Raw genomic sequence first — 57,671 nt, 5'->3', positions numbered from 1 at the left:
TGACTTTGCTTTCACGGATTGACCATCCTGAGCGACGGCATCCTTGTCAGAGAAATTGACAATCACCTTTAAATGATCACCATACTGCGCGCTTTGCACCAATCGGTCATTAGACAGGACCGAGAAATTAGTCATCTCTTGTGTAACAGCCTTGCTGTGGAAAGGGGACCATATCTTCAGAAAACCCGTAATGCTTGCTTTCTGCTTGTCCCAAGCTTCTGAATCCAGATGGTACAATGGCGGTGCGTTATACAACAGCTCATACAGCATTCGCTCTGCTTCTGCACCTTTGATTTTGTAGCTTCCCCATTCCCAGTGATTGGTTGTAATGATGGAATCATTATAGACCAGATTGTATAGGGGGAGAGAGAATGTTGGGTCAAGGTAGACTTTATCGTACAACGGTTTAATTGGCACCGCTTTGCTATAACGTTCCGGAACTCCTGTCATGGCATAATAACCGCCAACATAATACGGGCTGTCTTTATTTTCGCGCATATCAGGGTCTCCCCAGGCAATAATTGGGCTTTCTATCCCTTGGGCATAGGCGATTACGCTGCTTGCGTAGTCATTGCCGCCTTCGGATCCAACGACCATCTGTTTATCCTTCGCAAAATAACTAAGACGCTGGAGTCGTGCCTTCAAATCCTCCGCTTGTGTGGTGGTATGGCTTTGTGAGTAATCGTCGAAAATCTCACCTGTAGCATCACAGTCTACAAACCACGAATTGAATGCAATTCCTTCCTTCAGGATGCTTTCGGCTCGCTGCTTGACGCTTGGCATTGCGAGTGTTGGGTTCAGCTTGCGCCCACGGTTTAGAAAACCAGCAACTTTCGAACCGTCCTTGCGGGTAATAGTTGCTTGATCATACAAGGTTGAATCCGCGAAGGACGCGGTGTTCCAGGATGGATCCGGGTTCTCCTGAATGGAATGGTAAGAATCGTACGGTGCGATGAGATAACCATCTTTCACTGCCTCATCAACCATCTCTGGATTTATTAAGCCGTCTGCCCAGTTGGAGAGACCAATCCATGCTTTATCAATACCAGCTTCATGCATGTCTTGGATCAGCCCAGTTGAACCGGTTTGGCCCCAGCTTTTCAGATCAGTGGCAGCATCACCTAAAGCATCTTTTAGAAGAAGCTTATTTAATTCGTACAGCTTTTGTTCACTGAGGCTCGACCCCCTTTCTTGAATTAGGGCAGTGGCCTCTTTTCCTGGATCAGGGAACATGTCAACCGAGTAAAAATCCTTCATTCTGACAGCCTGATTAATCGCGTTCAAAATAACCTTCTTCTGATATTGATCCAGATAATCCTGCTTTGCAATCCGCTCAAGGGTATCGGCAAGCTCGTTACTGCCGTCGGCTGTTTCATCCATAAGATGCTTCAGCCATACACCCAATTTACCGGCCAGCACAGTCCTCATATTTGGCCAGTTCACATTGTCATCTGTCAGAATAGACGGGCTCCACAGATAAATTTGAGGTGCTCCATACAGCTTTTGAATATTAGGGTTTTGCAATGCTTTTTCTTCTAAAGTAACGAAGTTACCACTCTCAATGACGTAATTTTTGTAGGGCTGAACGACTTGTTGAGGGTCATTTCCCGTCACATACAGGCGGAAGCCATAGCTTTTGTCTGGATTAATCGATGGAAAATCATGCGTGAACTGCATTTGTACAGACGGCTCTGTATCGAAATGGACCTCGTCATTATATTTGTTGGTGACCAGATAAACCATCGAGAATGACTTATTGTTCAAGGCGAAGAAATCCATCGAGAAGGATTCGCTGAACGTATAGCTTTGATCCTTCAGAAATGTTCTCCAATCCTTGTCATCTGCAGGGATCTGCTTTCCTTCGCCCAGCGGCAGCATGTAGCTGTCAGCCTGTATAACTGGCCATTGGAACGAATCAGCTCCTATAGATTGAAGCTTAATATCGAGGTAATTATTTTTCTTGGCAATCGTAACCTTCATCTGCCCTGGGTAAGTCCAGGACACAGAATCATCGGTCTTAACCAGGTTGCTCACGTTGGCCTTCGGCAGAGGCAGGGATGCTTGTTCCCGTTCACCGTCTTTGATAATGGTGAGTGCGAAGGTTTCTGGATCTACCTCGAACTCAAATGGTTCACCTGCAGGTATTACGGGGTTTTGGACGGGTATAACAGCGGTCCCTGTCTCATTGGGTGGGGTAGGATTGTTTCCACTATTCGTACACCCGGATAATAAAGCGGCAAGCAGAGTAGATGTGACCATCCACGTGAATTTTGGTTTCATACTTGTATTCCTCCATCTCAAAATTTGAAATCGAGGTTATTGTAAGGGATGAATGTTACATCAATGTGCCAAAATCAAATAGAGATGGAGATAATGAAGGTATCCGTTAATAAGTTAGGTTCGTCACATTGGTGTAACCTTATTTTTATATAGTAGAAACATGAATGGCATTTGGTAAAACTTAAGCAGGAAGGTTGAAGTCCTATGAATGTGCTGCTTGCCGAAGATGAACCGCTGATGCTGCAGATTTTAAGCAGTTATTTTATAAAAGACGGATTTAACGTACTGACAGCTGGGGATGGAGAACAGGCACTGGAGATGTTCTATGAACATCAGATTGATATAGCTATATTGGATTGGATGATGCCAAAGCTTAATGGGGTAGAGGTATGTAAGGAAATCAAAAAAGTCAGCAGAACCAAGGTGCTGCTTCTGACCGCCAAAGGCGAGCCGGAGGATGAACTGTATGCTTTAAACGCAGGTGCAGATGAATATGTACGGAAGCCATTTGATCCAAGAGTACTGCTTGTCCGAGCACAAAAACTGCTGAATTGGGCTACACAGGTGCGTATTGGTGATCTGCTGGTGGATATGGATGCGCAGAAAATGTACCGTGACGGTAAGGATCTTCAAGCTACATCCAAGGAATTTCAACTTATGAAATATTTGATTCAAAATAAAGGACAGATTGTAACCCGTAAAATGCTGCTGGATCAGGTCTGGGGATTTGATTATTTCGGAGATGAGCGGACGGTGGATACCCATATTCGCAGGCTAAGAGAGAAAATTGGCGAGCACTGGATCCGTACTTACCGAGGAATGGGTTATTGTCTGGAGGATTATACCGATGAGTAAGCTCTCCTATAAGCTGATTACACAGATTACATTGTCGCTGTGTGTGGTATTTATCATCACCTTTGCGATGAATACTTATTTCTTGCCGAAGTATTTCTTATATCAGAAGAAAGAAAAATTGGCAGCGCTGACCTCTGAGTTATCAGCGCTTCCGGTTGACGCGCTGAACGTTCAGATCAAAGAGATGGAGCAGCGTGATCACGTTACAATCGCGTATACCTCTATGTCGCAAGGGATAAATGATTTGAATGATCAAATGATGTTTCAGTTCAACCGGAAAGGAATTACTTTAAGCAAGTTTTGGTTAACTGAGGAAAATCTTAATTTACTTAGAGAAGGCAAGCGGGTAAATAAGCTTTTTGATCAAGCTAAATTAAAATCCAGCTTTCTGGTTAATTTTTTGCCATCAGGTGGGAATGTGCTTGCTGTTGGAGAATCGATATCCTATTCAACCGAAACCATTGGCATCGTAAATCGGTTTAATCTATATATTTGGTCAGGTATGTTGCTGTTATTGATTCTTCTGTCAGTTTTGTACACGACAAGGATCGTGAAACCGCTGGCCAAGCTGAATGAAACGGCCAAATCAATCGCCGAATTATCCTTCATTCATGCAAATATCCGTACAGGTGATGAGATTGAATCTCTTGCCGACAGCATCAATAAGATGAGTGATAAATTGAAAGCATCTCAGCAATCGCTGGAAGTAAGAAATGCGAATTTGCGAACCTTTATTGCCGATGTATCACATGAGCTGAAGACACCTCTGTCTCTGATCAGGGCTTACGCTGCTGGAATACAGGATGGACTGGATGATGGCACATTTGCGGAAGTGATCAAGCGTCAATCGGAAGAGATGGGTATTATGATTAATCAGTTGTTAGAGCTGTCTAAGCTGCAGACGGAATCGTACGAGTTGGAACCAACCGACTTCCACCAGCTTCTAATCTCAACCATGGAGGACTATCATATTGTTTTCGGTCAGAGAAACCTGAAGTTAATTGTGGAAGACGAGCTCCCTCCTGAGGTTTGGGTCATGGCAGATCACCGCAAGCTTGAATCCGTGCTTCGTAATTTATTGACAAATGCGATGAAATATACGGAAGGTAATTGGGTTGCTGTATCTGCAAAAGTGGGATCGAATGCTGTTCATTTTCGGATTGCAAACGAAGCGGATACAAGCAATAAAGCTAAATGGGAACGGGTGTGGGAACCCTTTTTCGTTATGGAAGAATCCCGTAGTAAACAGCTTAGTGGGACAGGACTAGGACTATCCATTACCGACACGATTCTGCAGAAGCATAAAGCGTCTTACGGACATGAGGTGGGGGAAGACAGAGTGGAATTTTATTTTTCCATTGATCTCATTTAGAGATGAAAATAACGTGGTCTTTTACCCCAATTGTACGAGAACTAGTGTATACTTTGTAAAAGAAATAAATTATTGGAGGAATAACGGAATGGCTAAATCAAAAGTCCCAAAACGACCTACTCGCGATGAGTTTGTATTAGAGGAGATAGGGAACCAACTTTCTGAAGCCTTCCATGAAGGATCTACAATCGTTCTGACGATTTGGGGCCGAGAAGAGCCCGTTCAAGGCATCATTAATCATATGGATTCCCGTACAGGTAAAGTTCATGTCGAGACTGCTGCAGGAACTGATAAAGTTCCTTTCATGGATATTATGAAGGTTGATTACCCTAGGTATTAATGTGAAAGTCGCTTCTTAAAAGCGGCTTTTTTTCTTTGTTAATCTAAAATGCAGGAGGGATTCCATGAGAATCAAAGCCATCTTCTTTGATTTGTTTGAAACACTTATCTCCGAATTTGAGAATGGCAGCAGGAAAGCACCTCGTTCAACGCTATTGGAAGAACAGCTACAGGTGGATGCCAAAAGGTATAGAGAGGAATGGAACTCTCGGCAAGGAAAAAGAATGGATGGCACCTACACAGATTTCCCTTCCGTTGTGAAAGAAATATTACATGTACTCGATCATCGTGTGGATGATGGAATCATTGAAACCTTACATAAAGAGCGCATAACAGAGAAAGCAATCCCGTTTAGCAATATAGATAAGAACATCATTCTTATGATTGAAGAACTAAAGCAGCTTGGCTTAAAAATCTGCCTTATAAGTAACTGTACACCAGAAGAAGTAACCGCATGGCGTACTTCAGAGCTGGCTAAATACTTCGATGATGCTTTGTTCTCTTATGAGGTTAAACTTGCTAAACCAAATCCACAAATTTATCAGCTTGCTTGCAACAGATTGGGGGTTTCTCCTGAAGAATCGTTATTTGTTGGGGATGGAGGTTCGAATGAGCTGAGTGGTGCCTCTAAAGTTGGAATGAATGCCTATCATGCTACATGGTTTATACCTCCGTATATCAGTGAACGAATAACGGACTATCCGAAGCTGACGAGACCAGCTGAATTGATTGATTTAGCTCGAAAGTCGGCGCTTTGACAAGTGGATATCCTCGTATCTTCATCTGATCTTTACATCACCTGAATAAAATCTTCATACGCCCGCTATAAAATGAAGATGTGGTCGAATTATCGATACTTTTTGTTTCGGCTTGATGATTTGATACACTGATTCTAGAACAACATGAAATGGGAGCATAGGGATGAAAACGATATTAATCGTTGAAGATGAGGAAATATTACGTGAAATCAGCAAAGATTATTTCTTAAGCGAAGGCTATAAGGTTATTGAGGCTGCCAATGGGAAGGCGGCCCTTTTACTATTTCTAGAGCATGAAGTGGACCTGATTGTGCTTGATATTATGCTGCCGGAGCTTGATGGCTGGTCGGTGTGCCGCCGAATCCGTAAGATATCAGACGCCCCAATTATTATGCTGACGGCACGCAGCGATGAAGAGGATACACTGCTTGGATTTGAGCTAGGTGCTGACGATTACGTAACGAAGCCATATAGTCCCCCAGTGCTTCTTGCAAGAGCAAAGCGTCTCCTTGAGAGCCGCAGCGGGAGAGGGAAGGCGAAGCCTTCGGAGGATTCATTAATCATAAATGGGATCAAGGTTCATTTTCCATCGCGGAGCGTTACGATTGATGGAACAATGGTTAACCTCACACATACGGAATTCGAGATTCTTGCCTACCTCATGGAGAATCAAGGGATTGTTATTACACGAGAGCAGATGATTACGAAAATATGGGGCTATGAGTATGCAGGAGACGATCGCACTATAAATACACATATGCGTAATCTACGAACAAAGCTTGGAGATAAAGCCTCGATGGTTGTCACCATTGTGAGGACAGGTTATAAGTTCGAGGCACATACATGAAGATTTCCATTGTAGTGAAGCTGTTTCTGCTAACAACAGCATTGTGCATGCTCATCTTAGCGGTGATCTATATCGGTCAGACGTTTTTTTTCAAAGAGTATTATGCGAATCGGAAAGTAAGCGACTTACAAGCAAAGATTGAAGTTTTCAAGACGGATTACTTGAAAATGGATGTTAATTCACTGAGTATTGAGAGGCTAGAGCAGGATTTCTATCGGAATAACAATACAATGATTACGACTCTGGATCATGATGGAAATCTTAAGACTGCGAATGACTTTTACTTGGAATTTAAGCTGCTTAAGCCTGTAACGGACGAGGATAAGCAGGAGCGAATTCGAGTTCCTCTGTATCACCTCATGAGTATAGAGGAAGCAAGTTCAGAACAAGCGTTGATTAAGGCTGCCGATGGCATATTTTTCACGGGTATTAGGAACAAGTCTATGCTTATTCCAATCGAGCTGTATCAACAGTCGGGGAATATCTTGTATTCCAATGAGCTGCTCATGCATCAAGTTTATGGTCATAAGGAGGAGAAGCTTAGTGATAAATCAAAAAAGGAAATGGCTTCCTCTAGTCAGTCGTCCATTATAACTTTACTTGGCAAGATCACAGATATCCAGCTTCCGAATGGCGGAGGATCATCGGATTTTATTTACTCCAATAAGCTATTTCTGGAACAGATCAACATTTTTCAAGTAAAGCACTTGTTTAATGAGATTCAATTAACCGACTCACTTGTGATTCAGGATTACGAGGAAAATAACGTAAAGTACAAGCTGTTCATCCAGCCAGTTCATTATGATAATGGGACAACCAATTACATCTTTGCTATGGCATCCCTGCAGCCGGTCGATGAAGCGGTACAGATGGTGAAGGACTATTACGTCTATATTGTATTGTTTGTCATCGTACTCATTCTGATCGCGTCACTGTACTACTCCATGAAGATCGCAAGGCCTCTGCTGAAAATAAATCAAACGACGAAGAAAATCGCAAATCTTGATTTCTCAGAGACCATTCCTGTTCGTTCCAGAGACGAAATCGGCGATTTGTCGCTTAATATCAACCAATTGTCGGCGACTTTGCATTCTTATATCGGCCAGTTAAGGGAAGATATTGAGCGGGAAAAGCAACTGGAAAATACGAGGAAAGAGTTCATCTCAGGTGTATCCCATGAGTTAAAAACACCGCTTAGCGTCATGAAAAGCTGCATCTCGATTCTGAAGGACGGCGTGGCTGCGCATAAGAAGGACCATTACTTCGAGGCGATGGAAAAAGAAGTCGATAGGATGGACCATCTCATCGTAGATATGCTGGAGCTCGCGAAATACGAATCCGGAACCTATAAAATGCAGATGGATGAATTCTTCATCGACAAGTCGATCGAATCGATCTGCGCTCAGTTGGCACCTGAATTATCAGCTAAACAGTTGCAGTTACGAACCCAACTTATTCCTGCTCAAGTCATGGCGAATCAGCATCGAATCGAACAAGTGATCACGAATTTTATGACCAACGCGATTCGATATACGCCAGCGGACCAGGAGATCATCGTATCAACAACCGAAGAAACGGGACAAATTATCGTCTGTGTGGAAAACAAAGGAGCACGGATCGATGAGGAGCAGCTGGATAAAGTATGGGATCGCTTCTATCGTGGAGATATGGCCCGGCAGCGATCTGATGGGGGAACGGGATTAGGACTTGCTATCTCCAAAAATATACTAGAGCTGCATGGCGCTGAATACGGCGCAGCTAATACGAAGGATGGCGTTGCGTTTTACTTTTGCTTGAAGAAGAAGAGCTAATCTATGACTCTGGTCATCAGCACCCGTCAGGAAGGTGAATCCACCTCCGAGACGGGTGTTTTTGTGTGGCCATTAATCTTTATCCCATCTTTATTTCGGCTCCATCTCGTCTTAATAGGTGGTCATTATGATGTACCTATGAAAACAACAGCCAAATACTTAGTAGTCGCAACTGTCGGAGCTATTTTATCATCTATCATTCTCCATACCCATTCGGAAGGAGCAACAAAAACAAGGAATCAACCATCTAAAACAATCGAAATCGACGAAGAATTGAAGCTTCCTCTAGAAGGAAAAACAATTGTTCTTGATCCCGGCCATGGAGGCAAAGACGTAGGTTCAACAGGCAGTCAAGGGACTTATGAGAAGGACGTGACGCTGCTTACAGCGCTGAACATAAGCAGTAAATTGGTTGAGCAAGGAGCAAACGTGGTCATGACGAGAGCTGACGACACCTTTATCTCGCTGGAGGACAGAACAGAGTTGGCGCAAATCGAGGATGCGGATTTGTTCCTTAGTATACATTTTGATGCTTTTGAGAGCAGTGATGTTCACGGAATGACGACCTACTACAACAAATCGCAGGATCAAGATCTGGCACAATCTATACATGACGAGCTGTTTAAGTTGGATACGGAAATAAAAGATAGAGGTGTGATGTTTGGAGATTACCATGTGATCCGTGAAAACACACAGCCTGCGATTCTGCTAGAACTCGGATACATTTCGAATGCAAACGAAGAAAAGAGAATGCAAAGCGAGTCGTTCCAAGAACAAATATCAACTAATATTGTCAACGGGGTTATCAATGGTCTTGGCTAGCTTGAGAAAGGAGGGAGCTGCCATGATTCATAAAATGATGCGTCGACACAACGTCGTTGCCATCTGGTTTCTTGCTCCAAGTGTAATTGGTTTCTCGATATTTTATCTAATACCGTTTGTGATGGGCGTATTATATTCCTTTCAAGATGGGACGACAGACAGTTCATTTGTTGGCATCGTCAATTATAAGGAGTTAATGGCAAGCAAATCCTTTCATACAGCAGCAAAGAATACCTTCCTGTTTACAGCGGTTAGTGTTCCAATCACGGTCACCATATCATTACTGCTAGCCCTGCTATTAAATCAAACTATTTATTTCCGGAATTGGATCCGAACAGCATACGTATTGCCTCTTGTTGTGCCCGTCGCTTCTGTCGTGTTGATCTGGCAAATTCTATTCGACTGGAACGGAGCGCTAAACGGCTGGCTTCATGAATTTGGCTTGTCCCGCATGGATTGGATGAAATCTGATTGGGCGAGAGGTGTACTCTCGATTGTCTATGCGTGGAAAAATATTGGTTATAACATCATTTTGTTTATAGCCGGGTTACAGGGAATTCCCAAAGATTATTATGAGACAGCTGAGCTAGAAGGTGCAGGCAGCATTCATAAATTAACTCGTATTACGCTTGTTTATTTGACACCAATGATGTTCTTTGTCGTTCTGATGGGGTTGATCAGCTCGTTCCGGATATTTAGAGAGACGTATCTAATCGCAGGCGATTATCCCCACGACAGCATTTATATGCTGCAGCATTATATGAACAATATGTTCTTGTCGCTGGACATTCAGAAGCTTACAGCTGCAGCAACCTTAATGGTGGTTTGTTTGGTCGTACTTATTTCGGTGATGTTTGCGGTTGAACGACGATTTACAAGCTTTTTGGATTGATTGGAGGAATCATGAAACTCAAATTTTCACTTTCTAGACTCGCAATTACGCTGACGCTTGCTCTGATTGCGATCTTAATGCTGCTGCCGATTATCATCTCTTTCACCAATTCAATGATGACAGAGCAAGAGATAGGGTCTAACTATGATCTAATCGGGAAGATGACAGATACAACTTCGAACAGTAAAGATGAGTTTGTCAATTTAAAGCTCATACCTGATTGGGTTTCGTTCGAACAGTACTACAAAGTACTGATTGTCACCCCCCTTTATTTGAACCTATTTTGGAATTCGGTCTATATGGTTGTACTGATTATCGTGGGGCAGGTTATCGTTGGCGCTCTTGCAGCTTACGCCTTTGCAAAGCTCCGATTTCGCGGACGAGACCGGATGTTCTTCATTTATCTGATCGCTATGTTAATGCCGTTTCAAGTAACGCTTGTTCCAAACTATATCATAGCGGATCAGTTTGGCCTTCTGAACAGCGCAAGTGCTATTATTCTACCCGGTATTTTTGGTTCATTTGGCGTATTTCTGTTAAGGCAGTTCATGTTGTCTATTCCGAATGCTTTTGTAGAAGCAGCGTGCATGGACGGAGCGGGTCATTGGCGGATTTTTTCTCAAATCATAGCGCCTCTTATTAAACCAGGTGTAGCTGCACTTGTTGTATTGTTATTTGTTGATTATTGGAACATGGTCGAACAACCGCTTATTTTTCTTGATGATTCGTTTAAACAGCCGTTGTCGGTATACCTCTCAGTTGTCCAGCAAGAGGCGAGAGGTGTAGGATTCGCTGCATCCGTATTCTATATGCTGCCGATGGTGCTGTTATTTTTGTATGCGGAATCTCATTTTATCCAAGGCGTTCAGACGTCTGGTATCAAAGGGTAGGAGGATCACCCAAGTGGAGAGGGAAGATACCGAACAAGCCAATAGAAGCAGGAAGAAAAAGATCCGGTTGCTTGCTGCTTTGTTCGTTGGCGGATTATTGCTGCTTACTTTGTTCAGCAATACACTGCAGATGATGAATGTAACGAAGGTGTATACAACGGTCGGAAGACCAGGACAACTTGTACAGAGCTTTACAGGAAGTGGTGTTCTGGTACCTGTTACAGAGGCTTCTTTATCAAACCAAGCAGGATGGGAAGTGAATCAGGTAAAAGTAAAGGCAGGAGATAGGGTATCAAAGGGTCAGACGCTTGTCGTATATGAAAATCAGGAAGAGGAAGATCGTTACTTAGACGCACAGGCACAGCTGGAGCAGCAACGATTATCCATTGAAGATATACAAGATCGGTATGTAGAAGCCTCGACTAGCGGTGATTATAACCAATTGCGAACGACAAAACGTGAGCTTAAGAGCGCAAACCTTACTCTGGAAATCCAGCAGCGTAATCTAAGCCGAATGAAAAGGAATGTCATCCAGAATCGCGAGCTCAAAGCTCCGTTTGATGGAATCGTTATGAAAGTTAATGCCTTTAGCGGAATGACCGCGGCCAGTGCAGGTCCTGATGTTCAGATCGCCTCCTCTGCGCAAGGTTATCAATGTCAAATACAGGTACCAACAGCTATTAGCGAGCATTTGAAGATTGGTCAGAAGCTAGATGTTCAAATTGGTTCTACCAGTCTGGAAGGAGACCTTACCGCGATTGAACATATAGAGTCGCAAATGAATATCAACGTAGCGGTGAAGCATGAATCGCTTCGTGGAGGTGAACAAGCACGGATCGAGCTTAGCTTAACATCTTCCGATCAAGGAGGCATTCTGGTTCCTAGCCAAGCCATACATAAGGATGGTGAAGATGCCTACGTGTATGTAGTTGAAGAGAATAAAGGTCCATTAGGAAGTACAAGCCATGTGCGCAAGACTTTTATTAAGATCGGAGATTCCAATGAATACGATACCATCGTATTTCAAGGGATATTTCCAGACTCGGCTATCATTCAAGAAAGTAATGAACCGATTCAAGATGGGGTGCGCGTAAGAGTAATGACGAAATAAAGATCATTCATTCGGAAAGTAGGCGTGTTTATGAAAAATGTACGGATAGCCATGATAACCTGTGTGATGATGATTCTCTGTGCTGCGTGTAATGGAAATAACCTTAATAGCCCTTCTGGCAGCTCTCCGGAAAGTGAAACACAAGTGCCGCAGCAAAAGACAGGAAATGAATCAAGTCCTTCCACAAATACTGGATCCGATTCATCTCAAGAAGAGCTGGAACCACTGGATGATAAACCAAAAACGATCGTTGTATCTATTCTTGCGGCTACTGATCTCTACAAGCAGGCTAAGCAGAAATACGAAGCGCTTCATCGGAATACGACGATTGAGTTGAAGGAATTTCCGCAAGTTGGCAGCTTGATGAGTGCTGCCGATGTAGAGAAATACGTGAAATCAACCACAACAGAGGTTTTATCCGGCAAAGGAGCAGATTTATTTGCGTTTACGGGTATCGATTTGCCTATCGATAACTACGTTAATAAAGGAAAATTCGTTAACTTGGATGAATGGATAGAAAGAGACCGCGCATTTAATCCTGATTTATACCCGATGAACATTATGGAAGGCTCAAGGATGAACGGCGGCCTCTATATCATGCCACTTGAATTCTACTTGGAAGCTTTGTTTGGAGATGGGGAAGAGATCGAGAAAGCCGGCGTTTCCATAGATGATAAGAGCTGGACATGGAGTCAACTCGCCGATATAAGTAAGCAGTTGGCAAGGAAGAATGGACAATCCTATGCAATGGGGCTTATGGCACCAGAAATAATGGTCAACAATCTCGTGTCAGACAACTATAATCAATTGGTTGATGGGGCGAATGGAGAAGCATCGTTCGACTCACCTCTCTTCAAAGCATTACTTGAAGAAGTGAAAGAAATGTACGATGACAAGGCATTAAGTGAAAACTATGTGGATGACGCTAAAAGCAGCTTTACTTATTCCATCATTACTTCTCCTAGTGATTATCTCCTGCGCCTTGGTTTGTTTTACAACAACGGAAAGGTCTATCAGAAACCGCAAGCTGCTGATCAAAAGTCGGGCATTTCATTTTCCGTGACGAATCAAATCGCCATGAATGCTAATTCAAAAGTCAAACGAGATGCTTGGGACTTCATGAAGTTCCTGCTGTCTGAAGAGGTGCAGAGTTATCCTCATCAGACAGGCTTCTCGATGAATAATGCGGTAAATGAAAGGGCAATCGAGTTCGTAAAAGAGAATGGTGTTGATAAAAATGTAGCTGCAAAGGGCAGTGGGGTTAAGCTGGAAGCTTCAGAAGAAAAGCTAGATGCCGTTCGACAAATGCTGTCCGATGCCAGCGTAAGAAATATTGGTTATGAGACGACGATTCAGAAGATAATCGCAGAGGAAGTGATAGCGTTTTTCGCCGGGCAGAAATCTGCTGATAATGTTGCCAAACTAATTCAGAATCGAGTAATGACGTATTTGAATGAGTAGCGCCAAACAAATTCTTGTTTTTTCAAAGAACAGGAACTTGTTATAAATGGAGTCAGTCACCTGCAAGTTGGCACTTTGACAAGAGTGCCCTTCTTGCGGGTTTTGCGTTGTCCGTAAATGGTGATATTGTTAATACAAGGAATAGGATGAATCCCTGTGTCACTGAAATGTCAGTGTGACGTCAGTACAAAATAGTGTTAATCATCCACCGTTTGAGTTACGATACAGATTGAAGTGAATTCCGAACACCGATGGCAGGAGTCATCGCAAACGGAGGGGACAAGACTTGGAAAATTTTGCATGCTTATATATCATTCGAGGCGAACCCTACCGAACGGGCACCTGTGTGAATCTTACCGCGGATGAAACGCAGATTGGAAGACAATCTAATCAGTTGACTCCGGATCTAGCCTTTACGAATCCATTTATCTCAAGGCAGCATGTTGTTATTCGCAAAGAACAGGACAAAGCGGTATTGTATGATCTGGGCAGCCGCCATGGAACAGAAATTAACGGAGTACGAGTAACGCCGCACACTCCATATATCTTGAACAATTTTGACATCATCAGACTCGCCAACGGGATGAGCGTTATTCACTTTTCCTATATGTTCGCCGATCAGACTCTTGAGATAGAACCGCTCAGCATCACGATGCAGCTCAATGTTTCAGACCTTCTGCCTACGATTCATTGGGAAAAACGAGAATGTGTCGTTGAAGGCAAGCGGATACCGATGTCTGAGAAAGAGTATTTGCTGCTTCGCATCCTGAACGAGAGTTTAAACAAACTCGTTCCACTTGAAGATATTAAATCTCAAGTATGGCCGGAACGTCCTGCAGGAGAAGAAGGTATCCCGGACGTTACGCTTGATGAGATTAACACACTCATCTACCGGGTGCGGAAAAAATTCGGCAAAGATACCTTCCTTATTAGCGCAGTGCGCGGCAGCGGTTATATGCTGGAATCAGAATTTAATTCGCTATAACGAAAGTGGGGATCACCTCATGAAATATATTCAAGCAGAGTACTCAGGACCGTTAAACGGAACGGTGCAAATACCAGGTGCGAAGAACAGCTCTTTGGCGCTGCTCGCCGCTGCTTGCCTGGCCGATGATATTGTAACACTCGAAGGCATTCCTCGTATTGATGATGTTCGAATTATTGCAGAGATTTGCCAGGATATCGGTATGGAGATGAAGATGGAAGGCGGATCGGTTACCATTGACCCGCGCTGGATACATACTGCCGTCATTGACCCGGGCAAGGCCTCGAGCTATCGTGCGTCTTATTATTTTGCTGGTGCATTGCTGTCGAAGTTCGGAAGTGTGACGATCGGTATGCCTGGTGGAGACAATTTTGTCTCACGTCCTATTGACCAGCATATCAAGGCGTTTCAAGCGCTTGGAGCGCAGGTTCAAATTTTCGAGGACTATTATGTAGTAGTAGCTTCAGAGCTTAATGGTGCAGAGATTTATTTCGATACGATTACTTCGGGAGCGACGATCAATGCCATGCTGGCAGCTGTGCGTGCCAAAGGGCGGACGCTGCTGTGCAATGCGGCTGTTGATCCAGAAGTTGTTGATACGGCAAATTTCTTGAATCGGCTTGGGGCTCGAATCTATGGGGCAGGAACGGACCGGATTCGCATTGAAGGTGTCTCTTATTTGAACGGTGGAACACATACAGTGATTCCGGACCGTCTTATTGCTGGGGCTTTTCTAATGTCGGCAGGGATCAATGGTGGTCAAGTTACCGTTATGGATGTCATTCCTGAGCATTTAGGCTCATGCCTATACAAGCTTCAAGAGATAGGAATTCATATCGAAACCGGTGAAAACCATATTACTGCTTACGGTTCGGGGACTTTAAAGGCTACACGGATTCGTACAGGCATGTATCCAGGTTTTGCGACCGACTTACAGCAGCCGATGACTGCATTGCTTCTGCAGGCAAAGGGGAAGAGTATTGTGACAGAAAGAGTCTATCCGAAACGATTCGCACACGTACCGCAGCTGCGGCGGCTTGGTGCAGAGATAGAGCTGCGGAAAGAAAGTGCCTTTATCCGAGGCGGACTTCCACTGCAGGGTGGTTGGGTCCATGCAACGGATGTGCGCGCAGGTACCAGCTTACTATTAGCCGGTTTAGCAGCAGAAGGCAACACATGTATTACAGGGATCGAGCATATTGAGCGTGGATATGAGGACGTTATAGGCAACTTCCGATCCATCGGTGCTAAGCTTTCTATCCGAGAGCTGGATAGTCGGGAGATGCCGGATATGATTAATCTGCAAGGCTAAAATAGTTAGGGCATTCGGTTAATGGCATATTAACTGAATGCTCTTTTTTTGTTTACGTAATTTACATTATGTAAACTGCTTAGCGATACATATTGCCATAGGCATCTAATTAAGCAGTAGGAATAAAATTTAGAATGAAGTTGAAGATTGGATTGAAGCAGCAGTGTACCAATGTCCCGATTGTTTTTTCCTCCTCAGCACCAAGAACAGCGGCCTGGGTTGGAATATTTGATGAATCCTCGTCCACTTTCAGAGAACCCTAATTATAAATGCAGCGAGAGTACGAAGGTGTCGAGCAGGTTAAAGTTGCTTAAGAGACGAATAGGGGAAACTTGATTGACGATATACCAATAATTTGCTAATATTTGAAGATAAAGAACGTATGTTCCTGTGCGTTAGTTCCAAATGGAAGCGATAGAGTATGAATTCCGGACTATACAACAGAACAATGTTATGTTACGATGACATACGAAGGTTACAGATATTGAAAGTCTAGATCGTTACGAATCTCGAAGGTGAACGTTACCTTGTTCTTCGGGCTTTGTGGCGGTTTTTTCGGGTGAGATGCGCGAAAACCTGATTTAACTAAACTCTCAATCTGCAGGATCGAGGTTGTTATTAGAAGCACTGAGAGTAGGGAAATGGAGTTTCGTAACATTGTTTCGAGGCGTATGCAGTGTTTACTGTCAGCTTCAAAGGGTAACTTACTAATACTTATGTTAATGAAGAAAGGTTGCGTGCAAATTGATCGCAAATAAGAAAAGCAACGTTGGACTAGTCATCGCAGGTCTGTTGCTAAGCATTCTGATGGCCTCGATGGACAACACCATTGTCGCTACAGCAATGGGCAATATTGTCGCAGAACTTGGCGGCATGGACAAATTTGTGTGGGTCACATCCGCCTACATGGTAGCGGAAATGGCAGGCATGCCGATTTTCGGCAAGTTGTCCGATATGTATGGTCGTAAGAGGTTCTTCCTCTTTGGTATCATCATGTTCATGGCTGGTTCAGTACTGTGCGGAACGGCTGGATCGATAACGGAACTAGCTATGTTCCGTGCTGTTCAAGGGATCGGGGCAGGCGCCATGATGCCAGTAGCGTTCACAATTATGTTTGATGCTGTCCCACTGGAGAGCAGAGGCAAGATGGGCGGTATGTTCGGGGCAGTCTTCGGCATGTCCTCTATTTTTGGTCCGTTGCTCGGAGCCTATATTACAGACAATTTCGCTTGGGAATGGGTATTCTACATTAATCTTCCGCTTGGCGTCATAGCTCTTTGTATGATTGGTTTCTTCTATAAGGAATCAATGGAACACTCCAAACAGCCAATCGACTGGTATGGCGCGGTGACCTTAATCGGAGCAATCGTCTGTCTCATGTTTGCTCTTGAGCTTGGTGGTAAGACTTATGCATGGGATTCGGTACAAATTCTTGGGATGTTCGCAGGCTTTGCTGTCTTGCTTGTCACATTCCTGTTCGTGGAAACAAAGGTCAAGGAGCCAATCATCTCTTATGCTTTATTTAAGAATCGGTTATACTCCACCAGTATTCTAAGTGCGTTGTTCAGTGGTGCGGCATTTATTGTCGCTTCCGTGTTTATTCCGATCTTCATTCAAGGTGTGCTAGGTGGGTCGGCGACTAATTCCGGTCTCGTGCTGCTACCGATGATGTTAGGTACGGTAGTTACGGCTACTTCAGGCGGGTTCTTGATGACAAAGATTCCTTACCGGAACATCATGGTTGCGACGTTCATCATCCTTGTTATTGGATCTATTCTGACTACAACTCTTACGGCTGAATCATCCAGATTAGTTGTTACGATTTATATGATCCTGATCGGACTTGGTATCGGAGCATCGTTCTCCGTACTTGGAAACACAGCTATCCATGGTCTGCCCGCAAGGCAGCGTGGTACCGCAAGTTCGACACTTAACTTTATCCGATCGCTTGGTATGACGATTGGTATTACGATTTATGGCATTGTACAAAGTAATCTCTTCTCCAGTAAATTAACCGATGCCTTTATCGCAAGCGGTCAAACTGCGCCGGAAGGCGGTATGGAATTCAAAGATCCACGTGAGGTACTCACTCCGGAAGCAAGGGAGCAAATCCCGGCTGATGTATTAGATAAGATTGTTCATTCGTTGTCCGATTCAATTGTTGGAACTTTCGCATGGGCCGTTATTCCTGCCGTTCTTGCTCTGTTTGTTTCGTTCTTCATGGGCCGAAGCAAGCTTGACCCAACAACTGAGATGGAAGAGCAAGGCTTCAGCGGACACTAATAGCTAAAAGTTTTGAGAAATGCAGCCGTTCAAACGGCTGCATTTTTTTGCGTAAAAGCATGATGAATGAAAAGGAATGGCTTAATTTCCCAAATCAAAGTAAAATGGTACATATTAATTGGAGGAGGTGGGTTGACGCATGTATGAATACATTTTTGTTGAAACCTCATTTGGTGGTGTTTGGTCTAGACCAGAGCATCAGGAAACAATTCAACAGTATGCCGCTGAAGGCTGGCGATTCGTACAAGTGGTACCACTAAATTATGATGGGCACGGGAAACCGGGCTCGTTTGAAATTATTTTCGAAAGACCAATTAAGGCGGAATAGTTGGTTAGGTAGTAGAGGGGGGATCAAATTGAAAGCGATACTGCTTACGGTATTTTTCCTACTGGAACTAGCTGCGATTGCTGTATTTGGCTTTTGGGGTTATCAGATTAATGCTGCAATGGTGACTAAAATCATCCTAGCTGTAGGAGCACCATTGGTTACCATCATTCTATGGGGGATGTTCCTCTCACCAAAAGCGTCGGTTCCAATCTTCTCCTATCCAGTAAGAACAGCCCTTAAATTAATCGTATTTATTGTGGCATCTGCTGCACTATGGGGACTTGGACAATTTACGCTTGCGATTATCTTTTTACTATTATCTCTTATTGTCATTGCACTGGTCTTCTTATTAAATTTACATGAGGTGAACAAAGTGAATTAGGGAGCCGGTCAATAGAAGCATAGGCTTTATCACAAAGTTTTAATACATAAGGAGGTTATTATTTATGGATGTAAATACAACTGTTTCGGTTTTCTCGGCTTTTTCTATAATCATGATCGTCGTATACGGATTGTTTATTTTACTTGGGATATACGCTCTTTATCTATTTATTAAACTGATGATTCGGGGAATTGCGGCGCTGGATATTTATCTGGATGAGAAGAGAAACAGAATGTTGTAGACAGTATTATCAAGGAAGCTGCCGGTTATATGCCGGCAGCTTCCTTACATTTTCAATGAATTCAGGCGTTCTGAACGACTTGGTCGATGATGCCGTACTCCAGTGATTCCTGGGCAGAGAGGAAGTAGTCGCGGTCCATATCCTTCTCGATTTTGTCGAGTGGCTGTCCGGTTCGTTCAGCAGCAATTTGGTTCAGCCGTGACCGAGTATCAAGAATACGCTTGGCACTGATCGCAATGTCGCTCGCTTGACCCTGTGCGCCACCATGTGGCTGGTGAATCATGATTTCGCTGCTTGGCAGAGCGAATCGTTTACCTTTAGCTCCGGACATCAGTAGGATAGCCGCGAACGAAGCAGCCATACCAACACAAATCGTATGAACTTCTGGCTTAATGTACTGCATCGTGTCATAGATCGCGAACCCAGCTGTGGTCGAACCTCCAGGCGAGTTGATATAGAGGCTGATTTCTTTGTCAGGGTCTTCGGCCGCAAGGAACAGTAATTGTGCGATAATGCTGTTCGCGACTTGATCATCAATGGCTGAACCGAGGAAAATGATTCGATCCTTCAGCAACCGGGAGTAAATGTCGTAAGAACGTTCCCCGCGATTTGATTGTTCAACAACATACGGAATAAAACTGCTCATGGAATCCCTCTTTTCTTTGCTTTATTGTGATGTGACTTACGATTCGTAAACGAGCGGAGTATCGGAAAAGATACGGCATAAATATTTCTGAACATCGCGTATCTTTTTCTAGGGTTCATTCGTTTACGGTAATAAGGATGCGTATAATGGTAAGTAACGGAGGTGCTTGAAATGGTGGAAGCGATTAAAGAAAACGTAGAGATTAAACGGCTGCAAGGAGTGCTTGGCCGTTACTGTCTATCATTAACGAAATCCCGCTGGGAAGCAGAAGACCTGGCACAGGAAACTTGGCTGAAGGCATTAGATTCCCTGCAACCCTTGGAGCATATAAACCCAGAGGCTTACTTAATGAGAATCGCGCGAAATGCGTGGATCGATCGAATGAGGAAACAATCCTCTAACTCCCGTATGATGAAGGCTGTACAAGAATCCATGGAGTCTCAGGTCATGCCGGACAACAGTCGAATCGGAACGGAGTTAGTTATGCAGGCGATTATGACTTATCTTTCACCGCTTCAACGCACAGTTTTTCTGCTTAGGGACGTTTGCGGCTATTCATCAGCAGAGACAGCGATGAGGCTCGGCTTGACGGTAGGCGCAGTTAAAGCTGCCCTGCACCGGGCTCGCACAGCACTTCCGGCTGTGAGGAAAGCCATTGATGGTGGCACTTTGAAGGTCTCGAATGACGAAGGGCTGCGTGATGTCTTACGCTCGCTCGCTATTGCTTACGAAGTTGGCGATACAGAAGCGATGCTTGCGCTTGTGCAGCAAGGGGAGATGGAACCGGCACCGGCAATCTCTGTACTGCAAAGTAGAAGACTGCGTGCTTCCGGTACGAACACTCGTCGCAGCAGTTCGTCACCGCTTATGTGTCTCGCGGCTTAATTATAGAGAGTACGAAAAAGGCAACCGGTTTGTAAACCGATTGCCTTTTTTATGTTCAGATGCTTTGATTTTTCTAAAGAGTCTTCGTCATTAGAATATGTGGGATACCGTCCTCCATAAAAACTTCTGATGAAGTTTGATAGCCAAGTTTTAAATAAAACCCCTCAGCCTGCGTTTGTCCATGTAATTTAACCTTGGACACGCCTGTTTCTAGAGCGATATCTTCCAACGCTTTAATGATGGTTTTACCTAGACCAAATTTTCGGTAAGGCTCTAAAATGCAAATGCGCTCCAACTTGCCTAAACCTTCATGTATTCGAAGTCTGCCGGTTCCTACTGGCTGCTCATTGTAATGTACGAGTACATGTTCACAACGTCCATCTAGTGTATCAAACTCATCTAGTTCATCCTCAAGCGGTACGCCTTGTTCTTCTACAAAAACTTTAATCCTTATATCAAAGGCTGCCTTTAAATCCTCAGTCTTTGTGATTCTAGTTGTGTTCATTCATTCTCAGCCTTTCTGGATTTAGTGTTGGAATATATAATGAAATCAAGAACTATTTGAGTATATAGGAAACTTTAATTGTTGTAAATGCAACAAAAGACAAGCAGGGGGGAATTGCAGAATGAAGGAGATCCTTCGAGAAATTGGAATGATAGCAAGGGCTTTGGATTCAATAAGCAATATTGAATTTAAGGAATATGATCTGACAAAAGGTCAGTATTTATATTTGGTTCGTATTTGCGAGAATCAAGGAATTATTCAAGAAAAGCTGGCTGAAATGATAAAGGTAGATCGTACAACAGCAGCACGTGCTTTAAAGAAGCTTGAGCTTCAAGGATTCATTGAACGAAGAAGCGATGAGATTAACAAAAAGATCAAAAAACTGTATTCAACGGAAAAAGGTGAGAAAGCGTATCCCTTTCTAAAAAGAGAAGGGGATCACTCTAATAAAGTGGCATTATCCGGATTTTCTCAAGAAGAATCGGAAGTCTTATTTCAACTCCTTCAAAGAGTTAGAAAAAATGTAGAAATCGATTGGGACAGTGTAAAGAAGGGAAATCGAAGAGAGTACTGAACTAGACCTAGCAAAGAGGTGAATAAATGGCAAAGATCATTTTATAATAGGTCTGATCAAGAAGTCGCGGAAATCGCGGCTTTTTTATTTTATAGGAGCAAGAAATGAGGCCAGCAAATCAAGAAGTAAATAATTGTAGATCCGATGTTGGTAATGGATGATTTCCCCAGATCGAGACCTCCTTTATTGTTAAGTTGTTGGCATTCCAGGCTACGGAATTGTCGATAATATACCAATTAGAATGGAGGGTCTAATAGCAATGAAAAGACTACGTAACTGGTTATCGCTAGTGTTGATTTTGGGGCTTCTTGTAAACTGCATACCCGTTCAGACAGCGAACGCTGCGGAGGAGCAGGCTGTAACGCTGTCAGCCTCGTATACTTATCATGGAGATCGATTAAGTGATGTGAATGACGGAATCGTTTCTTACGACGATACGCCGAAGAATCGCTGGACTTCCTACGAATCTCCCAATGCTGAGGATTGGGTCCAGTTCGAATATGCCAGTGCCAGCTCGAAGAACGTCGCTGGTATCTACTTATTTGACGATGGCGGGGGGATTAAGGCACCTAGCTCATATGACATTCAATACTGGAACGACACAGATTGGGTAAGCGTGCCAAATCAAGTGAAAGCGCCTTCAGAACCAGTCGGCAACGAGCTTAATTTTGTTACATTCGACTCGGTGACTTCAACGAAATTTAGGGTTGTGTTCACGCATTCCGGATCAAAAAGCGGCGCCTCGGAGATCGCATTCGTTGACTCCAACACCGAACCTGTTCCTGGTGCAAGCGTATCGCCGCTTGGGATTACATCAGCCTCTTATACTTTCCGGCTTGATCAGGTTAGCCAAGTGAACGACGGTATTGTGTCTTACACTAGTACCCCTGCGAATCGATGGACCTCTTACGAATCGCCTAACGAAGCAGATTGGGTGCAAACAAACTTTGGCGAGACGAAGCGGAAGGACGCAGTTGGTATTTATCTGTATGGCGATGGGGGAGGGATAAAAGCTCCAGCCTCGTATGATGTACAGTACCTTAACACAAGCAACGTTTGGGTGAGTGCAGACAATCAGGTGAAATCGCCAGTAGATCCGACCGCCAACTCCTTGAACTTGGTCAGGTTCGATCCGGTGAACGCTCAGAAATTCCGTATCTTATTCACGCATAGCGATGCCAAGACTGGTGTTACGGAAATTTTATACGTCGATTCTCTTACACAGTCACTGCCGACGGAGACCAATTCTGTCGTAGCGACAGCATCCTATTCGAATAATGGGGATTCACCAGATTATGTCGTTGATAACATCATCTCTTATAATGATTTCCCACGTAACCGCTGGACATCGTACGGATCCCCTAACTTGACGGATTGGGTTCAGGCGGAATACGAACACGAGATATCCAAAAATATGGCTGGGATCTATCTCTATGATGATGGGGGAGGAGTCAAGACACCTTCCGACTACGATGTCCAATATTGGAATGGAACCGATTGGCTCAGCGTTCCGAATCAAGTCAAGACACCAGCCGAACCGGCAGGCGGGGCTATGAATTTAGTTTCCTTCGATACGGTGATCTCTGAACGTTATCGCGTTGTATTCACGCATCAAGCGGACGCCAAAACAGGGGTGACTGAAATCATGTTCGTCGACACGAACAAAGATCCGATTCCGGTAGAACCGCCAGTAGTTGAGGTAGAACCAACCATTGAGATCCTATCCCCAGCAATCGGATCATCTGTGTCAGGCTCGGTTAAGATCGATTTCAAAGCACCAGGCATGAAAAATGTTTGGGCTAGAGTTTGGCATCAACCGGATGAAGATCATCCTGATCCTAACGGTTATGATGCTTGGCTTCAGAATACAGCGCCTAATGAAGAGGGCCTCGGATCCATTACAATTAATGCGGATCAATTACCGCATGGCCCGCTTACTGTAATTTTGAATGCCTGGAACTCAGCGGAGGGAGACCCGAACTTCACAGAATCAATGACGAGTTATTTGCAGCTTTATAACGATGGTGGAATCCATTGGAACAGCGGAATCCCAGCAGCGCCGCCGCAGACAAATGGCATGCATGTCCTGTTCGAGGACGATTTCTCCGGTCCATTGTCGATCTCCAAGACAGGTGTCGGCACTACGTATGCTTCCCTTAAGCCAGATTGGCCGAACGGGGCGGAATTTGGGGAAGCGATATTCGCCGATCCAACTGATCAGGTAAATCCGTTCTCCATCCTAGGTGACGATCATTTGAGAATTAGAGTAAGTAAAGCACCGGATGGCTACGTTGATCCGCAAGGTTGGAACCGCAAATATATCGGAGGCTTGTTGTCATCTGTTCGGCTTGATGGAACAGGTATAGCGGCTACCAATGGTTACTTCGAGGCGAGAATTCAGATGCCTGCGGGTAAAGGGGCGTGGCCTGCATTCTGGTTAATGTCTCAGAACAGCACAGGTGCGGATCACTTGTCCTCTACAGCAGAGCTCGACACCGTTGAAGCTTACGGTCATGATCCTAGCGGGGCATGCCAAGCCAAGCATTGGTGGGTCGGCAATCCGGAATCTCACCAAACCAATTGTTCCTCTGACAATTTCGCATACGGTGATAACGCCTCAACCTGGCACACCTATGGAACCAAAATTACGCCAACGGAAGTTATCTATTATATCGATAACGTTGAAGTATGGCGTCATGCGTCTTTCGAGCAGGCGAACACGCCGATGTACTTTATGCTTAATCTCGCACTTGGCGGAGGATGGCCAATTGATCTTGCCAAATACGGGGATCAGATTGATATGTATGTCGATTATGTACGGGTATACGAGCCGGACACTACAACGTCTACTCCTACGCCAAATCCCGGACCAACATCTACTTCAAAGCTGGATCTTAAGGTCGAAGGAGACACCGTTGTCGTCAATCTTGATACTTCCATCGATTCTAGTACGGGGCATGGAACATTAACACTAAACGCCGAAGCTTGGAAACAAGTTAAGGAACTAGCATTAGCAAAAGGGATTCATAAAATTGTTCTAGAAACGCCTGCTGGAGCAAAAACTGTAACTGCTTATACCTTAAATCTGCCGTCAGCTGCACTAAGTGACACGACTGATCTATTCATTGAAGTAAGAACCCCCCTGGCATCGGTATGGCTGCCTGCCAACATGTTGGCTAACCAAACCTTGTCTGCGGACAATGTTTCAATTCAACTGAGCAGCCGCGATGCCGATACCTTAAGTGATGATGTGAAGCAGAAGGTTGGTGAGCATCCAGTACTTGAGCTTACGGCAATGGCTGGCGGGCAAACGATCAATTGGAATAATCCGAAAGCACCTGTTACCATCCGTATTCCTTATCAACCTAAAGCAGAAGAAAAGCTTAATCCCGAGCATATCGTCGTTTGGTACATCGACGAGTCCGGTAATATCATTGCTGTTCCAAATGGTCATTATGATTCCGAGACCCAATCGGTCGTCTTTACAGTTACTCATTTCAGCACGTATGCAGCAGCTTATCTGCATAAAACATTCGAGGATAGTAGTTCTTCAGGATCGGCTAAGAAGGCAATAGAAGTACTAGCGTCTAAAGGAATTATTAAAGGAACTTCAGAGAACCGATTCAGCCCGGGCAAAACGATCAGCAGAGCGGACTTCGTCCTGTTACTATCACGGATCTTAGACTGGCAGGCTCTAACAGGCAGCTCGTTCACTGATGTACCCGTCAATGCTTATTACAGCGACGCGTTACGAAGTGCAAGAGCACTGGGTGTAATCAAAGGCAGCGGAAATAATCAATTCAAGCCAAATGATTCAATTACTAGTGAAGAAATGATCGTGATTACGCAGAGGGCATTAGCAGCAGCGAAGATCAGCTTGCCTGCAATCGGCGCAAGCCAGCTCGAACAGCTCTCGCATATGCCGACACGAGCAGAGACCGCAGTACTGCTCTACCAGCTCTATTCTTTCCTGCAAAAAGGTTGAAATCAGTCGATCCGATGTAAACAACGGATGATAGGCTCAGCGCTAAACCTGTAATATCATTAAGCATATAAGGAACATTACCTATCACATATTAATGGGGGGCACAGTATGAACAAGAAGGTGCGAAACAGAAGTTTAGCTGCTTCATTCGCGATTTTACTAGCGGTTACAACCGCTTGCGGCAATGGCAATAATAACGGAAATAATGGCAACAACACAGAACCATCAGCGTCACCAGCTACAGAGACAGCATCTGCATCACCATCCGAGTCAACTGCTCCAACAATAGATCCAAATGCCAAATACGATCCGCCTATTGAAGTGACCGCCGTACGTTACACGGATCCTACTTACAAGTTCAAGGATGGAGACACGATTGAGAACAACGTATGGACGCGAGCTTACGAAGAAGAGCTAGGAATTAAGGTTAAGTACAATTGGATTGTCAATGGCGATCAATATGGACAGAAGATGAATTTGACTATCACTTCGGATTCATTGCCGGATATTTTCCAAGTTGATTCCTTACAATTCCGGCAGCTTGCTGAAGCGGGACAACTGGAGGATCTCACTCAAGTGGTTCAAGACTACGGCTCAGACCTGACGAAGGCGATGATTGACCGCGGAACAAATGCCAAATCAGCTGCAACTTATGACGGCAAGCTGCTCGCTATTCCACCGGCAGAAGACTATCTGGGCGGTGCACCGCTGTTGTTCGTTAGAACAGATTGGCTGAAGAAGCTGAACCTGCCAGAGCCAAAAACGATGGATGACTTTATTAAGGTTGCCGAAGCATTCACGACACAAGACCCTGATGGCAACGGCAAGAATGATACGTACGGATTGGCTGCTTCGAAGGATTTGTTCGGCGGTTACCCGGACTTCTCCGGCTTCATGAACGGCTTCCATGCTTATTCGAATATCTGGATCAAAGACGCTTCCGGCAAACTCGTTAACGGCAGCACACAGCCGGAGATGAAGAATGCGCTTGCCAAACTGCAAGAACTCTATAAAGCAGGAGTCATTGACAAGGAATTTGGTGTCAAGGATGGCGGCAAGGCAGCCGAGCTGCAAACAGCAGGCAAAATAGGAATGAACTTCGGAGCAATGTGGAATCCGCTGTGGCCGCTGCAAGATGGTGTCACGAAGGATCCAAATGCAGAGTGGGGAGTATTCCCAATCCCATCCGTAGACGGCACACCGGCTATGGCACAATCCAAAGCTGATTTCAATGCTTTCTGGGTAGTGAAGAAAGGTGCGGCACATCCGGAAGCCATCGTGAAGTTATTTAATCTCTATAATGAGAAAATCATTAGCGAAAAAGCCGAACCAGCTAAATTCCACAGTGCAGACGGAATCGAATTCTTTAAATATGCCCTTATGCAAGGCGGATTCGGTACACCGCAAGGCTTGCTCACTGTTCATAAGAATGTAGTCGCAGCGCTTCAATCTAACGATGCAGCTACACTGAATCCGGAAGAGAAGAGCTATTATGACAAGATTGTCCTGTTTAAAGGTGGAGACAGAACGAACTGGGGTACAAACAAAGTATTTGGAGAAGGCGGTTCATGGGCAGTCATTGGTGACAACTACGTGGATAAAAATCTCTTAATGAAGAGCGAATTCTTCGGAGCTCCTACCCCGGAAATGACGGCAAAACAAGCGATTTTGGATAAATTGATCCTGGAAACGTTCACTAAAATTATTCTAGGTGCTCCAATCTCCGATTTCGACAAGTTCGTCAGCGACTGGAATAAGCTTGGCGGCGAGAAGGTCACACAGGAAGTTAACGACTGGTACGCTAAGAAATCTTAATTGTCCTTCTTCATAAATGAATTCGGAAGGCCGGGACTCGCTTCCGGCCTTCCTGACTTTTCAAGGTAGAAAGGCGGTGTCCGTAAATGTTCAAGCCAAAGATGCGTCGCCAGCTGCCATTACATCTGATGGTAGCCCCATCGTTTATTCTAGTTCTCATATTCAGCTATGGTCCAATCGCAGGGCTCATGATCGCATTCCAGAAATTCTCGATTGTCAAAGGTATGTTCGGATCACCGTTTGTAGGTTGGGATAATTTCGATTATATGTTCAAGCTGCCGGAGATCTGGCAGGTCATTCGTAATACGGTACTCATCGCTGTAATGAAGATTGTAGCTGGCTTATTCGTCCCGATCCTCGTTGCGCTGCTTCTTAACGAACTGCGTAAGCAAGTATTCAAGAGATGGATACAAACGATTATCTATCTGCCTCATTTTCTTTCCTGGATCATTCTAGGCGGAGTATTGATTGATATTCTGTCGCCAACTTCCGGAATTGTGAACCAATTTCTCGGTTTGTTTGGGATCGAACCCATCTTCTTTCTCGGGAGCGTCCGCTGGTTCCCAGGTATTGTCGTCATCTCGGATGTGTGGAAGGAATTCGGATTTAGCACGATCGTTTATCTGGCAGCACTAGCCGGAATTAATCCTGCTCTGTATGAAGCAGCCGTAATTGACGGGGCAAATCGATGGAAACAGACGCTCTATATTACTCTTCCAGGCATGATCCCGATTATTATTCTTCTTGCAACCTTAAGCTTGGGTAATGTCCTGAACGCCGGATTCGATCAAATCTTTAACTTGTACAGTCCGGTTGTCTATGAAAGCGGAGATATTATTGACACTCTCGTATACAGGCTTGGACTAGAGCAAGCTCAGTTTAGTCTTGCAACAGCAGTTGGACTGATCAAATCGGTGGTCTCCATTATCTTGATCTCCGGATCCTATTACTTGGCTTATCGAGTAGCCAACTACAGAATTTTCTAATCGGGAGGGAGTGGGGAACAGATGAAGACAATGTCCGTGTCCGGTCGTATTTTTAATATAAGCAACTCCATCATTCTCATTTTGCTCGCTTTTCTGTGCTTGTTTCCTCTCATTAATATCCTCGCGGTATCGCTCAGCTCCAGTACAGCTGCAAGCGCGGGGGAGGTGACATTATGGCCGGTTGACTTCACATGGCAATCCTATCATTTTGTCATACAAAAGCCGGAGTTCTTGAGATCGCTCGGAATCAGTGTGGAACGGGTATTATTAGGCACAACACTCAATATGCTGCTGACGATTACACTCGCTTACCCGCTTTCGAAGGAGAGAGCGGCATTCTCTGGAAGACTGTTCTATGTATGGTTTTTCGTACTGACGATGTTAGTCAGCGGCGGGCTTATTCCGTGGTACATCGTCATCCAGAAGCTTCACTTGCTTGGAACAATCGGCGCACTTATTCTGCCTGGAGCGGTAAATGTATTTAACGCTGTTCTGCTGCTGAATTTCTATCGTGGCTTGCCCAAGGAAATAGAAGAAGCCGCTTTCGTAGATGGGGCCGGCCATTGGAAAATTCTATGGAGCATTTACGTCCCGTTGTCGATGCCTGCAATTGCAACTCTCATTCTCTTCTCCATGGTTGGACATTGGAATTCCTGGTTTGATGGTCTTATTCTAATGAACTCGCCGGAAAAATATCCTTTACAGAGCTATATGCAAACGGTTGTTATCAATCGGGATTTAAGTCTCGTATCGATGGCAGATGCCAACTCACTGGGGGATATTTCGGATCGTACGCTTAAAAGTGCGCAGATATTCTTGGCTGCTTTGCCTATCATTTGCGTATATCCGTTCCTGCAACGGTTCTTTATCAAAGGGGTTGTTGTAGGCAGTGTGAAGGATTAATGACCGAGGGAGGGAGTAGAGAATGATTAAGAGCAACTTAAAAAGATTCGAGCATCTGCGTACGGATTATAAACGAGCTGTTCCCGTTCTCCAAGGATCAGGAGAGAGTGGTGCCTATGATGCTTGGGCTGTAGACTGTCCTTTCGTATTCTATCATAATGAACAGTTTTACATGATGCATATTGGGTTCGACGGGTTAGGTTATCGAACGGCACTCGCTTCAAGTCATGATCTTGTGGAATGGAATCGTGTCGGAGTAATCCTGGATCGAGACGAGGATCCTTCGCGCTGGGATCATGTTGGTGCAGCTGGCTCATGGATTTTACTGGAGAGTAACGATCTATACGAACTGCCTCGATTAAAAAAAGTAGACAACAAATACTGGATGATCTATCACTCGTATCCGGAATACGGTTACGAGTCCGGCGGGGCCAAGATGGGACTCGCATGGTGCGAGGACGAGAGCTTGCTCGAATGGCATCGGCTGAGCGAGCCAATCCTCTCCTATGAGAATGGAGGTGAGTGGGAGAAGGCAGGTCTTTACAAATGCTGTTTCCTTGAATTCGAAGGGCGTTACTGGATGTTCTACAATGCCAAAGATAGACCTGAATGGCCATGGATTGAAGAGACAGGCATCGCCGTATCGGAAGATATGAGGAACTGGAAGAGGTTATCTGATGAACCAGCTTTAGTTACTGAGGCGAACACCTTCTACAGTCAATATATCAGCGACCCCTATATTCGATTCGATCGTCACACAGGCAGCTGGGTAAACTTCGGCTTCGGCTTTGACGGCAAGCACGCGCAAGGTTTGCTTTCTGTGTCGAATGATCTCGTTGAATGGACAACAATTTCCGAACCCTGGATCCAGAATGGAGAACCGGGACAGCTCGATGAGACACACGCACACAAATCCTCAGTTCTTTACTGGAAGGATCGCTTCTATCATTTCTATTGCGCCTGCAGACCTTCAAAAGCTGGTGATTCAGCCTCAATAATGGATAGCAATGGCGAATTCCGCTGTATTGCACTTGCAACAAGTTTGCCGCTAAATGAAAGGAGTGAAGCTCATGGGATATAAAGACCCCATTGATTATGTAAATCCCTATATCGGATCCATTGGTCATCTGCTGACCTCGACTTCTCCCATTGTGTCACTGCCGCATGGAATGGCTCAAGTTATTCCTGTGATGAGCCCTGGAGTGATGGATCGATACTTGGCGGACCGGATTCATGGATTCCGAGTAGGTTGCACCATTCTTATGCCTTATATCTTTGACAATCAGTCCGATTCAGCTTCCTACACATCGTCTTTCGATCATGACCTGGAGACAGCGACCCCTTACTTCTACTCGGTACTGCTGGAAGATTCCGAGATTCGTACGGATTATACGGCATTAAGCCATAGTGGGTTTTTCCGCATTGCTTATCAGAAAGGTACGGATGCCCGGATTCTCATTCAACTGCCGATGGAGTCAGAGATTGAGGTGCTTCATGAACAGGCAATCATTGGTCAAACGACGATAGACAATGTCCCTCATCAGGTTTATATAGAGATTTCGAGTCCGTTCACTGTGGCAGGTTCATGGACGAACGGAACAGCTTCCGGAGTAATCATAACCTTCAGTGATCTTGTCGAAGAAATGGTGATTGAGCTTAAGATAGGAATCTCTCATCTTGGAACCGATGAGGCGCGCAGCCATGTAGAGCTGGAGATAGGAAATAAAGGCTTCGATGTAGTGAAAGAAGAAGCGCGGACCATCTGGAACGAGGCTCTTGGCCGAATCGAAGCGGATGGAGGCTCGGAAGCACAACGAACGACTTTCTATACGGCGCTCTACCGATCGCTTCTTCCCATGATGAATATAACGGAAAATGGTCGGTATTTCAGCGGTTTCGATCATGCTGAACATGAAGCAGGGGAACATGAATACTATACCATGGACAATCTTTGGGACAGCTATCGCTGCTTGCATCCGTTGCAGCTTCTGCTTGAGCCAAGCAGACAGTCTGATATGATTACTTCCTACATACGTATGTTCGAGCAGAATGGCTGGCTGCCGCAATTTCCAGGTCTTCATGGTGATCGCCCTTATATGACGGGCAATCATGCAGCGGCCTTCTTCGCGGATACGTATCTCAAGGGAGAAACGAATTTCGATGTGGAGAAGGCCTATGAGGCGATTCGCCATAACGCAATGAAAGCTACGATGCTTCCGTGGACAGATAACAGCCCACTGACAGAGCTGGACCGTATTTATGCGGAAAAAGGTTTTTTTCCTGCATTAGCAAAAGATGAACTAGAATCGGTTCCGGAAGTTCATGGATTTGAGAGACGGCAAGCGGTATCTGTTACATTAGAGCACGCTTATGATGATTGGTGTGTTGCACAGTTAGCCAAAGAGTTGAATAGGGAAGAGGATTATGTGTACTTTATGAATCGAGCGGCCAATTACAAGAATCTGTTCGATGAACAGATTGGTTTTATGGCACCGAAGTCATCAGACGGCAACTGGGTGGAGGGTTATGATCCGAAGCGCGGCGGCGGGCAAGGGGGCCGAGACTTCTTCGCGGAATGTAACGCATGGATCTATACGTTCCATGTTCAGCATGATATTGAAGGACTAATCCGCCTATTCGGAGGCAGAGATGAATTTGAGCAGAAGCTGGATGCGTTGTTCGTCGAGCAATATAGCGGATCAAAGTATGAATTTCTGAATCAATTCCCTGACTCAACAGGGTTGATTGGACAATTCTGCATGGGTAATGAACCAGCTTTCCACATTCCATATCTGTACAATCATGCAGGCTCACCTTGGAAAACGCAGCGCAAAGTCCGGGAAATTATGAAGCTGTGGTTTAACGACGGGCCGCTTGGCATATGTGGGGATGAGGACCACGGTGCGATGTCAGCTTGGTACGTATTCTCGGCAATGGGCTTCTACCCGGTATGTCCTGGTAAGCCTGTCTATGAGATTGGCAGCCCGATCTTTAACGAAATCCGAATCCGGCAGGAGAACGGGCGCATCTTTACGATTCGAGCTGAAAATGTTTCAGATGTTAACAAATACATTCAATCCGCTGAATTAAACAGCCAACCTTATGAATATGCGTGGATTAATCACGAGGATATGGTAAGCGGAGGAACGCTAGTGCTGCATATGGGGCCAAGGCCTAACAAAAGCTGGGGTGCGATGAGTTAATCTCGTCTCACCCTTAGCTTTTGTTGTCTATAAGAGCAAGAAGTAGATATCGGTAGAGTAAAAGTTGTGTACGGATGATGTCGATAAGGTGCCGCTTCGATATAATACTCTTGCAACTAAAATGTGAGAGGAAGTGATGATTGATGTTAAGAAAGGAATTTTGGTTTAAAAAAGCCATGCTGCCGTTATTAATTGTAAGCGTATTCTCGGTACTTCTCTTGTCCAACTTCCAGGCTTATGCATTTGATACGACGGCAACCGTAACCGCATCTTACACGTATTTTATGGATCAGGCTGATGATGTGAACGACGGTGTAATGTCCTACGATGATACACCGCATAACCGTTGGACGGCCTATGAATCGCCTAACTCTACGGATTGGGTACAGACGGATTTTGGTTCAGCAGTGACAAGAAGCAGTGCAGACATCTATTTGTACGACGATGGGGGAGGCATCAAGGCGCCAAGCTCCTACAATGTGCAATATTGGAATGGCAGTGTATGGACAGATGCAACTAGCCAGTCGAAATCACCAGCTGCTCCTGCGGGCAACCAATTAAACAAAGTGACCTTTACATCTGTCACAGCTTCAAAGTTCAGAATCGTGTTCACCCATCAAAGTGGGTCAAAATCTGGTGTTACAGAAATCAGCTACGGCACGGATACTTCGACAGTCACACCGCCAACGACACCTTCAGGATCAGCCCTTGCAGGCACATCTTCTGCATCCTACACCTTTAGTGCAGATAACGCTGCTCATGTGAACGATGGGATCATCTCCTATAATGATTCTCCACGTAATCGATGGACCAGCTATCAGTCACCGAATTCCACCGATTGGCTGCAAATGGACCTCAGCGCAAGCTCTACTGTCGCACAAGCGGAAATTTACTTGTTCGATGACGGAGGAGGTGTCAAAGCACCAGCTTCCTATAATGTTCAGTACTGGAACGGGTCAATGTGGACGAATACCGATAATCAATCCAAATCGCCGACTGCTCCGACAGGTAATCAAGTCAATATAGTAACATTCACACCGGTAACGACTTCTAAGCTAAGAGTTGTATTCACTCCGAAGGCAGGTTCTTCTTCCGGTGTGACGGAGATCAAATATTTCGGTAGTGCAACTACCACACCGCCGGGTGGTGATTATCCTGAATACCAGCTTAGCGTTGTGTCGCCTTCCTATGGGGCATCTATTAATGGCGCAGTCACCATTAAGTTTTATTCTCCGGGAATGAAGAACGTATGGGCAAGATCCTGGCATCAACCGGATACCGCGAATCCAGGCGCTAATGGTTATGATTCCTGGTTTGCAAGAGTCACCCCTGATGCGAACGGATATGGCGAAGTGACGTTCCAGGCTAACCAATTCCCGCATGGACCGATTTCTGTCGTACTTAGTTCCTGGGATTCGGCTGAAGGCGACTCGAACTTTACTCATTCCGATAATTGTTATTTGCAACTATACAATGAGGGTGGAGTCACTTGGAAGCAAGGTATTCCTTCCGCGCCTTCTCAAGCATCTGGTATGAGCGTACTATTCCAGGATGACTTCACGGGTCAACTGTCTGCTTCCCGAACTGGGGCAGGGGCTACTTATGCAACATCCAAACCTGATGCACCTAACGGTACGGAATTCGGTGAGGCAATCTTTGCGGATTATGGCAGTGCTAACAATCCATTCGCTATATTAGGCAGCCAATATTTGCGTATTCGTGCGAGTAAAGCACCTGCAGGCACCGTAGACCCAATGGGCTGGAACCGTACTTACACCGGTGGCTTGCTGTCATCTGTACGTACGGATGGAACAGGTGTCGCGGCAACTTATGGCTACTTCGAAGCCAGGATCCTCATGCCGGCGGGCAAAGGTACTTGGCCAGCTTTCTGGCTGATGTCACAGAATAGTATCTCACAAGGTGTACCTTCGACAGCGGAGATCGATACGGTTGAAGCATACGGACAAGATCCAAGCGGGGCTTGCCAGGCGAAGCACTGGTGGTCGGGCAGTCCGGAAATACATGATACTCATTGTTCATCCTCCAACTTCGCCTTTGGCGACAACGCATCTACATGGCATATTTATGGCACCAAAATTACGCCAACCGATACGATCTATTACATTGATAACGTTGAAGTTTGGCGTCATGCGACATTTGAGCAAGCGAAAACACCTATGTACTTCATGCTTAACTTGGCACTCGGTGGTGGCTGGCCAATCGATCTGGCGAGATACAACAATCAGGTTGATATGTTCGTCGATTATGTCAGAGTGTTCCAATAGGCGAAAAAAACAGCCGTCGGCAACTAGCCGGCGGCATTTCATTACACTCATGAAGCGGAATCACGATATTCTTGAGGTGTTGCGTTCATTTCTCTTTTGAAGAATCTTCCGAATGAAGTGGCTGAGTCAAAGCCGACTTTCAGAGCGATCTCTTGAATTTTAAGCTTAGAAAATTTGAGCAGATCACGGGATTTAGACAGACGAAGCTCAGCAATATATTCGGAGATACCTTGGCCCGTTTGCTGCTTGAAAAGACGGGATAAGTAGGTTGGGTTGAGATAGACGGTTTCTGCGAGCCGGATGAGAGACAAGTCCTCGTCCAAGTGACCATCGATAAACGACTTCAGCTTCGCAACCAGTAGATGCGTTCCAGCCTCGCTCTCATGATTACGAAACTGAAGGATACGGCTGATGATGCTCCTTAAGTAGTCCAGTGCTTCTTCCCAAGTAGAATGGGCTTCCAAGGAGATCAGCTTCCTTGGCCAGTCATTTGGAAATTCATCTTTACGCGATTGCTGGTTAATAGCCGACAGAAGCATATAGGCGACACCGTTATACATTTCGTACAGGAAAGGGTGGTCTCCCGTGAGCTTACGTGAGAGTTCAGCGAGTTCATCGAAATCATGCAGCAGACGGTTCTCCATTGCCATCTCCGAAGTTAACAGCTGCTTCAGCCGGCTTTGCGCTTTAATAATTGTCTCGTTCATTATAGAGCTGCCGTTTGTGAAATTGCGGTTAACCACATCCGTGAGCAGCATCTCTGTGCGCTGACTGAAGCCATAAAACATCATTTGCTTCAGTTCCGAATACTTCAAATGCAACAGACTCCAATCAACTGGCTCAGCGCTCGCCACAAGTGATACGGGCAGCTTCAAATATTGCTTGCTTGCGGTTTGAATCGTCTCCAGCTGACCTATGACAAACCGAATCCATTGTGGGCTGCTGCTTTGCCATCGACCACCCGGAATAGGCTGGATGAAGGTGACCATGTCATTCGAATCGAGCATAACGCTAAAGGCCTGACAGCCCGACCATAGCTCTCCGGCAATATTTTGCAGTGCGTAATACATTAATGCTTTGTCGGAATCCGAATGGGAAGGACTCCAACTATCAATTCGAGAAAGCAGGAAAAGGGGAGATACCGATAGATCCATAGGGATTTGAAGCTCGTGCATTTTCTCTTGCTTAACAGTTGCAAGGCCATGAATTAATTGCTTCACATAATCTCTCTGCAGTGGGGCAAGTGATTGCTGCAGCTTGTCTTTGGCTTGATCGATTAATTGATTCATCTCGCCGGAACGCGACAGCTCGTCAATCGCTTTCTGGATAGCTTCCAGAATCGCTTCGTCACCGTCCATCTTAAGAACGTAATCGACTCCGCCATTTCGGAATGCTGTCTGAATGTAGTTGAAATCATCATAGCCGGACAAAAAGACGATCCTGCAGTGCGGCCACTGCTCGGAGATTCTTGCTTGCAGCTCAAGTCCATTCATTCCGGGCATCCGAATATCTAGCAGGGCAATATCCATCTTTATCATGCCTAGCAGCTTCAGCGCTTCTTCGGCCGAATGCACGCCGTATACGTCCAGCTCGAATGGCGCTTCTTCAGCAAGAAGCTGCTGCAATCCTCTGACAATAATAGGCTCATTATCTACGATCATGAGTCGAAGCATCGGTAGACTCCCCCTTATATGGAATCATAATGGTCAATCGCAAGCCCCCGGATGTCCCGCGATCCGCCCGTAATCCGGCTTCTTCACCGAAGTTGAGCCGAATGCGCATTTGAACATTTCGTAACCCTTCACTGTCCGACTTGTAGTCAGGATCTGTAAGCAAGGAAACCACATGATTCAATTTCTCGTCGCTCATCGTTCCGTTATCTTCAACCGAGATCTCTGCGTGATTATCGCAATCCTCGAACGAAATGATGACCAGCCCTTCTTCAATCTGATCTTCCAAACCATGCTGGTAGGCGTTCTCGACTAATGGCTGGAGGAATAGTTTAGGTACACTCAGCTGGCCTACTCGATCAGGGACAACTCCGAATTCGACGCGGACATGATCATCAAATCTTATGCCTTGGATAGCAGCGTAGGATCTGCAAAATTTAAGCTCTTGCTCGAGAGGGACGGAGTCCGCGTTCTTGGTTACGTACTTGAAGTATTCACCAAGATGCTTGGAGAAGGCGATTACTTTGTCATTCTCATTTAACTTGGCAAGTCGGTACAAATTGAAGAAGCTGTTGTATAGAAAATGCGGATTGATCTGTGATTGCAGCTGCTTAAGCTCAGCGACCTTGATTTGATATTGATGAACATAAGCCTCGTTTATGAGCTCCTGTAGTCTAGATACGGTTCGATTGTATTGCAGATATAAATAATTGAATTCATCTCTGGAACGGTAGTTCAGCTGGAAGGACAAATTGCCTTTCTCGAGCCCTTTGAATGCGCCAACCAGCCGCTTGAGCGGGGTATGGATGATCTGATACAGCATATAAGAGAAGAGAAGAATCAACAACGGGGCCGCGATACTAATTCCCCATAGCCAATACGAATATTGCTTCAGAGGACCGATGAAGCTGTTCTCATCAACGAATATCGCAAGAGTGAGACCTAATTTATTAGACTTTTCATAAAAGCCGTAATAAGTCGCGTTCTCATCTTTTATTATTTCATAGCCGCTCTTAACTCCATTCTCCAGCTGACCATGTATAAGAGATCTGACTTTCTCCCGATTGGAAGGAACATTGCCGCTTGTCTCGTTCCAAGTGAAATCATCACTTATAATCATGGCGCCACCGTTGCCATCAACGAGGAAGTCAGCTAATGAGTTCTTAATCGCGAGGCTGGACATCTCTAGTCCTAACGTGAATCCTTTGCCGACAGGAGGACTGTTAGGGTAGGGGAGATTCATCCATAAATGATTTTGGTAGATGAGAAAAGGAGATTCGAACGTATTGGCCATTTGATTCAAGGCAGCTGCTTCTTCCGCGTTCAAATCATTAAAGGATAAGGCTGATATTTTTCGATTAAGTGCAGGGATGTTTACAAATGCATCTTCCACGTAAGGGCTCATGTTTTTAAGGATAAGCAGCTTCTTCTGGATATCCTTAATTGACTTCGTATACTGTTCGCTTGACATGATGATCGAAGAGTAAGCGAGGTTAAAAATATCATCATCAAGCATATATTGCTCTTGAAGGGTCACGAGTGGACCAAAGTCGTCTTCAAGTGCATTCATATAATAATTTACCTTTGCCTGCATGGACCCGGTAATTTCATTTCGCACTAGCCGTTCGCTTCGAACGTTCATGAGAAGGCTGATCGTAACGAACGGAACAATAATGACAAGGAAAGTCAAAACAAGTTTGGGATAAAGAGTCAGTCGACGCAGGATGTTCACCGGACACCTACTTCTTTAGGAGAGTTTATCTTAAGTATAACTTGTAAGCGTATTCTTTCAATGTTGTTCTAGCATAAAGTTGAGAACTGCATATAAGAAGTTGAGAACGGATGATTTCATAACGTAGGGAGAAGTACCAGGAATCCAAAAAAATGTTTTACAAATATTGCAAAACATTATAAGGTAAGAAAGTTGGGTGAAGTCAGGTAACGATTTTAGCATTGGAGGGAATCATGATTGAAGTTTCAAAACATTCCGTAAAAAATCCTTCGGGGATCAAAATGATAATTTGTATGACAGTAGTACTTATGTATTGGCTATATCGTCTCATTGATTTATATCATGAAAAGGCAAGCGTTGCGAGACTTTCAAATCCAATAATTATGTTGCTGTTGTATCTAATTCCAACGGTATTGGTCTTGTATAAAACAACTAGGAAACCAACGGAGCTATCTATTCTTGATAGCAAAATACTTGTGAAAGGACGTACAATTCACGCAGAAGAAATTAAGGTCATCATGATTATGGGATATTTCAGTCCAACTATTGGGATAAAGCCTTATGGAAAGAAAATTGTCCCGTTAAGTTTGTGTTTCAGGTTTGCAGAGAATGAAGATAAGGGAAATATGGATATCGCAAATTGGGCAGAAATGAACAATGTGAAGATTGTCAATAAAGATTTTATGAGGTGGATATAAATTTGGTTACATAATAAGTGTTATGTTAACTGTAATGGATTACCAACGCAACTACAGTTAACAGTCATTTAAATGTGAGTGCGCTATCAGTGGAAAAAGGATGTTAAAGATCGTTTGTTTCAGTTACGATAATTAAGGGAAATCACAATGAAATGAAATACACCTAAGAAGCCTCTGACAAAACAAATGTCAGGGGCTTTTCTTCGAAAGGAGAAGAGCTAGATGGGCTCACGAATGATGCATTACTGTATCACAACTGAGATAAACAAACATTTCTATCAATCTAAAGAAATCAGAATTCATTTAGGGGGACTTGCTCCTGATTTAACACATTCCATTTATGCGCCGAAAGCACTTACCCATTTTGTACAAGTCAGCGAGGACGGAAGGAAGCGAACCGATTACAATCTGTTTATCCAAAAGTACAAGGAGTATTTTGATGATTCCTTTTACGTCGGTTATTTAAGCCATCTTGTTGCAGATTCCCTGTGGTATGACATGATCTATTTGAAACAAATAAAATACCTTCCAGAGAGCGAAAAGCAAAGTGCGATCGAAAAAGGCTATCGTGATTTTAGACGATTGAACAAGATGCTGTTAACTTATTATCCGTTAAACCCAACAGGGGAGATACCTCCAGTAGAGAACATCAAGATAGATGGCCTATATACAGAATATCTTCCGGTTATTGTGAAGCAGTTAAATGATGATTTTCAAGTTGAGCAGCCAACGGAACCGCTCGAGATATATAACTTGGAATATATGCTATCCTATCTACGATTATCGATTTCAGAAACCATTAAATTGCTAAATCCAATTCTTAGGTAGTCTGAATACTAAAGAAGGTTACAAAATAAATATTATGTAAACTAATAAACAGATCCAGCAGAAATAGGAGTTGGATCTGTTTTTATGCTATAATAAAGTGCGCAAAATCAGAGTTTTGCGCACTTTCATTTGAGATCGATTTTTTTATACATAAGGTGGGGATTGAGTTGAAGCGTCAGCATGAATTAGAGGAACATTATGGAAAAATGACTCAGGCCTTTCGTATTTGGATGAAGCAAGCCGGCTATACAGATACAACTCAGAAGGAATATATGAGAGAGGCATATGGCTATTTGGAATCGCTGGAGGGAGCGGAGGTAGAGCAAGCCGCGAAAATGCATGTTATTTCGTATCTTGTATCCAAACAGCGCGGAGCAGGAGATCGGGCAAGGAATCGGACATTATCGGCGATTCGATCTTTCTATACAGCATTGATTGATTTCGAGCTCGCCGTACGTAATCCAGCAATGGAAGTGAAGAAGTCAAAGACCGAGAAAAATAAGAAGCCGGTATATCTGGAAGAGGATGAGCTGGCGGCAAGTCTCGCTTTCATAGATGGGCGTTACCGAGCCCGCAATATCGCTATTTTCCTACTAATGAGTTATTGCGGTCTGCGGGTCGGTGAGGTACATCGGTTGAACCGGAGCGATTTCAATTCGGTAAGAGGGATAATCGAGGTGTTTGGTAAAGGGCGCAAATGGAATGAAATCCCTGTGCCGGAAGAGCTGGCGTCGGTGCTTACCGAAGTAGCTCAAGATCGTATTACCCCTTACAAGGAACAAGAGGATGCTTTATTTGTGTCGCAGAAAGGCAGAAGGCTATCGATCCGGCAAATTCAGAAAATCGCCAGTCAAACCTTTGAAGCATTCAAGAGTGAATATCCGAATGCCGCGAACAAGAAGCTTTCCTGCCATAAGCTGCGTCATACGTTTGCCACGATTTTGCTCAAAAACGGGGTCGATATCCGTGTCGTCAAGGAGCTGCTTGGTCATGCTTCTATCGAGACAACAATGATCTATACCCACGTTAATAACGAGCAGAAGAAGGAAGCGATGGCAACCATCCGACTTCCTATAAACATCTAGTCTTGGAGTTGTGGTGAACGCTTCGCTTGGTGCTGCCAGAAGGAAATCACATCTTTTGTATCAGCGGCCATCCCAAAATAAGTATCAATGGTCTTAATCGTCATGTCATGTTCTTCCTGCGAAAATGCAGCACAGGAATCTTTCAAGAAAACAATACGATAATCCATCATAAAACCGTCTCTCGCCGTTGATTCTACGCATAGATTGGTGCTCACACCTGTCATGACAAGGGTCTCAATCTTTAAGGTCTGAAGAACTGACTCCAGTCTTGTATGTATAAAACCACTATATCTATGTTTCTTAACAACTATATCGGTAGTGAGTGGGGCAACCCCGAAAAATTCAGCTCCCCAGCTTCCGGTATGACAAATCGGGTTGACCCCATCCTTGAAGCGAGATAGCCAAACTTCAGAATCGGTAGCCTTCTCATGATTGGTCTGCAGGAAAATAACAGGAATTTCATTCTCCCGAGCTGACTCTAATAAGGCCTGCAAATTCGGCATCATTTTATTGACAGCACTAACATCAATGCCGGTTTTGGCAATTGCACCTTCCGGATGGCAGTAGTCATTTTGAACGTCTACAACAATGACAGCCGTGTTCTTCTGGTCCAAATTCTGTTTCAACTTTTCCATGATTTTTCACCCTCATGTTTTTGACACTTATTTTTCCATATTGAGAAATAATTATTACAAGAATTCAGAATAAATAATGGGATTTTAATAGTTTTATAATATAAAAAGCTGGTGAGCCTTTAGAAGGGGGCACTAGCTTGCTCACTAATAGTTAACAAAATATATATTATGTTAACTATTATATATTTCCAACCTTATGATGATCCTCAGGCTCAATCGGATTACAAGTATTTTTATTGTATAATTAACGTTTAAAGGAGGTTTATATAGATGACATCACTTACCTCTGACACTGTCAAAATTCCGCAAGGGTTCTGGTCAGGTCTACAAGAATTAGGCTTTTCGGTTCAGGATATTATGGGTCAAGCGCAACTGCCGCACCATATTATTGAGGACGCAGCAGGAGTAACGAATGAGCAATATTTCGCCATCTGGAAGGGTCGAGCTTTAAGCAGCTATTAACGGTGGTCAAGCATGAGCGGGCATTGGCCTATTTGGCAGATCCTAAGCTTGAAATTAAAGAAGTGGCCTTTCTAACCGGATATGAGGATCAGAATTCTTTCTATCGCGCCTTCCGTTTATGGGAAGGAAGTACACCTTCAGCTTGGCGCGTTAAGCAAGAAGAATGTCGCTAGGGACTAGTTATCAAATGCCACTAAAAAGGTAGTATAGTCTGTATCCCGAACAAACAACAAGCGGTAGAGGAGACAGAGGATATGGATATGAACTTAATGAATAAAACGGCACTTGTGACAGGTTCCACGAGAGGGATTGGCAAAGCGATTGCGATCGAATTAGCTCGAGAGGGCGTACATGTACTCATTAATGGGCGTAACGCGGAAGAGGTAGAACGAACCGTAGAGGAAATTAAAAAACGATTTCCCACCACTTCACCACAGATTGCGACAGCCGATATTGCAGATAAGAACCAAAGGGAAGCCATATTTAAGAAGTTCCCTCAAGTAGATATTTTAGTGAACAATACGGGCATTTATGAAATTATGCAATATGAAGACGTGGATGATGAAGTATGGGAGAGATACTTCCATACGAATGTACTCGCTGGGAATGCATTAAGTCAATTTTATCTTCCCAAGATGCTAAACACCGATTATGGCCGTATACTTTTTATTGCGAGCGAAGAAGCACTCATGCCATCGGGTCAGATGCCGCAATATGCAATGACCAAATCGATGCTCTTATCCTTGTCCAAAAGCTTATCTAAATTAACGATTGGTACGGACGTAACGGTCAATTCAATTCTGCCAGGACCAACACTATCCGAAAACGTCTATCAAATCATAGACAGCATTTACCCAGAAGATAAATTAACTTTTGCGGAAAGAGAAAAGAAATTCATGGCTACAAACCTGCCTCAATCTGAAATCCAGCGGTTTATCAGACCAAGTGAGATCGGCAGATTGGTTGCGTTTGTCTGCAGTCCAGATGCTTCCGCATTTAAAGGTTCTCCAATCCGTATGGACGGCGGAATGGTGCCGACGATTTTCTAACATATATGAATAAAAAAGCAGCAGCCATAGGGTGAGAAAATATACCCTGGACTGCTGCTTTTTATTTGGTGTCTCATTCTACTGTTGAGGCGTCAACTTGTAAGCAACTTTTTCTTCGTCGCTTAGAGTGACAAAAGTTGTAGCACTGCGAAGGAAGGTTGTACCATCAGCAATACGGACGATATCATCGTTGTATGCAATGATAGGCAATGGTGGTCTCAATCTCATGCGATCCTGATAAACCATAATAGGTTCTTTTGCAGACATTACACTACGAATTTCAGCGTCCGTTTTCAACTCTCTTACAGTTGAGGACTGAGGTGTTTCAATCATATACAAACCTCCATCAATTTATTAAGGCAAACGGTAGCAACAGGTGAATCGTGCAGCAACTTGAGAAATCCAGCATTAGAGTTACTAGGATGCCCCAACTATGTAGGAATCATTCAATATAAGGAAATAGGGTACTACATAAGTTAGAACTTACAAACGGTTTCTCCGCGCAGTATGATGCAAGTAATTCAATACTGTGATAGGGAGGAGAACATCATATGCAAATTCCATTTAGTCAGCTTTTTATGAGAAAAATCATCAGTGCTTCAATAGCAAGCTTCTTATTCTCCATCATCTATGCATGGTTGGAGCCCGATCTCTTCGATGTGAAGAATATTCAATCCATCGGTGCCCACTTACACGAAGCAATAAGCGTAACTTGGGTATACTTGATGTATGCCGCACCAGCTATTTACATCTACGGAACAGCGACCTCTCTACTTAGTGATTGGATTGCACGTGCAGTAACTCATCGCCAATGGCTACGACTGATTATCACGACCTTATTGCATGGTATATTCGGGTTAATATTAATGTATATCAGCCTCTTAGCAGCCGTCATCTTCTTAATCTCCGATACTCTCATTGCATTAATTCGAAAAAAACCACTCACCAAAGAAATCACTCTTACAAGTCTAATTCTACCTCTTGCCTTATGGATTGCGACCCTTATTTATAGCAATATTACGGGATAAAGTCAACCTCGCCGAATAGGAGATAGGAGGAGCTGGCCATGAGGCGGCTCTTTTTTCTGTTTGTGGCTGAGTTAATTTATCCCGCAACCTTTCTAATGAAACGACGTCTTATTAAATGGTGTAAGGGAAAATAAGGAAAACAAAAGTGAGGTTACACATAAATATGATTCGAATTAATCGTTTTTTCATGATAGTAAGAAGAACACTTCTCGTCATCCTACTCCTCATTCTGCTGCCGTATTATATCCAGGATTGGCTGTCGGACAGTAGTAGGGGAATCAATGATCCGATAAAAGAAGTGAGTTCAGATGGCGAGTACACGAAAATGAAGATTGGCAAGACGATGAAAATTGACGAAAGTACATTTACTGTTGATGAAGTCTACGTAACATCGGAGCACATTCTACTGACTTATACTTATCATTCCAATCAAAAGGTTTCATGGTCTTTTCCCTCGATGACCCTTAAGCTTGAGACTTCTGATGGTCAAGATTTAGAAAGTCATAGTTCTGGTTCAAATGGTACCAGCTGGGGGGAACGAGGATATATCTGGTTCGATGTACCTGAGCAACCAGTTGAGTCAGCAACGATAATATACGATCATTACGATCGGCATTTCACCTTAGAGATCCCTCTGATGAAGGGAGGGGAGTAACATGAAGAAACACACGATATTTACGACGATAGAATGGATTTTGGTTGTTTTCTTACTTTGGTTATTTATCCATGCTAACTTCTTACCTATTGGAAGTCGTACCCCTGAAAAGGCACATCAACTCTCGGAGCAAGGCTTTCATTATGGCCCATCGAATGTTGTTCGTAAGGTCACCGTCCCTTTTGATATGGATCAAGTCATCTTCCTCGGAACTTACAAAGACTGGTTCTCGGCAGACACTGTTGAAAAGAAAAGGGGAGGATGGTTCCCAGGTGGCGGTGTAGCTGGTAATAAAATTGATCGCAGCAAAGGGTTCTCCTATAGCTGGGAAGGCGTCAATTCTAAGAGCAGTTCTTTTATGACCTATAAAATTTTTGGATATGTGACCGATGAAGAAATTACCCGAATTGGACTAACCATGAAGGAAAAAGATAAGGACAATCTGACGACAATAACTCAAGATATAAAGAGTGATAGAATGTTTTTATTTATTTTCAAAGGTGATTTCAAAGGCAATCCGATGAGATCGCTTAGAGGTTTGGATCAAGCTGGCAAGGTTCGTTATGAGGAACAGCTCAATTAATAGAATCAGCTTATCTCGTATTTATCAAAGCGTGTTCGTTCGCCACAGGCGTTCGAATGCGCTTTTTGTTATTTTTAGGGTATAAAAGGAGTCGAAAAGTATGGTATCACTTGTTTATGGGGTGATAATCTTTGCTTTATTAGGTTGTGATAACCGCCCTGATCGAAGAGAATGGGAACCACAACCGTTGAAGGGAGGTTAATCGTTCAATCACTAGCGAAGCAGCTTAGATAGGCATCCCAGAACCCAGCCACCAATGCATTCACGCCACCCAATCGAGAAGGAGAAGTGAACATTCATGCGCAGTACGGGAATGATAAACAAACCGCTATTTATCCTCTTCATGAGCTTTATACTGGCACTTGGAAGCATGCCGCTTGCGAACCGTTCGGTTGCGGCTGCAACGGCATTCAGCAATGTCTCTATGAATACCTCGACACCAGCCTTGTACGACAAATTGGAAATATCCTTTAACTTAAGCACCACATATACAAACCCCTTCAATCCGGATGAGGTCAATGTAACCGCGACATTCACGACGCCTTCGGGAGCAGTGGAGTCCGTACCGGGCTTCTATAAGTCGGACTCTTCGCCCAAATGGGCTGTCCGTTATTCCCCACGCCAGGCAGGTGTACATAGTGTTGTGCTGAGCGTCACTGACGCAAGCGGAACTGGGACATCTTCTTCGTACACCTTTACAGCAGGTGGGGCAGGCAACAATCGCGGCTTCATGACAGCACAAGGTGATCGATTTGTGGACAGCTACGGCTCCCAGCTTACACTGCTCGGAACAAACTTCGCTTGGAATAATACATCGGACTCGACAGCAGTCACGACTGAGATTCCTAATTTGCTGCCAGCTAAAATGAATTTCCTCCGTGTCTGGTATTCATGCTGGTGGAGCAGCTTTGCGGCAGAGTGGGGACCAATCACAGCTAATGAAGCTGGATTGTCAATCAACTATGCCGGTATTGGCAAGTATCAACTGGATAATCAGGCTCGTATGGATCAAATGCTCGACACTGCGGCAGCGAATAATGTGTATATCATGCTGACCATGAACAGCTTTGGCGATATGTATTACCAATGGAATGTTAATGCCTATAACCAAGCGAACGGAGGACCGTCCACTTACTCGGAGAACAACGCCGACTTCTGGACCAATCCAACAGCGATCTCGTATCAGAAAAAACTGCTCCGGTATATGTTCGCCCGCTTCGGCTATAGCCGAGCACTTGGCATGCTGGAGTACTGGAATGAGTCCGACAACCGCGTAGATACTACGCCTGCAATCCGTGCCAGCTGGCATGCGACCATGGATAACTACTGGAAGAGCTTAGACTTCTACCATCACCCGACAACGACAAGCTTCGCCTGGAAGGACCATGCCGGTTCTGGGCAGCAATCATGGGAGACGCTCACAACACTGAGCGCTACGAACGTCCATCGTTACGATTCCAGCGCAGGAGTTGTAGACGCTTGGGAAGAGCAGATTGATAACCTGCATACCCTTGCGCCAGGCAAACCAGCTTTTATCGGGGAAGTCGGCAAAGCGGATACGGATCAAACGACGGATCCGACGATAGACGAATACATGCATAACTCACTTTGGGGTCCAATATTCCGAGCAGGAGCAGCAGGCGGCAGTTTGTGGTGGATATTTGAAAGCGGTTTCGCACTGCCGTCCAATTTCAAAGCAATCTATACGCAGCTCGCGAACTTCATCCAGCCAGAGGAAGACCATTTGATCAACATGCCGTTCGTGGACTACGGTCTGCAGTCGAACAGCACGAAGATTGGTGGTTTTAAGAACAATTCCCGCGCGTACCTCTGGATTAATGATACACAGGCTAATCACACGGTAACGAATCCAAGAACGGTAAGTGGTATGAGCTTTACCATTCCAATGCCGAACAATTACTACAACGTTTCTTACTACAATACGTATACAGGCACATATGGTACAACCAGCAGCGTTCAAGCGACAGGCGGCAATCTTGTATTAAACAACGTACCATCCTTTAGCCGTGATATTGCGGTAAAGATCGAATGTGAAGGGTGTAATGCACCGGATACGACAGCACCATCAGCACCAACGAACCTGACTTCACCTTCGAAGACAGATACGACAGTGAATCTGTCATGGTCGCCTTCTACGGACAATGTTCGTGTTACGGATTATGATGTTTATCGGGGTTCAACAAAGATCGGTTCTACTGGAGGCGCGACAACGTATACAGCGACTGGTCTAACAGCAAACACGGCTTACAGCTTTACGGTAAAAGCGAAAGACAATGCTGGCAACGTATCCTCGGCGAGCAGCACACTTAACGTGACGACCAATCCGCCGGATACAACAGCTCCATCGGCACCTGCAGGATTGACATCACCGTCCAAACTGGACATTTCAGTGAATCTCTCTTGGACAGCATCGACAGACAATGTCGGTGTAACTGCCTATGATATTTACCGGAATGGCAATATAGCGGGTACGGTTAGCGGTACATCAACAACGTATACAGATACTGGTCTGACACCGCTCACTACTTATAACTACTATGTGAAAGCAAGGGATGCGCGTAACAATACATCCTCCGCAAGCGGCACGATTAGTGTAACGACTCTTGCACCAATTCCAGTCAACAAGCTGCAGAACCCAAGCTTCGATACGAGTAACAGCAACAACAAGCCGGATCAATGGACCTGCGAAAATGATTATTTCTGCTCTCGTGACACTTCAGTTAAGCGCAGCGGCACGGCTTCGATGAAGATGTCAGGTGATACGGGACCATGGCTTGGCTTCTATCAGGATGCTGCAGCAACAGCAGGTACAGCCTATACTTTCGATGGCTACTATAATGCAGCAGCCAATAACGGTACGACGATCGAGTTCAGACTTCGATTCCTGGATGCTTCAAACAACATCCTGCAGGATAACCTGCTGTATACACATACGGGTACAAATACTGGCTTTGCCAATGTAAATGGATCGCGTACAGCGCCTGCAAATACGGCAAAAGCTCGTGTGTATGTTTACATGAAGGATCTCAAAGGCTCCCTGTACTTCGATGACTTCTCGGTGACGGACGGAAGTGGAGGTACAGCCGATACGACAGCACCAACGGTTCCAACAGGCTTAACTTCACCGTCAAAAACCGCAACAACCGTTAACTTGTCATGGACAGCATCAACAGACAATGTAGGTGTAACTGGCTATGATATCTATCAAGGTTCGACGCTTATTGGTTCCACGACAGGAGCAACAACTTACCAAGCAACAGGTCTGACAGCTGCAACAGCTTATAGCTTTACGGTTAAAGCAAAGGATGCTGCAGGCAATACCTCTGCAGCCAGCAGCACGCTGAACGTTACAACAAATGCGGCGGCGGATACAACAGCTCCAACAGCGCCAACGGGATTGACATCACCATCAAAAACCACAACAACCGTTAACTTGTCATGGACAGCATCAACAGACAATGTAGGTGTAACTGGCTATGATATCTATCAAGGTTCGACGCTTATTGGTTCCACGACAGGAGCAACAACTTACCAAGCAACAGGCCTTACGGCTAACACAGCTTACAGCTTTACTGTCAAAGCGAAGGATGCTGCAGGTAATGTATCGGCGGCGAGCAGTGCACTGAACGTAACAACAACTGCCGCAGCTGACACAACAGCTCCAACAGCTCCAACGGGCTTAACTGCGCCATCTAAATCTACAACAACGGTTAATCTATCGTGGACAGCATCAACAGACAATGTAGGTGTAACCGGCTATGACATCTATAGAGGTACGACGCTGGCTGGATCCACAACAGGTGCAACATCCTACCAAGTAACAGGCCTAACGGCAAACACAGCGTACAGCTTTACAGTCAAAGCGAAGGACGCAGCAGGAAACGTTTCTGCAGCAAGTACTACACTTAACGTTACAACTGATGCTGCTTCGGGAGGCAGCAACCTGCTGACAAACGCCGGCTTCGAGACGGACAATGGCAGCAATCGCCCAGCCTCATGGACATACGAACAGGATTATTACGTATCCCGTAATACATCAACGTATCGTTCGGGCTCTGCGTCTATTCGAATCAACGGCGATACTGGTCCTTGGTTCGGCTGGTATCAGGATGTGAATGCAACGGCAGGCACATCTTATACCTTTGACGGGTACGTGAATATCACGTCCAACACGGGCAGCACACTGCAGTTCAAGGTACAGTTCCTTGATGCATCGGGCAATGTATTAGCTGACAATACAGTTACAACTTACAGCGGTACAACGACTTCCGGTTTTGAGAACGTGCATGGTACGTATACCGCACCGGCCAATACGGCTAAGGTCCGCGTCTATACGTATTTCAAAGACATGCGCGGTACATTCTTCTTCGACGATTATTCGTTGACGAGCAACTAAATAAGTTGATAGAAGGAAGAAGCGGTCCCATTGTGGGGCCGCTTTTTTCACATGACATATGACTTTTCGTTATTAGGCTCAGATTAGCATAGCTATAATTATTTTTTTCTCTCTACAATCTGGCTATAAATGGTAAGATGGTAATAAAGTGTTATTACAAGAGGAGAGTAAGTCTAATGGACAATACAATAGATGTAAATTTAATAGAAGTGGACATCGTTTCTTTGCAAGCAGCTATGGAAACAGGTGCGTTATCGTCGGAATCTTGCGTTCGCTGGTATTTGGACCGCATTGAGCAGTTAAATCCGGTGCTGAAAGCTGTTCTAGAAGTTAACCCGGATGCAATCGAGGTAGCAAGGGCGCTAGATGCGGAGCGGGAGGGACAGGGACCCCGTGGACCACTACATGGCATCCCGATCTTGCTTAAAGACAATATCGACACAGGTGACCGCATGCATACTAGTGCAGGTTCAGTCGCTCTTGCAGAACATTTCGCTCCGAAAGATTCGGGTGTAGCCGCACAACTAAGAGCTGCGGGAGCAGTGTTCCTTGGGAAGGCAAACATGACGGAATGGGCCAATTATATGTCATATATGATGTGGGCAGGGTATAGCTCCAGAGGCGGCCTGACACTGAATCCTTACGGTCCTGGAGAGTTGTTCGTAGGTGGCTCAAGTTCTGGCTCAGGTGCAGCAGTTGCCGCGAATTTGTGCGCCGCTTCTATCGGAACTGAGACCTCTGGTTCAATTATTAACCCATCCTCACAAAACAACATTGTTGGTATAAAGCCGACCATTGGGCTTGTCAGTCGAACAGGTATTATCCCAATTACGCAAAGTCAAGATTCAGCTGGTCCAATGACAAGGTCGGTAAGGGACGCTGCAATTTTGCTCGGAGCCATGACGGAGGTTGATCCACAGGATGCTGCCATGCAAGATAATAGGCGAATAGCATATAAGGATTATACCCCTTTCTTGGATGCAAAAGGTTTGGAAGGTGCGCGAATTGGCGTTCCGCGTCACTATTTTCAAGGACTGGACAAAGCTAGGGCCGAGATAATAGAGCAGGCGATCGTTTTGTTCAAGGAACAAGGTGCTATCGTGATCGACCCGGTAACATTGCCTTGCGAAAGTGCAAAATGGGACTGGGATGTCATGCAATACGAGTTCAAAAAAGGGTTAAATGATTATTTGGCTAACGCTGGACCCGGCGCATCTGTACGGACCTTAGATGAACTCATCGCCTATAATGAAGCAAATAGCGATATCGCGTTGAAATATGGTCAAGGCACACTGATTTTCTCGAATAGGACAAGTGGTACATTGTCTGAACCGGAGTACTTCGAGAGTTTGCGACTTAACCACGAGTTTTCAAGGGAACAAGGCATTGACCATGCGATACGGGAATATCAGCTGGATGCACTGTTGTTTCTGGGCAATGAGGATGGGCTCGATTTGTCTGCACGCGCAGGGTATCCTGCCATTACCGTGCCAGGCGGATACGCGGAAACAGGCATCATAGCCGCAGGTGGATACACAACCAAAGGACCTCAAGGTATCACATTCGTTGGAACTGCCTACAGTGAGCCTGTTCTTTTCCGATTAGCCTATGCCTACGAACAAGCGAGTAAATACCGTTACGCACCGGCTGATCCGATAACTAATTGATTGATTTTTCTGGAAGTACTTAGTATGATGTGAAGTAATTTAAAACTTATATGTGACTGGCGAACATGGGGATCCATGAGGAAGCATATAAGCTACGGCCGTACGCCTGGGCAGAGGTAAGGGGATTATCCCCTTACCTCTTTATGTTTACCCGAGAGGAGCAAGCGAAGTGAAAACAGCACAAACCGAATTATTTGATAAACCATATCCCGGCAGGACGCTTATTGCAGGGATGACTCCTTCTGGAACGCATTATGTACAGGTGTATTGGATTATGGGCAGAAGCGTGAACAGTCGTAACCGTGTCTTCGAACGAGAAGGAAACAGCGTCAAGAACCAAGCATTTGATCCTGCACAAATGGAAGATCCATCACTCATTATTTATTACCCTATTCGTCATTGGGAGAACATGCATATTGTCTCGAATGGTGATCAAACGGATACGATCTATGAGGGGCTTCATCATAATCGAACCTTCGAACAATCATTACTGCTCAGAGAGTTTGAGCCGGATGCCCCTCATTTTACTCCAAGAATTTCGGCGGTGATTAACACAGAACTTAAACAGTACGCTTTGTCGATACTAAAAACACAGGATAACGACCCAACCGTTTGCTTACGACAAAGTTATTCATACAGTAATTTCAAAAGAGGTATTGGTCACTGCATTCACACCTACAACGGCGAGCAGGATGGTGTGTTAAAACCATTCGAAGGGGAACCTTTCGAGGTGCCATTATTCGATTTTATTAATGAGATAGCAGACTACTACTGGGAACGTATTAATAAGGAAAATAAAATCTCGTTGTTGGTGAAGTTTATTGATGTATCGAATCACGATATTCAATTCGAGTTTCGAAATAAGCTTTCATAAGTAGGAGATAACGGATGAAGAAAAAGGAAATTAGAGATTTAATCTATATAAGCAAAAACCAGCGTGAGGCGAATTGTTTTTATTCTTATGGGATTGAATTCTATGAATTTATGAATGGGGTAACGAATAGACCGGAGAATCTTATTTTACTAAAGCATGATTTTCATAACGAAAACTGGAATCAGCATTCCAGATTTGATTATGTAACAAAGGAAGAAATTAATGAACTGATCGAAGATAACGTTTATCGCTATGGAGATTTTGTTTGGGTGGACTTCTCGAAAGAAGAGGATTTAGATAAATTAAGCAGCAATGCCATTGCGGAGTTATTGTTTTTCAGTCACCTTGCCAGGCCGCTTACTCGGATACCCAAAATAAGATTTGCCTATCATGCACATGATGATGGCTGGTTTAACAAGCTTTATGTGACCGATTTACAAGATTACGAGATTCTATTAGCCAATGTGATTCCTTCGAAACTCCGCAAGTTAACGGGAAGAAAAATGAAAGATATCCCTCAGGATGTTGCATCAGCACTATTGGAAAACACAAATGATGGTTTATTCATTGATTTATCAAGACTAATAAAGAGTAGAGCTGAGTTGAAAATACCTATAACAACGATCGGCCATTTCACAGATATGGACGAAGTATATAACTTTAAGGAAGAGGTTAGGGAGTACAAGCTCTGGTTAGTCTACTCACAGAAATTATGGAAGCTAATAAAGGAAGAATAAGTTGAACTTTTTTCAATCCATTACGTCTAATGTTCATAAAGGAATTTATGGAAAGTATTGGATTGTAAGGAAAGGTGACTAATGAGATGAGAATGTATACAGATCCTAGAGGCGAAGCCTACGAGCAGATCATTGATTTGGCAATACGTAATTCGGAATGTTTTGTACTGGGGGAAAAGATGCCTGTTGATATGGCCGAGTGTAGGTACATAAAGGTATTAGAAGCGTTGGAGCCGTATCTGATGAAAACAATCGTTATCCAAAACGGAAATATGGATGAAGTTATACGAATAAAAAATAGTTATAACAGTCATGCCTTTTATTCTGCGGGAACTTATTATATCTATAGATGCTGTGAAGGAAGCGGGAACCTGCTCAAGCAATTAGCAAACCGTCTTTCGGATTGGATTTATCCTAACCTGCCGGAAGACTTGTGTTTCTTGAAAGATGGCGGGGGAGATTACCTCTATTCGGTTGTGCATGAAGATATGTATGGTTTAGATGTAACGGAGCAAGAAGCAATTGATTTGATGAATCGAATAACAGGGCTCTTTTTGAAAATAGAGGCTCACAAGGATCTAAATCGACTGCTGGATGATGCCATTAAGCATCAGACTGATAAGCTGTATATCAGTGGATATAGACTAACAGAGCTGCCTGAGAGAATCCGGGAGCTTACAGAGCTTCGTGAACTGGAGATTTTTGAACAGGATCTTTATCGTCTACCTGAAGAATTGTTCGAGTTAAACAAACTTGAACGTTTGAAAATCCTGACTGCTGATTTGGAGAGTATTCCCGCTTCTATAGCCAGGCTGAAGAACCTGAGACAGCTTTCCATCCAATGTGCAAGCTCGGATCGGCCGACTCCCGGCTATCAGGCGAAGCCTAAGGAAGAGATCGGCATAAACCACATTCCACCGGAGATTGGTCAGCTGGAACAACTGGAACAGCTTACGATTCAATACACGTCGATCCATGAGCTGCCGCTTGAACTAGCGAAGCTGGAGAACCTGCAAGTCTTGGACATTGGAATGAGCTTGATCAAGAAGAAGCCAGATTTCCTAAAGGGAATGAAGCAGCTAAGTTACATGAATGTGTCACAGGATTTATTTGGAGATCTGATAGAATCAGAATGAAGGTAATTACGCTATAATTTTCTTTAACACTGGAGGGGAGTTCTTGAATAAGATACTATACGTCTTTATTATTATTACATTTCTATTACTACTGGCTTGTTTAAAAGAAGAAGATAATAGTAACAGTGGTGGTATCATCTTCAACTCCGAAGGTGGTCAATGGAAAGCCACAATTCTAAACGATGAAATTAAGCGCGATGGGAAAAGGTATTTTAATATCACTTACCAGTATATAGGTGACTTGAAAGACCTTGATGAAGTGAAGAGAATCACATTTGCACAAGGAACAGAATTGGGAACACAAGTCATAAGCGTATATGACCCTTCCTACAAAGAAAAATTAATGACCGCTGGCAGCTACCAGGAAGAGCACGAAGAACAATACGGGATTATTATTGATCAAATTCAAAAGAGAGAAACGAAAGATTTTACTATAGAATATGGTTTGATGGAAGCAGAGAAGGGTTATACAACGTTAACTACCATTAAAAAAAAAGGAATCATGATCATTATTAAATGGGAGACTCAAGGGGAAGAGTACGAAGATCGGATAGGATAAAGTAATGTAGTTACAATGTCTCAAAAGAGGTGTGAATGATTGCTAAGAGATAAAATGATTTATTGGATAGGTGGCTCCGCTTGTGCGGGAAAAAGTACATTAGCCAGGATGTTTGCAGAGAAGCATGGGTTGGAGCTTTATTCTTGTGATGAACATTTTGATAGACACTTGAAGGATGTCTCAATGAATGAGCATCCAGCCATGCACAAAGTGTCTACGATGAACCCTAATGAAGCTTTTTATACAAGGGAAGTCCAAGAGCAGCTAAGAGTATATAAACAATCTTTTGTAGAAGACTTTTCATTTGTTATCAAGGATCTTGCGAAGAGAACAGACACATCCGTTGTTGTTGAAGGCAATCAAATAATACCTTCTCTTCTAGCACCCTATTTAAAAGAACATCATAAAGCTATATGGATCATTCCAACTGAGGACTTCCAAAGAGAGCAATATTCCAGAAGGGGATGGATACAAGGGGTATTACAAAGCACTGAGAACCCTACTGTGGCTTTTAACAACTGGATGTCTCGGGATGCCTTGTTTGCTGAATTTGTAGAAAAAGAAGCATCTGATTTAAACTTAAATGTATTAAAAGTGGATGGCAGTAAAACGTTACAGGAAAACTTTGAATATGTTGAGAATTACTTTCGTACATAATGTACTCTCATGAAAACCGCGCTGCTGCGCGGCTTTTTTATTCCATGATCTAACTTGAGGCGATGTAAATCTAGCATGAAAAAGTGACTGATTTTTGCGGTATTTTGAACCTCCTGGTTATGCTATAGTTGTCGCAATCAAGCTGAAATCTACAGAGGACGTGATATTTTTGATAGCAACAATCAATTTAGAAGGCATTTGGGAGTTCCAACTGGATGGAGAGAAACAGGGCTTCCAAAAGCCGTTGAACGATACAATCGCATTGCCTGGCACAACTTCGTATGCAAGGAAAGGTAAGCGCAACCAAGCCGCACATGAAGGCTCTCTTACGGATGAATATGAATTCGAAGGATGGGCTTGGTTTTCTCGTACTGTCAATATTCCTGAAGAGCTCGCAAGCGCAAATGTGATGTTGTACCTAGAGCGGACGCGTGTTACAACGGTATGGATCGATGGGGTAGAGCTTGGCACTCAAAATAGCCTAAGCGCGCCGCATCTATATAACGTAACGGGCCATTTAACGAAAGGTGTCCATACGATCACTATCCGGGTCGATAATACTAATTACCCGACAAAAGGTGGACATATGACATCGCGTGATACCCAGACCAATTGGAATGGTATTACAGGCCGGATGGAGCTGCAATTTTATGGAGCTGCCTATTTGGATGACGTACGGACATTCCCTAATATCGCAGACCGGTCAGTCACCGTCAAAGCAAAGCTTATTGGAGCATCTGAAGGTGTACTCAGCGTCTCGGCGGCTAGTGTGAACAGTACAAGCCAGCATGAGGCGGCAATGAGGACATATCCGGTCTCAGGCGGTGAGTTCGAATTCATCTATCCACTTGGAGAAGATGCGCTGCTTTGGAGCGAATGGGCGCCTAATCTGTATGAGCTGAAGCTTGAGCTTAAGCAGGCGGATGCAGTGACTGACGTTCACGAATCCCTAATGGGACTGCGCCAATTCAAAGCAGAAGGCGGAGACTTTACGATAAATGGTGCGAAAACGTTCCTGCGTGGCAAGCATGACGGACTAATCTTCCCGTTAACAGGCTTTGCTCCAACCACAGTAGAAGAATGGCTTGAGGTACTGGGTACTGCGAAGTCTTTCGGTATTAACCACTACCGGTTCCACACCTGCTGCCCGCCTGAGGCCGCCTTCGAAGCCGCAGATCGACTTGGTATTTATATGGAGCCTGAACTGCCATTCTGGGGAACGGTAACGGATGAGACATACGAGAATCATAACGAGACTGAGCAGCAATATTTGATTCAGGAAGGCTATCGGATGCTGCAGACGTTTGCCAACCATCCATCCTTTGTCATGATGTCGCTTGGTAACGAATTGTGGGGCAGTAAGGAACGGATTGATAATATTCTCAAAGGCTACAAATCTTACGACAACCGTCCATTGTATACGCAAGGCTCAAATAATTTTCAGTTTGTACCAGTCATTCTGGAGCATGAAGATTTCTATTGCGGCGTCCGGTTCTCGCGAGACCGGTTGATTCGGGGTTCCTATGCGATGTGCGATGCACCACTTGGTCATGTGCAGACAGGGCCGCAGGGCACTATGAAGGATTACGATGATGCAATCATTCCTCAGAGCTTGGATAGTGTTGACGCAGTAAATAAAGAAACAGACGGCGGCACCATCCAGATCCAATATGGCACAGAAGCTAAAACAGTGAAGGCTGATGCAGCAGAAGGAGAGTTAGTGCCACACATTCCTGTTGTCTCTCACGAGATCGGGCAGTTCCAAACCTACCCTGACTTCAATGAGATTACGAAGTATACCGGACCACTTAAAGCTCGCAACTTTGAGATGTTTAAGCAGCGTCTTGAGGAGAAAGGGCTAGACCATCTGGCTGAAAAATATCATATAAGCTCAGGTCATCTGGCGGTCGAGAGCTATAAGGAGGAGCTTGAAGCGGCGTTCCGTTCGAAGCATTTGGCTGGCTTCCAACTGCTCGACCTCCAGGACTTCAGCGGCCAGGGGACAGCGCTCGTAGGCGTACTGGATGCCTTTATGGATTCGAAGGGTCTGATCTCGGCAGAGGAATGGCGTACGTTCTGTTCAGATGCGGTGCTGCTCGCAAGATTTCCAAAGTACAATTACTTGGCAGAAGAGCGATTCGAGGCGTCCGTCCAGCTTCGCTACCTGAGACCGGAGTCACTCAGCGGATTTAAGCTGCAATGGGAATTAAAAGCAGGAGACTCACCACTCGCAAGCGGTGAAGCAATTGCTTCCGTGTCTGGCTCGGGTGAATTTTTGGACATCTGCCAAATTGAATTCTCCATGCCGAGTGTATCCTCGATGACGAAGACATCGCTCCACTTGCGAATCGCTGGGACAGATATCCGGAAATCGTATGATCTTTGGATTTACCCTAACCACATAGAAGTTGATAAGAGTGGTGTATCGTTGTTCGAGGAACTG

The 57,671-nt window shown here is 44.5% G+C and carries 47 protein-coding genes, 4 pseudogenes and 1 riboswitch (2 of these 52 cut by a window edge); of the genes and pseudogenes, 44 read left to right on the top strand and 7 right to left on the bottom strand.

Going from position 1 to position 57,671, the window contains the following annotated elements:
• Positions 1-2,280 carry the 5' portion of a glycoside hydrolase gene (locus AC0YNT_RS16095; RefSeq protein ID WP_475805528.1) on the bottom strand. Its footprint begins 75 nt before the window's first position, so only the first 2,280 of its 2,355 coding nucleotides appear in the window; the start codon lies at positions 2,278-2,280; its stop codon lies beyond the left edge, outside the window.
• Between the two features lie 204 nt (positions 2,281-2,484).
• Here AC0YNT_RS16095 and AC0YNT_RS16090 point away from each other — a divergent pair, with 204 nt between their 5' ends.
• The 17 genes from AC0YNT_RS16090 to AC0YNT_RS16010 all read left to right on the top strand — a co-directional run bounded on the left by AC0YNT_RS16090 (position 2,485) and on the right by AC0YNT_RS16010 (position 18,969).
• The gene (locus AC0YNT_RS16090; protein WP_475805527.1) at positions 2,485-3,135 is read left to right on the top strand and encodes a response regulator transcription factor; all 651 of its coding nucleotides are present in this window, start codon (positions 2,485-2,487) and stop codon (positions 3,133-3,135) included.
• Positions 3,128-4,507, top strand: a complete 1,380-nt coding sequence (locus AC0YNT_RS16085) for a sensor histidine kinase (protein WP_475805526.1) — start codon at positions 3,128-3,130, stop codon at positions 4,505-4,507. Before AC0YNT_RS16090 ends, AC0YNT_RS16085 begins: the two co-directional genes overlap by 8 nt.
• An 88-nt stretch (positions 4,508-4,595) precedes the next feature.
• On the top strand, positions 4,596-4,847 hold the full coding sequence (locus AC0YNT_RS16080; protein WP_475805525.1) for a YolD-like family protein: 252 nt from the start codon (positions 4,596-4,598) through the stop codon (positions 4,845-4,847).
• A gap of 64 nt (positions 4,848-4,911) precedes the next feature.
• A complete protein-coding gene (locus AC0YNT_RS16075) occupies positions 4,912-5,604 on the top strand; it encodes an HAD family hydrolase (protein WP_475805524.1) in 693 nt (230 codons plus the stop codon).
• 163 nt (positions 5,605-5,767) lie between these two features.
• Positions 5,768-6,451, top strand: coding sequence for a response regulator transcription factor (locus AC0YNT_RS16070; protein WP_475805523.1), 684 nt, complete (start codon positions 5,768-5,770; stop codon positions 6,449-6,451).
• A complete protein-coding gene (locus AC0YNT_RS16065) occupies positions 6,448-8,262 on the top strand; it encodes a sensor histidine kinase (protein WP_475805522.1) in 1,815 nt (604 codons plus the stop codon). Before AC0YNT_RS16070 ends, AC0YNT_RS16065 begins: the two co-directional genes overlap by 4 nt.
• Before the next feature lie 3 nt (positions 8,263-8,265).
• A complete protein-coding gene (locus tag AC0YNT_RS16060; protein WP_475805521.1) occupies positions 8,266-9,084 on the top strand; it encodes an N-acetylmuramoyl-L-alanine amidase family protein in 819 nt (272 codons plus the stop codon).
• Positions 9,085-9,106: 22 nt separating this feature from the next.
• On the top strand, positions 9,107-9,976 hold the full coding sequence (locus AC0YNT_RS16055; RefSeq protein ID WP_475805520.1) for a carbohydrate ABC transporter permease: 870 nt from the start codon (positions 9,107-9,109) through the stop codon (positions 9,974-9,976).
• 11 nt (positions 9,977-9,987) lie between these two features.
• A complete protein-coding gene (locus tag AC0YNT_RS16050; protein ID WP_475805519.1) occupies positions 9,988-10,866 on the top strand; it encodes a carbohydrate ABC transporter permease in 879 nt (292 codons plus the stop codon).
• Between the two features lie 13 nt (positions 10,867-10,879).
• Complete coding sequence (locus tag AC0YNT_RS16045) at positions 10,880-11,977, top strand: efflux RND transporter periplasmic adaptor subunit (RefSeq protein WP_475805518.1); 1,098 nt, start codon at positions 10,880-10,882, stop codon at positions 11,975-11,977.
• 30 nt (positions 11,978-12,007) lie between these two features.
• A complete protein-coding gene (locus tag AC0YNT_RS16040) occupies positions 12,008-13,438 on the top strand; it encodes an ABC transporter substrate-binding protein (RefSeq protein ID WP_475805517.1) in 1,431 nt (476 codons plus the stop codon).
• A 286-nt stretch (positions 13,439-13,724) separates the two neighbouring features.
• Entirely contained in the window at positions 13,725-14,423 is a 699-nt protein-coding gene (locus AC0YNT_RS16035; RefSeq protein WP_475805516.1) for an FHA domain-containing protein, read from the top strand.
• A gap of 19 nt (positions 14,424-14,442) precedes the next feature.
• Positions 14,443-15,735, top strand: a complete 1,293-nt coding sequence (murA, locus tag AC0YNT_RS16030) for a UDP-N-acetylglucosamine 1-carboxyvinyltransferase (protein ID WP_475805515.1) — start codon at positions 14,443-14,445, stop codon at positions 15,733-15,735.
• Positions 15,736-16,479: 744 nt separating this feature from the next.
• Positions 16,480-18,018, top strand: a complete 1,539-nt coding sequence (locus tag AC0YNT_RS16025; protein WP_475805514.1) for an MDR family MFS transporter — start codon at positions 16,480-16,482, stop codon at positions 18,016-18,018.
• 139 nt (positions 18,019-18,157) lie between these two features.
• Positions 18,158-18,346, top strand: coding sequence for a DUF4177 domain-containing protein (locus tag AC0YNT_RS16020; protein ID WP_475805513.1), 189 nt, complete (start codon positions 18,158-18,160; stop codon positions 18,344-18,346).
• A gap of 28 nt (positions 18,347-18,374) precedes the next feature.
• Positions 18,375-18,728 (top strand): YrdB family protein, encoded by a 354-nt coding sequence (locus AC0YNT_RS16015; protein ID WP_475805512.1) that lies wholly within the window; start codon positions 18,375-18,377, stop codon positions 18,726-18,728.
• Between the two features lie 64 nt (positions 18,729-18,792).
• A complete protein-coding gene (locus AC0YNT_RS16010) occupies positions 18,793-18,969 on the top strand; it encodes a hypothetical protein (RefSeq protein ID WP_475805511.1) in 177 nt (58 codons plus the stop codon).
• A gap of 61 nt (positions 18,970-19,030) precedes the next feature.
• Here the strand turns inward: AC0YNT_RS16010 and clpP are convergent.
• Positions 19,031-19,618, bottom strand: a pseudogene (gene clpP, locus AC0YNT_RS16005) (ATP-dependent Clp endopeptidase proteolytic subunit ClpP); the annotation flags it as partial.
• Positions 19,619-19,786: 168 nt separating this feature from the next.
• On the opposite strand from clpP, the gene AC0YNT_RS16000 reads away from it, so the two are divergent.
• Entirely contained in the window at positions 19,787-20,500 is a 714-nt protein-coding gene (locus tag AC0YNT_RS16000) for an RNA polymerase sigma factor (RefSeq protein WP_475805510.1), read from the top strand.
• A gap of 73 nt (positions 20,501-20,573) precedes the next feature.
• Here AC0YNT_RS16000 and AC0YNT_RS15995 read toward each other — a convergent pair whose 3' ends face one another.
• Positions 20,574-21,005 (bottom strand): GNAT family N-acetyltransferase, encoded by a 432-nt coding sequence (locus AC0YNT_RS15995; RefSeq protein ID WP_475805509.1) that lies wholly within the window; start codon positions 21,003-21,005, stop codon positions 20,574-20,576.
• A 121-nt stretch (positions 21,006-21,126) separates the two neighbouring features.
• Here AC0YNT_RS15995 and AC0YNT_RS15990 point away from each other — a divergent pair, with 121 nt between their 5' ends.
• The 8 genes from AC0YNT_RS15990 (at position 21,127) to AC0YNT_RS15955 (ending at position 34,756) form a co-directional block, all read left to right on the top strand.
• On the top strand, positions 21,127-21,579 hold the full coding sequence (locus AC0YNT_RS15990) for a MarR family winged helix-turn-helix transcriptional regulator (RefSeq protein WP_475805508.1): 453 nt from the start codon (positions 21,127-21,129) through the stop codon (positions 21,577-21,579).
• Between the two features lie 259 nt (positions 21,580-21,838).
• Positions 21,839-25,564: a discoidin domain-containing protein gene (locus AC0YNT_RS15985; RefSeq protein ID WP_475805507.1), complete on the top strand. Its 3,726-nt coding sequence runs from the start codon at positions 21,839-21,841 to the stop codon at positions 25,562-25,564.
• Positions 25,565-25,672: 108 nt separating this feature from the next.
• Positions 25,673-27,379 (top strand): extracellular solute-binding protein, encoded by a 1,707-nt coding sequence (locus AC0YNT_RS15980; protein WP_475805506.1) that lies wholly within the window; start codon positions 25,673-25,675, stop codon positions 27,377-27,379.
• An 86-nt stretch (positions 27,380-27,465) separates the two neighbouring features.
• On the top strand, positions 27,466-28,365 hold the full coding sequence (locus AC0YNT_RS15975) for an ABC transporter permease (RefSeq protein WP_475805505.1): 900 nt from the start codon (positions 27,466-27,468) through the stop codon (positions 28,363-28,365).
• Positions 28,366-28,386: 21 nt separating this feature from the next.
• Positions 28,387-29,268, top strand: a complete 882-nt coding sequence (locus tag AC0YNT_RS15970) for a carbohydrate ABC transporter permease (protein ID WP_475805504.1) — start codon at positions 28,387-28,389, stop codon at positions 29,266-29,268.
• Between the two features lie 22 nt (positions 29,269-29,290).
• Entirely contained in the window at positions 29,291-30,349 is a 1,059-nt protein-coding gene (locus AC0YNT_RS15965) for a glycoside hydrolase family protein (protein ID WP_475805503.1), read from the top strand.
• Positions 30,339-32,471, top strand: a complete 2,133-nt coding sequence (locus tag AC0YNT_RS15960) for a GH92 family glycosyl hydrolase (RefSeq protein WP_475805502.1) — start codon at positions 30,339-30,341, stop codon at positions 32,469-32,471. Before AC0YNT_RS15965 ends, AC0YNT_RS15960 begins: the two co-directional genes overlap by 11 nt.
• 143 nt (positions 32,472-32,614) lie before the next feature.
• A complete protein-coding gene (locus AC0YNT_RS15955; RefSeq protein ID WP_475805719.1) occupies positions 32,615-34,756 on the top strand; it encodes a galactose-binding domain-containing protein in 2,142 nt (713 codons plus the stop codon).
• 47 nt (positions 34,757-34,803) lie between these two features.
• Here the strand turns inward: AC0YNT_RS15955 and AC0YNT_RS15950 are convergent, their stop codons facing one another.
• Together AC0YNT_RS15950 and AC0YNT_RS15945 are read right to left on the bottom strand one after the other, a co-directional pair.
• Positions 34,804-36,429 carry a response regulator transcription factor gene (locus tag AC0YNT_RS15950; RefSeq protein ID WP_475805501.1) on the bottom strand — a complete coding sequence of 542 codons (1,626 nt, stop codon included), beginning with the start codon at positions 36,427-36,429 and terminating at the stop codon, positions 34,804-34,806.
• A complete protein-coding gene (locus tag AC0YNT_RS15945) occupies positions 36,404-38,158 on the bottom strand; it encodes a sensor histidine kinase (protein ID WP_475805500.1) in 1,755 nt (584 codons plus the stop codon). The genes AC0YNT_RS15950 and AC0YNT_RS15945 overlap by 26 nt, the downstream gene beginning before the upstream one ends.
• A 233-nt stretch (positions 38,159-38,391) precedes the next feature.
• Between AC0YNT_RS15945 and AC0YNT_RS15940 the strand changes: the two genes are divergently transcribed.
• From AC0YNT_RS15940 to AC0YNT_RS15930, 3 genes are all read left to right on the top strand, one after another.
• The gene (locus tag AC0YNT_RS15940; RefSeq protein WP_475805499.1) at positions 38,392-38,856 is read left to right on the top strand and encodes a hypothetical protein; all 465 of its coding nucleotides are present in this window, start codon (positions 38,392-38,394) and stop codon (positions 38,854-38,856) included.
• Between the two features lie 222 nt (positions 38,857-39,078).
• Positions 39,079-39,684, top strand: coding sequence for a hypothetical protein (locus tag AC0YNT_RS15935; protein WP_475805498.1), 606 nt, complete (start codon positions 39,079-39,081; stop codon positions 39,682-39,684).
• A gap of 167 nt (positions 39,685-39,851) precedes the next feature.
• The gene (locus AC0YNT_RS15930) at positions 39,852-40,769 is read left to right on the top strand and encodes a tyrosine-type recombinase/integrase (RefSeq protein WP_475805497.1); all 918 of its coding nucleotides are present in this window, start codon (positions 39,852-39,854) and stop codon (positions 40,767-40,769) included.
• On the opposite strand, the gene AC0YNT_RS15925 is transcribed toward AC0YNT_RS15930, so the two are convergent.
• The gene (locus tag AC0YNT_RS15925; protein WP_475805496.1) at positions 40,766-41,404 is read right to left on the bottom strand and encodes a cysteine hydrolase family protein; all 639 of its coding nucleotides are present in this window, start codon (positions 41,402-41,404) and stop codon (positions 40,766-40,768) included. The two genes, AC0YNT_RS15930 and AC0YNT_RS15925, sit on opposite strands and share 4 nt — an antisense overlap.
• 270 nt (positions 41,405-41,674) lie before the next feature.
• Here AC0YNT_RS15925 and AC0YNT_RS15920 point away from each other — a divergent pair, with 270 nt between their 5' ends.
• From AC0YNT_RS15920 to AC0YNT_RS15910, 3 genes and pseudogenes are all read left to right on the top strand, one after another.
• Positions 41,675-41,866 (top strand): hypothetical protein, encoded by a 192-nt coding sequence (locus tag AC0YNT_RS15920; protein ID WP_475805495.1) that lies wholly within the window; start codon positions 41,675-41,677, stop codon positions 41,864-41,866.
• Positions 41,839-42,039, top strand: a pseudogene (locus tag AC0YNT_RS15915) (helix-turn-helix domain-containing protein); the annotation flags it as partial. The gene AC0YNT_RS15920 and the pseudogene AC0YNT_RS15915, both read left to right, overlap by 28 nt.
• An 81-nt stretch (positions 42,040-42,120) precedes the next feature.
• Entirely contained in the window at positions 42,121-42,915 is a 795-nt protein-coding gene (locus AC0YNT_RS15910; RefSeq protein ID WP_475805494.1) for an SDR family NAD(P)-dependent oxidoreductase, read from the top strand.
• Positions 42,916-42,993: 78 nt separating this feature from the next.
• On the opposite strand, the gene AC0YNT_RS15905 is transcribed toward AC0YNT_RS15910, so the two are convergent.
• Complete coding sequence (locus AC0YNT_RS15905) at positions 42,994-43,248, bottom strand: hypothetical protein (protein WP_475805493.1); 255 nt, start codon at positions 43,246-43,248, stop codon at positions 42,994-42,996.
• A gap of 218 nt (positions 43,249-43,466) precedes the next feature.
• On the opposite strand from AC0YNT_RS15905, the gene AC0YNT_RS15900 reads away from it, so the two are divergent.
• The 12 genes and pseudogenes from AC0YNT_RS15900 to AC0YNT_RS15845 all read left to right on the top strand — a co-directional run.
• Complete coding sequence (locus AC0YNT_RS15900) at positions 43,467-43,943, top strand: hypothetical protein (RefSeq protein WP_475805492.1); 477 nt, start codon at positions 43,467-43,469, stop codon at positions 43,941-43,943.
• 163 nt (positions 43,944-44,106) lie between these two features.
• Positions 44,107-44,598: a hypothetical protein gene (locus AC0YNT_RS15895; protein WP_475805491.1), complete on the top strand. Its 492-nt coding sequence runs from the start codon at positions 44,107-44,109 to the stop codon at positions 44,596-44,598.
• Between the two features lies 1 nt (position 44,599).
• A complete protein-coding gene (locus AC0YNT_RS15890) occupies positions 44,600-45,181 on the top strand; it encodes a hypothetical protein (protein WP_475805490.1) in 582 nt (193 codons plus the stop codon).
• 298 nt (positions 45,182-45,479) lie between these two features.
• A pseudogene (locus AC0YNT_RS15885) lies at positions 45,480-47,759 on the top strand (fibronectin type III domain-containing protein); the annotation flags it as partial.
• A gap of 519 nt (positions 47,760-48,278) precedes the next feature.
• A pseudogene (locus tag AC0YNT_RS15880) lies at positions 48,279-49,139 on the top strand (fibronectin type III domain-containing protein); the annotation flags it as partial.
• A 635-nt stretch (positions 49,140-49,774) separates the two neighbouring features.
• On the top strand, positions 49,775-51,265 hold the full coding sequence (locus tag AC0YNT_RS15875) for an amidase family protein (protein WP_475805489.1): 1,491 nt from the start codon (positions 49,775-49,777) through the stop codon (positions 51,263-51,265).
• Between the two features lie 42 nt (positions 51,266-51,307).
• Positions 51,308-51,384: riboswitch (ZMP/ZTP riboswitch) on the top strand.
• Between the two features lie 50 nt (positions 51,385-51,434).
• Positions 51,435-52,139 (top strand): IMP cyclohydrolase, encoded by a 705-nt coding sequence (locus tag AC0YNT_RS15870; protein ID WP_475805488.1) that lies wholly within the window; start codon positions 51,435-51,437, stop codon positions 52,137-52,139.
• A 14-nt stretch (positions 52,140-52,153) separates the two neighbouring features.
• The gene (locus AC0YNT_RS15865; protein ID WP_475805487.1) at positions 52,154-52,876 is read left to right on the top strand and encodes a peptide ABC transporter permease; all 723 of its coding nucleotides are present in this window, start codon (positions 52,154-52,156) and stop codon (positions 52,874-52,876) included.
• Positions 52,877-52,962: 86 nt separating this feature from the next.
• Positions 52,963-54,012 carry a leucine-rich repeat domain-containing protein gene (locus tag AC0YNT_RS15860; protein ID WP_475805486.1) on the top strand — a complete coding sequence of 350 codons (1,050 nt, stop codon included), beginning with the start codon at positions 52,963-52,965 and terminating at the stop codon, positions 54,010-54,012.
• 43 nt (positions 54,013-54,055) lie between these two features.
• Complete coding sequence (locus AC0YNT_RS15855; protein ID WP_475805485.1) at positions 54,056-54,571, top strand: hypothetical protein; 516 nt, start codon at positions 54,056-54,058, stop codon at positions 54,569-54,571.
• A gap of 39 nt (positions 54,572-54,610) precedes the next feature.
• A complete protein-coding gene (locus tag AC0YNT_RS15850) occupies positions 54,611-55,228 on the top strand; it encodes a hypothetical protein (RefSeq protein WP_475805484.1) in 618 nt (205 codons plus the stop codon).
• A 169-nt stretch (positions 55,229-55,397) separates the two neighbouring features.
• Positions 55,398-57,671, top strand: the 5' portion of a protein-coding gene (locus AC0YNT_RS15845; protein ID WP_475805483.1) for a glycoside hydrolase family 2 TIM barrel-domain containing protein. Its footprint extends 534 nt past the window's final position; the window shows 2,274 of its 2,808 coding nt (coding positions 1-2,274); its start codon is at positions 55,398-55,400; its stop codon lies beyond the right edge, outside the window.

Source organism: Paenibacillus sp. J22R56 (assembly GCF_056269375.1).
This window is presented reverse-complemented; position numbering and strand designations above follow the sequence as displayed.

What these genes read in the sequence shown, in the direction of transcription:
- AC0YNT_RS16090 (WP_475805527.1), top strand. Translation starts at nt 2,485, where the DNA reads ATGAATGTGCTGCTTGCCGAAGATGAACCGCTGATGCTGCAGATTTTA.
- AC0YNT_RS16085 (WP_475805526.1), top strand. Translation starts at nt 3,128, where the DNA reads ATGAGTAAGCTCTCCTATAAGCTGATTACACAGATTACATTGTCGCTG.
- AC0YNT_RS16080 (WP_475805525.1), top strand. Translation starts at nt 4,596, where the DNA reads ATGGCTAAATCAAAAGTCCCAAAACGACCTACTCGCGATGAGTTTGTA.
- AC0YNT_RS16075 (WP_475805524.1), top strand. Translation starts at nt 4,912, where the DNA reads ATGAGAATCAAAGCCATCTTCTTTGATTTGTTTGAAACACTTATCTCC.
- AC0YNT_RS16070 (WP_475805523.1), top strand. Translation starts at nt 5,768, where the DNA reads ATGAAAACGATATTAATCGTTGAAGATGAGGAAATATTACGTGAAATC.
- AC0YNT_RS16065 (WP_475805522.1), top strand. Translation starts at nt 6,448, where the DNA reads ATGAAGATTTCCATTGTAGTGAAGCTGTTTCTGCTAACAACAGCATTG.
- AC0YNT_RS16060 (WP_475805521.1), top strand. Translation starts at nt 8,266, where the DNA reads ATGACTCTGGTCATCAGCACCCGTCAGGAAGGTGAATCCACCTCCGAG.
- AC0YNT_RS16055 (WP_475805520.1), top strand. Translation starts at nt 9,107, where the DNA reads ATGATTCATAAAATGATGCGTCGACACAACGTCGTTGCCATCTGGTTT.
- AC0YNT_RS16050 (WP_475805519.1), top strand. Translation starts at nt 9,988, where the DNA reads ATGAAACTCAAATTTTCACTTTCTAGACTCGCAATTACGCTGACGCTT.
- AC0YNT_RS16040 (WP_475805517.1), top strand. Translation starts at nt 12,008, where the DNA reads ATGAAAAATGTACGGATAGCCATGATAACCTGTGTGATGATGATTCTC.
- murA (WP_475805515.1), top strand. Translation starts at nt 14,443, where the DNA reads ATGAAATATATTCAAGCAGAGTACTCAGGACCGTTAAACGGAACGGTG.
- AC0YNT_RS16020 (WP_475805513.1), top strand. Translation starts at nt 18,158, where the DNA reads ATGTATGAATACATTTTTGTTGAAACCTCATTTGGTGGTGTTTGGTCT.
- AC0YNT_RS16010 (WP_475805511.1), top strand. Translation starts at nt 18,793, where the DNA reads ATGGATGTAAATACAACTGTTTCGGTTTTCTCGGCTTTTTCTATAATC.
- AC0YNT_RS16000 (WP_475805510.1), top strand. Translation starts at nt 19,787, where the DNA reads ATGGTGGAAGCGATTAAAGAAAACGTAGAGATTAAACGGCTGCAAGGA.
- AC0YNT_RS15995 (WP_475805509.1), bottom strand. Translation starts at nt 21,005, where the DNA reads ATGAACACAACTAGAATCACAAAGACTGAGGATTTAAAGGCAGCCTTT.
- AC0YNT_RS15990 (WP_475805508.1), top strand. Translation starts at nt 21,127, where the DNA reads ATGAAGGAGATCCTTCGAGAAATTGGAATGATAGCAAGGGCTTTGGAT.
- AC0YNT_RS15985 (WP_475805507.1), top strand. Translation starts at nt 21,839, where the DNA reads ATGAAAAGACTACGTAACTGGTTATCGCTAGTGTTGATTTTGGGGCTT.
- AC0YNT_RS15980 (WP_475805506.1), top strand. Translation starts at nt 25,673, where the DNA reads ATGAACAAGAAGGTGCGAAACAGAAGTTTAGCTGCTTCATTCGCGATT.
- AC0YNT_RS15975 (WP_475805505.1), top strand. Translation starts at nt 27,466, where the DNA reads ATGTTCAAGCCAAAGATGCGTCGCCAGCTGCCATTACATCTGATGGTA.
- AC0YNT_RS15970 (WP_475805504.1), top strand. Translation starts at nt 28,387, where the DNA reads ATGAAGACAATGTCCGTGTCCGGTCGTATTTTTAATATAAGCAACTCC.
- AC0YNT_RS15965 (WP_475805503.1), top strand. Translation starts at nt 29,291, where the DNA reads ATGATTAAGAGCAACTTAAAAAGATTCGAGCATCTGCGTACGGATTAT.
- AC0YNT_RS15960 (WP_475805502.1), top strand. Translation starts at nt 30,339, where the DNA reads ATGGGATATAAAGACCCCATTGATTATGTAAATCCCTATATCGGATCC.
- AC0YNT_RS15955 (WP_475805719.1), top strand. Translation starts at nt 32,615, where the DNA reads ATGTTAAGAAAGGAATTTTGGTTTAAAAAAGCCATGCTGCCGTTATTA.
- AC0YNT_RS15950 (WP_475805501.1), bottom strand. Translation starts at nt 36,429, where the DNA reads ATGCTTCGACTCATGATCGTAGATAATGAGCCTATTATTGTCAGAGGA.
- AC0YNT_RS15940 (WP_475805499.1), top strand. Translation starts at nt 38,392, where the DNA reads ATGATTGAAGTTTCAAAACATTCCGTAAAAAATCCTTCGGGGATCAAA.
- AC0YNT_RS15935 (WP_475805498.1), top strand. Translation starts at nt 39,079, where the DNA reads ATGGGCTCACGAATGATGCATTACTGTATCACAACTGAGATAAACAAA.
- AC0YNT_RS15925 (WP_475805496.1), bottom strand. Translation starts at nt 41,404, where the DNA reads ATGGAAAAGTTGAAACAGAATTTGGACCAGAAGAACACGGCTGTCATT.
- AC0YNT_RS15920 (WP_475805495.1), top strand. Translation starts at nt 41,675, where the DNA reads ATGACATCACTTACCTCTGACACTGTCAAAATTCCGCAAGGGTTCTGG.
- AC0YNT_RS15910 (WP_475805494.1), top strand. Translation starts at nt 42,121, where the DNA reads ATGGATATGAACTTAATGAATAAAACGGCACTTGTGACAGGTTCCACG.
- AC0YNT_RS15905 (WP_475805493.1), bottom strand. Translation starts at nt 43,248, where the DNA reads ATGATTGAAACACCTCAGTCCTCAACTGTAAGAGAGTTGAAAACGGAC.
- AC0YNT_RS15900 (WP_475805492.1), top strand. Translation starts at nt 43,467, where the DNA reads ATGCAAATTCCATTTAGTCAGCTTTTTATGAGAAAAATCATCAGTGCT.
- AC0YNT_RS15895 (WP_475805491.1), top strand. Translation starts at nt 44,107, where the DNA reads ATGATTCGAATTAATCGTTTTTTCATGATAGTAAGAAGAACACTTCTC.
- AC0YNT_RS15890 (WP_475805490.1), top strand. Translation starts at nt 44,600, where the DNA reads ATGAAGAAACACACGATATTTACGACGATAGAATGGATTTTGGTTGTT.
- AC0YNT_RS15875 (WP_475805489.1), top strand. Translation starts at nt 49,775, where the DNA reads ATGGACAATACAATAGATGTAAATTTAATAGAAGTGGACATCGTTTCT.
- AC0YNT_RS15865 (WP_475805487.1), top strand. Translation starts at nt 52,154, where the DNA reads ATGAAGAAAAAGGAAATTAGAGATTTAATCTATATAAGCAAAAACCAG.
- AC0YNT_RS15860 (WP_475805486.1), top strand. Translation starts at nt 52,963, where the DNA reads ATGAGAATGTATACAGATCCTAGAGGCGAAGCCTACGAGCAGATCATT.